The sequence below is a fragment of the Chryseobacterium sp. NFX27 genome (assembly GCF_049887855.1).
Classification (GTDB): Bacteria; Bacteroidota; Bacteroidia; order Flavobacteriales; family Weeksellaceae; genus Chryseobacterium.
This window is the reverse complement of sequence record NZ_JAGEKK010000015.1, coordinates 57,672-113,041: the sequence shown is the minus strand read 5'-3', so window position 1 is coordinate 113,041 and position 55,370 is coordinate 57,672. Positions and strand designations below refer to the sequence as shown.

Annotated in this window: 55 protein-coding genes, 2 pseudogenes and 1 riboswitch (1 of these 58 only partly in view); of the genes and pseudogenes, 14 read left to right on the top strand and 43 right to left on the bottom strand. The window is 37.5% G+C overall.

Features of this window, described 5'->3' with window-relative positions; genetic code table 11:
- Nucleotides 1-189: 189 nt before the first annotated feature.
- The 8 genes from J4Q03_RS16155 to J4Q03_RS16120 all read right to left on the bottom strand — a co-directional run bounded on the left by J4Q03_RS16155 (nucleotide 190) and on the right by J4Q03_RS16120 (nucleotide 8,642).
- A complete protein-coding gene (locus J4Q03_RS16155; protein ID WP_426049163.1) occupies nucleotides 190-2,700 on the bottom strand; it encodes a M1 family metallopeptidase in 2,511 nt (836 codons plus the stop codon).
- Between the two features lie 9 nt (nucleotides 2,701-2,709).
- Nucleotides 2,710-2,940, bottom strand: coding sequence for a hypothetical protein (locus tag J4Q03_RS16150; RefSeq protein WP_426049162.1), 231 nt, complete (start codon nucleotides 2,938-2,940; stop codon nucleotides 2,710-2,712).
- An 87-nt stretch (nucleotides 2,941-3,027) separates the two neighbouring features.
- Nucleotides 3,028-3,822: a thymidylate synthase gene (locus tag J4Q03_RS16145; RefSeq protein WP_426049161.1), complete on the bottom strand. Its 795-nt coding sequence runs from the start codon at nucleotides 3,820-3,822 to the stop codon at nucleotides 3,028-3,030.
- Between the two features lie 165 nt (nucleotides 3,823-3,987).
- Complete coding sequence (locus J4Q03_RS16140; protein ID WP_426049160.1) at nucleotides 3,988-4,428, bottom strand: hypothetical protein; 441 nt, start codon at nucleotides 4,426-4,428, stop codon at nucleotides 3,988-3,990.
- A 105-nt stretch (nucleotides 4,429-4,533) separates the two neighbouring features.
- A complete protein-coding gene (locus J4Q03_RS16135) occupies nucleotides 4,534-5,880 on the bottom strand; it encodes an alpha-amylase family glycosyl hydrolase (RefSeq protein WP_426049159.1) in 1,347 nt (448 codons plus the stop codon).
- Between the two features lie 275 nt (nucleotides 5,881-6,155).
- Nucleotides 6,156-6,752, bottom strand: coding sequence for an IS1096 element passenger TnpR family protein (locus J4Q03_RS16130; RefSeq protein WP_426049158.1), 597 nt, complete (start codon nucleotides 6,750-6,752; stop codon nucleotides 6,156-6,158).
- 134 nt (nucleotides 6,753-6,886) lie between these two features.
- Nucleotides 6,887-7,918, bottom strand: a complete 1,032-nt coding sequence (locus J4Q03_RS16125; RefSeq protein WP_426049157.1) for a sensor histidine kinase — start codon at nucleotides 7,916-7,918, stop codon at nucleotides 6,887-6,889.
- A 46-nt stretch (nucleotides 7,919-7,964) separates the two neighbouring features.
- A complete protein-coding gene (locus J4Q03_RS16120; RefSeq protein ID WP_027379708.1) occupies nucleotides 7,965-8,642 on the bottom strand; it encodes a response regulator transcription factor in 678 nt (225 codons plus the stop codon).
- 198 nt (nucleotides 8,643-8,840) lie between these two features.
- On the opposite strand from J4Q03_RS16120, the gene J4Q03_RS16115 reads away from it, so the two are divergent.
- A complete protein-coding gene (locus J4Q03_RS16115; protein ID WP_426049156.1) occupies nucleotides 8,841-11,471 on the top strand; it encodes a TonB-dependent receptor plug domain-containing protein in 2,631 nt (876 codons plus the stop codon).
- A 43-nt stretch (nucleotides 11,472-11,514) separates the two neighbouring features.
- Complete coding sequence (locus J4Q03_RS16110; protein WP_426049155.1) at nucleotides 11,515-12,738, top strand: hypothetical protein; 1,224 nt, start codon at nucleotides 11,515-11,517, stop codon at nucleotides 12,736-12,738.
- 151 nt (nucleotides 12,739-12,889) lie between these two features.
- Here J4Q03_RS16110 and J4Q03_RS16105 read toward each other — a convergent pair.
- From J4Q03_RS16105 to J4Q03_RS16075, 7 genes and pseudogenes are all read right to left on the bottom strand, one after another.
- Nucleotides 12,890-13,261: pseudogene (locus J4Q03_RS16105) on the bottom strand (deaminase); the annotation flags it as partial.
- 81 nt (nucleotides 13,262-13,342) lie between these two features.
- A complete protein-coding gene (locus J4Q03_RS16100; RefSeq protein WP_426049154.1) occupies nucleotides 13,343-14,188 on the bottom strand; it encodes a helix-turn-helix domain-containing protein in 846 nt (281 codons plus the stop codon).
- 297 nt (nucleotides 14,189-14,485) lie between these two features.
- Nucleotides 14,486-15,820: an amidohydrolase gene (locus tag J4Q03_RS16095; protein WP_426049153.1), complete on the bottom strand. Its 1,335-nt coding sequence runs from the start codon at nucleotides 15,818-15,820 to the stop codon at nucleotides 14,486-14,488.
- A gap of 566 nt (nucleotides 15,821-16,386) precedes the next feature.
- Complete coding sequence (gene hemL, locus J4Q03_RS16090; protein ID WP_426049152.1) at nucleotides 16,387-17,673, bottom strand: glutamate-1-semialdehyde 2,1-aminomutase; 1,287 nt, start codon at nucleotides 17,671-17,673, stop codon at nucleotides 16,387-16,389.
- Between the two features lie 72 nt (nucleotides 17,674-17,745).
- Nucleotides 17,746-18,807, bottom strand: a complete 1,062-nt coding sequence (locus J4Q03_RS16085) for a glucosaminidase domain-containing protein (protein WP_426049151.1) — start codon at nucleotides 18,805-18,807, stop codon at nucleotides 17,746-17,748.
- Between the two features lie 16 nt (nucleotides 18,808-18,823).
- The gene (locus J4Q03_RS16080) at nucleotides 18,824-19,732 is read right to left on the bottom strand and encodes a 1-aminocyclopropane-1-carboxylate deaminase/D-cysteine desulfhydrase (RefSeq protein ID WP_426049150.1); all 909 of its coding nucleotides are present in this window, start codon (nucleotides 19,730-19,732) and stop codon (nucleotides 18,824-18,826) included.
- 247 nt (nucleotides 19,733-19,979) lie between these two features.
- Complete coding sequence (locus J4Q03_RS16075) at nucleotides 19,980-20,306, bottom strand: hypothetical protein (protein ID WP_426049149.1); 327 nt, start codon at nucleotides 20,304-20,306, stop codon at nucleotides 19,980-19,982.
- Between the two features lie 40 nt (nucleotides 20,307-20,346).
- Between J4Q03_RS16075 and J4Q03_RS16070 the strand changes: the two genes are divergently transcribed.
- From J4Q03_RS16070 to J4Q03_RS16060, 3 genes are all read left to right on the top strand, one after another.
- Nucleotides 20,347-20,529: a DUF5522 domain-containing protein gene (locus J4Q03_RS16070; protein ID WP_076510366.1), complete on the top strand. Its 183-nt coding sequence runs from the start codon at nucleotides 20,347-20,349 to the stop codon at nucleotides 20,527-20,529.
- Nucleotide 20,530: 1 nt separating this feature from the next.
- Entirely contained in the window at nucleotides 20,531-21,058 is a 528-nt protein-coding gene (locus tag J4Q03_RS16065) for a DUF4136 domain-containing protein (protein WP_426049148.1), read from the top strand.
- A gap of 195 nt (nucleotides 21,059-21,253) precedes the next feature.
- Nucleotides 21,254-22,780, top strand: coding sequence for an endonuclease (locus J4Q03_RS16060; RefSeq protein ID WP_426049147.1), 1,527 nt, complete (start codon nucleotides 21,254-21,256; stop codon nucleotides 22,778-22,780).
- Between the two features lie 87 nt (nucleotides 22,781-22,867).
- Here J4Q03_RS16060 and J4Q03_RS16055 read toward each other — a convergent pair whose 3' ends face one another.
- From J4Q03_RS16055 to namA, 17 genes are all read right to left on the bottom strand, one after another.
- The gene (locus J4Q03_RS16055; RefSeq protein ID WP_426049146.1) at nucleotides 22,868-23,269 is read right to left on the bottom strand and encodes a hypothetical protein; all 402 of its coding nucleotides are present in this window, start codon (nucleotides 23,267-23,269) and stop codon (nucleotides 22,868-22,870) included.
- Complete coding sequence (locus J4Q03_RS16050; RefSeq protein ID WP_426049145.1) at nucleotides 23,235-23,795, bottom strand: LemA family protein; 561 nt, start codon at nucleotides 23,793-23,795, stop codon at nucleotides 23,235-23,237. Before J4Q03_RS16050 ends, J4Q03_RS16055 begins: the two co-directional genes overlap by 35 nt.
- On the bottom strand, nucleotides 23,795-24,577 hold the full coding sequence (locus tag J4Q03_RS16045) for a hypothetical protein (RefSeq protein WP_426049144.1): 783 nt from the start codon (nucleotides 24,575-24,577) through the stop codon (nucleotides 23,795-23,797). Before J4Q03_RS16045 ends, J4Q03_RS16050 begins: the two co-directional genes overlap by 1 nt.
- 62 nt (nucleotides 24,578-24,639) lie before the next feature.
- A complete protein-coding gene (locus J4Q03_RS16040) occupies nucleotides 24,640-25,431 on the bottom strand; it encodes a hypothetical protein (RefSeq protein WP_426049143.1) in 792 nt (263 codons plus the stop codon).
- Between the two features lie 8 nt (nucleotides 25,432-25,439).
- Nucleotides 25,440-26,150 carry a hypothetical protein gene (locus J4Q03_RS16035; protein ID WP_426049142.1) on the bottom strand — a complete coding sequence of 237 codons (711 nt, stop codon included), beginning with the start codon at nucleotides 26,148-26,150 and terminating at the stop codon, nucleotides 25,440-25,442.
- Between the two features lie 11 nt (nucleotides 26,151-26,161).
- Nucleotides 26,162-26,785 carry a hypothetical protein gene (locus tag J4Q03_RS16030; RefSeq protein WP_426049141.1) on the bottom strand — a complete coding sequence of 208 codons (624 nt, stop codon included), beginning with the start codon at nucleotides 26,783-26,785 and terminating at the stop codon, nucleotides 26,162-26,164.
- Between the two features lie 4 nt (nucleotides 26,786-26,789).
- Nucleotides 26,790-29,612, bottom strand: coding sequence for an OmpA family protein (locus J4Q03_RS16025; RefSeq protein WP_426049140.1), 2,823 nt, complete (start codon nucleotides 29,610-29,612; stop codon nucleotides 26,790-26,792).
- An 11-nt stretch (nucleotides 29,613-29,623) separates the two neighbouring features.
- The gene (locus J4Q03_RS16020; protein WP_426049139.1) at nucleotides 29,624-30,112 is read right to left on the bottom strand and encodes a DUF4280 domain-containing protein; all 489 of its coding nucleotides are present in this window, start codon (nucleotides 30,110-30,112) and stop codon (nucleotides 29,624-29,626) included.
- Nucleotides 30,113-30,114: 2 nt separating this feature from the next.
- Nucleotides 30,115-31,155, bottom strand: a complete 1,041-nt coding sequence (locus J4Q03_RS16015) for a hypothetical protein (protein WP_426049138.1) — start codon at nucleotides 31,153-31,155, stop codon at nucleotides 30,115-30,117.
- A gap of 16 nt (nucleotides 31,156-31,171) precedes the next feature.
- Nucleotides 31,172-32,257, bottom strand: a complete 1,086-nt coding sequence (locus J4Q03_RS16010) for a LysM peptidoglycan-binding domain-containing protein (RefSeq protein ID WP_426049137.1) — start codon at nucleotides 32,255-32,257, stop codon at nucleotides 31,172-31,174.
- A gap of 9 nt (nucleotides 32,258-32,266) precedes the next feature.
- Entirely contained in the window at nucleotides 32,267-33,685 is a 1,419-nt protein-coding gene (locus tag J4Q03_RS16005; protein WP_426049136.1) for a phospholipase effector Tle1 domain-containing protein, read from the bottom strand.
- 50 nt (nucleotides 33,686-33,735) lie between these two features.
- Nucleotides 33,736-34,710 (bottom strand): DUF2931 family protein, encoded by a 975-nt coding sequence (locus J4Q03_RS16000; RefSeq protein ID WP_426049135.1) that lies wholly within the window; start codon nucleotides 34,708-34,710, stop codon nucleotides 33,736-33,738.
- A gap of 64 nt (nucleotides 34,711-34,774) precedes the next feature.
- Complete coding sequence (locus J4Q03_RS15995; protein ID WP_426049134.1) at nucleotides 34,775-34,945, bottom strand: hypothetical protein; 171 nt, start codon at nucleotides 34,943-34,945, stop codon at nucleotides 34,775-34,777.
- Between the two features lies 1 nt (nucleotide 34,946).
- Nucleotides 34,947-36,878, bottom strand: coding sequence for a type VI secretion system Vgr family protein (locus tag J4Q03_RS15990; protein ID WP_426049133.1), 1,932 nt, complete (start codon nucleotides 36,876-36,878; stop codon nucleotides 34,947-34,949).
- A gap of 158 nt (nucleotides 36,879-37,036) precedes the next feature.
- Nucleotides 37,037-37,441 carry a type VI secretion system tube protein TssD gene (tssD, locus tag J4Q03_RS15985; RefSeq protein WP_426049132.1) on the bottom strand — a complete coding sequence of 135 codons (405 nt, stop codon included), beginning with the start codon at nucleotides 37,439-37,441 and terminating at the stop codon, nucleotides 37,037-37,039.
- Nucleotides 37,442-37,624: 183 nt separating this feature from the next.
- Nucleotides 37,625-37,918 (bottom strand): DUF2752 domain-containing protein, encoded by a 294-nt coding sequence (locus J4Q03_RS15980; RefSeq protein ID WP_426049131.1) that lies wholly within the window; start codon nucleotides 37,916-37,918, stop codon nucleotides 37,625-37,627.
- 8 nt (nucleotides 37,919-37,926) lie between these two features.
- Nucleotides 37,927-38,979 carry an NADPH dehydrogenase NamA gene (gene namA, locus J4Q03_RS15975; protein WP_426049130.1) on the bottom strand — a complete coding sequence of 351 codons (1,053 nt, stop codon included), beginning with the start codon at nucleotides 38,977-38,979 and terminating at the stop codon, nucleotides 37,927-37,929.
- Nucleotides 38,980-39,078: 99 nt separating this feature from the next.
- Here namA and J4Q03_RS15970 point away from each other — a divergent pair, with 99 nt between their 5' ends.
- The 3 genes from J4Q03_RS15970 (at nucleotide 39,079) to J4Q03_RS15960 (ending at nucleotide 42,853) form a co-directional block, all read left to right on the top strand.
- Entirely contained in the window at nucleotides 39,079-39,561 is a 483-nt protein-coding gene (locus J4Q03_RS15970; RefSeq protein ID WP_111956797.1) for a cytidine deaminase, read from the top strand.
- A gap of 186 nt (nucleotides 39,562-39,747) precedes the next feature.
- A riboswitch (cobalamin riboswitch) is annotated at nucleotides 39,748-39,922 on the top strand.
- Between the two features lie 32 nt (nucleotides 39,923-39,954).
- Nucleotides 39,955-41,796, top strand: coding sequence for a TonB-dependent receptor plug domain-containing protein (locus tag J4Q03_RS15965; RefSeq protein WP_426049129.1), 1,842 nt, complete (start codon nucleotides 39,955-39,957; stop codon nucleotides 41,794-41,796).
- A gap of 13 nt (nucleotides 41,797-41,809) precedes the next feature.
- Nucleotides 41,810-42,853, top strand: coding sequence for a YncE family protein (locus tag J4Q03_RS15960; RefSeq protein WP_426049128.1), 1,044 nt, complete (start codon nucleotides 41,810-41,812; stop codon nucleotides 42,851-42,853).
- Between the two features lie 157 nt (nucleotides 42,854-43,010).
- Here the strand turns inward: J4Q03_RS15960 and J4Q03_RS15955 are convergent, their stop codons facing one another.
- From J4Q03_RS15955 to J4Q03_RS15910, 10 genes and pseudogenes are all read right to left on the bottom strand, one after another.
- Nucleotides 43,011-44,432 (bottom strand): CCA tRNA nucleotidyltransferase, encoded by a 1,422-nt coding sequence (locus J4Q03_RS15955; protein WP_426049165.1) that lies wholly within the window; start codon nucleotides 44,430-44,432, stop codon nucleotides 43,011-43,013.
- Nucleotides 44,433-44,599: 167 nt separating this feature from the next.
- Nucleotides 44,600-45,148, bottom strand: a complete 549-nt coding sequence (locus J4Q03_RS15950) for an L-threonylcarbamoyladenylate synthase (RefSeq protein WP_426049127.1) — start codon at nucleotides 45,146-45,148, stop codon at nucleotides 44,600-44,602.
- A 277-nt stretch (nucleotides 45,149-45,425) separates the two neighbouring features.
- A pseudogene (tnpA, locus tag J4Q03_RS15945) lies at nucleotides 45,426-45,849 on the bottom strand (IS200/IS605 family transposase).
- A gap of 137 nt (nucleotides 45,850-45,986) precedes the next feature.
- Complete coding sequence (locus J4Q03_RS15940) at nucleotides 45,987-46,493, bottom strand: DinB family protein (protein ID WP_426049126.1); 507 nt, start codon at nucleotides 46,491-46,493, stop codon at nucleotides 45,987-45,989.
- 101 nt (nucleotides 46,494-46,594) lie between these two features.
- Nucleotides 46,595-47,047, bottom strand: coding sequence for a GNAT family N-acetyltransferase (locus J4Q03_RS15935; protein WP_426049125.1), 453 nt, complete (start codon nucleotides 47,045-47,047; stop codon nucleotides 46,595-46,597).
- A gap of 5 nt (nucleotides 47,048-47,052) precedes the next feature.
- Complete coding sequence (locus J4Q03_RS15930; RefSeq protein ID WP_426049124.1) at nucleotides 47,053-47,535, bottom strand: nuclear transport factor 2 family protein; 483 nt, start codon at nucleotides 47,533-47,535, stop codon at nucleotides 47,053-47,055.
- 18 nt (nucleotides 47,536-47,553) lie between these two features.
- Nucleotides 47,554-48,693, bottom strand: a complete 1,140-nt coding sequence (locus tag J4Q03_RS15925) for a cystathionine gamma-synthase (protein ID WP_426049123.1) — start codon at nucleotides 48,691-48,693, stop codon at nucleotides 47,554-47,556.
- Nucleotides 48,694-48,704: 11 nt separating this feature from the next.
- Nucleotides 48,705-49,259, bottom strand: coding sequence for a hypothetical protein (locus J4Q03_RS15920; protein WP_426049122.1), 555 nt, complete (start codon nucleotides 49,257-49,259; stop codon nucleotides 48,705-48,707).
- 31 nt (nucleotides 49,260-49,290) lie between these two features.
- Complete coding sequence (gldC, locus tag J4Q03_RS15915; RefSeq protein ID WP_426049121.1) at nucleotides 49,291-49,617, bottom strand: gliding motility protein GldC; 327 nt, start codon at nucleotides 49,615-49,617, stop codon at nucleotides 49,291-49,293.
- A 173-nt stretch (nucleotides 49,618-49,790) separates the two neighbouring features.
- Complete coding sequence (locus J4Q03_RS15910; RefSeq protein WP_426049120.1) at nucleotides 49,791-50,774, bottom strand: gliding motility protein GldB; 984 nt, start codon at nucleotides 50,772-50,774, stop codon at nucleotides 49,791-49,793.
- 55 nt (nucleotides 50,775-50,829) lie between these two features.
- On the opposite strand from J4Q03_RS15910, the gene J4Q03_RS15905 reads away from it, so the two are divergent.
- From J4Q03_RS15905 to J4Q03_RS15880, 6 genes are all read left to right on the top strand, one after another.
- On the top strand, nucleotides 50,830-51,468 hold the full coding sequence (locus J4Q03_RS15905) for a leucine-rich repeat domain-containing protein (RefSeq protein ID WP_426049119.1): 639 nt from the start codon (nucleotides 50,830-50,832) through the stop codon (nucleotides 51,466-51,468).
- Nucleotides 51,469-51,476: 8 nt separating this feature from the next.
- Nucleotides 51,477-52,004 carry a GNAT family N-acetyltransferase gene (locus J4Q03_RS15900; protein ID WP_426049118.1) on the top strand — a complete coding sequence of 176 codons (528 nt, stop codon included), beginning with the start codon at nucleotides 51,477-51,479 and terminating at the stop codon, nucleotides 52,002-52,004.
- Nucleotides 52,005-52,163: 159 nt separating this feature from the next.
- Nucleotides 52,164-52,958, top strand: coding sequence for an NAD(+) synthase (gene nadE / locus J4Q03_RS15895; RefSeq protein WP_426049117.1), 795 nt, complete (start codon nucleotides 52,164-52,166; stop codon nucleotides 52,956-52,958).
- A gap of 21 nt (nucleotides 52,959-52,979) precedes the next feature.
- On the top strand, nucleotides 52,980-53,495 hold the full coding sequence (locus J4Q03_RS15890) for a ribonuclease domain-containing protein (protein ID WP_426049116.1): 516 nt from the start codon (nucleotides 52,980-52,982) through the stop codon (nucleotides 53,493-53,495).
- 89 nt (nucleotides 53,496-53,584) lie between these two features.
- Nucleotides 53,585-53,893 (top strand): GIY-YIG nuclease family protein, encoded by a 309-nt coding sequence (locus J4Q03_RS15885; RefSeq protein WP_426049115.1) that lies wholly within the window; start codon nucleotides 53,585-53,587, stop codon nucleotides 53,891-53,893.
- A gap of 60 nt (nucleotides 53,894-53,953) precedes the next feature.
- Nucleotides 53,954-54,268: a barstar family protein gene (locus J4Q03_RS15880; RefSeq protein ID WP_426049114.1), complete on the top strand. Its 315-nt coding sequence runs from the start codon at nucleotides 53,954-53,956 to the stop codon at nucleotides 54,266-54,268.
- Between the two features lie 116 nt (nucleotides 54,269-54,384).
- Here the strand turns inward: J4Q03_RS15880 and pafA are convergent, their stop codons facing one another.
- Nucleotides 54,385-55,370 carry the 3' portion of an alkaline phosphatase PafA gene (gene pafA, locus J4Q03_RS15875; RefSeq protein WP_426049113.1) on the bottom strand. 661 nt of this gene lie beyond the right edge of the window, so only the last 986 of its 1,647 coding nucleotides appear in the window; the start codon falls outside the window, past its right edge; it ends in the stop codon at nucleotides 54,385-54,387.

Here is a 55,370-nt window from a genome sequence, read left to right as displayed (position 1 = left end):
ATATTCGGAGACAACTTGTCTTTTGAACGCCTCACTGTATTCTTGTACAGGGAGGAATCTTTTTTTTAAATTCATAAGGATGACTGTTTTTATGGTTTTATAGTCAACCTTTTTCAGGACGAGACAAACCATAAAAAAACCGCTGTTCGATACAGCGGTCTTATATTCTTGATCATTTTAATAATCTGTTTATTTAAAATCTTCAATAGCTTTATTGAGGGCATCAATCTGTTTATTGATGCTTGCAGCATTCTGAGGATTTTGTCTCAGCAGTTCCATTTTTTTATTTAAACCATCTTTCAGCATCTGGGAAATCATCATTTTTACCTGAGGGTTATCTCCCATTTCACCTTTTGCATGGCTGATTATTTTGGTAATGTTCTCGGTAGCTTTCAGATTATCTGAGCTCATGATCCAGTTATATCCTTCTTCTGCAGATTTACCCAATTCCGGATTCTGAAACTTAATAAACGGATAAAAAGCTACAAGCGGAGTGATATTGGACATCTGTGAAGTCACTTTATTCTTTACAATCACCGGAAGCAACTGACTTAGCAATTCTTCTGAGGCTCCTTCAAGATCAATTTTATCAGCCAGTGTATTAGCTTTTGAAGGATCTATGGTTACAACAGCGCTTAATGAAGTTCCTTTTACAGCATTGGAAACAGCATTTACTCCTTTTTCAAAAAGCGGAAGATATTTCTTATCCTTAGTTTTAGCCAAAGCTCCAATTGCAGCAGCCTGAACCAATGTTTTCGGGTCGTTTGACGCTAATTTCTCAACATCAGCACCCAGAGCTTTCATCTGTTCAGGATTTGAAAGATCCATCAACTGAAGGGCCTTTATTCGTGTTCTGAAATAAGGATCCTTTAATGCAGCCGCCAATAATTTGGTGGCAGCCGGATTTTTTCCTACCTGATCTTTTATGGCCGATAAAGCTTTATATCTGCTCTTAAATTCTTTAGAGTTGGTGAACTGCATCAGGTTTTGCTCCGGAGTTTTGGTTTCTGTGATATCGGCCAGTAAAATTCCGTCTGCGTTGATGTTAACCAGATCAGGAGTTTTGGAAACATCAAAATTGAATGTATTCTTCGCTTCGGCATTTACCCATACATTATATCTTTTTGGCTTTCCGTTGTCATACACATCAATGGCAAGGGGAAATTCGAATGGCTGCTCCTGTGACTGGTTAATCGTTACCGCCACCTGTTTTTTTACCGGCTCGAAAGTAAATGAATAATTGATCTTTGGGTTTCCGCTTCCAAAATACCATTGGTTGAAGAACCAGTTCAGATCTTTACCTGAAACCTTTTCAAAAGAAAGTCTTAACTGGTGTGCCTCTGCGTTCTGATATTCATTGGTTTTCAGATAGTCGTTCATTCCGGCAAAGAAAGCATCATCGCCCAGATAATTTCTCAGCATATGAAGGATTCCTCCTCCTTTCTGATACGTTACGAGATCAAAAACATCTTCACGGGAATCATAATTGAATCTTACTAGGTTTTTCTTGAAATCTCCCGGATTATGGATGTACATATTCACATCGGTCATCTGATGGTAATCTGCCTGGTCTTTTCCGTATTTATATTCATTCCAAAGGTATTCGGAATAGTTGGCAAATGATTCATTTACCGTTAAGTTACTCCAGCTTTCCGCTGTCACCAGGTCTCCGAACCAGTGGTGGAATAGTTCATGGGCAATAGTATCTTCCCATTTGTTTTCATCGATCAGCTGTCCCGGCTTCTGAAGGATATCACTTCCATGAAGGGTGGCCGTTGTATTTTCCATGGCACCGCTTACATAGTCTCTTCCTGAGATCTGTGCATATTTTACCCAAGGATAATCATAGCCCATCTTTTTAGAGAAAAACTCTATCATTTCGGGAGTGTTTCCATAGATCTGTTTTGCATAGGGCTCGTATTCTTTTTCGATATAATAATCTACCGGAATATTTTTCCATTTGTCTTTAACGATGGCATATTCTCCTACGCCCATAAAGAACAGGTAAGTGGCATGTCTTTTATCCATCACCCAATGGTCGGTTCTTAAATTGTTTCCTTCTTTCTGTGAATCCTTTAAAATTCCGTTGGAAAGGGTTACATATTTATCAGGAACGGTCATATAGATTTCCTGGGTAGTTTTTTGATTGGGTTTATCGATGGTTGGAAACCACGCAGAAGAAGACTCCGTTTCTCCCTGTGTCCAGATCTGTGTCGGCATATCAGGATCCTGCCCCTGTGCATTAATGAAATACAGTCCTTTGGCATCATTGATTGCCATACTTCCCTTCTGTTTCACTTCATTAGGTCGTGCGGTATATTTAATATACACCGTATATTCCTGATTTTTCTGATAGGTTTTGTCCAGACTGATTTTCAGGATGTCCTCTTTATATTCATATTTCAGAGGTGATCTTTTCCCGTTGCTGTCAAGAGCTACTTCATGAATCAGCATGCCTTTTGCATCAAGGGTCAACTCATTGGAAGGATAGAAATATGGAGAGGCTGTCAGCCATTCTTCTCCACCCATCTGCTCTTTCTGATAATCGAAATTGACTTTAAGCTTGGTATGTTTAAGTTCTGTTACTTTGGTATGGGTAGCTCTGTATGTTTTTTCTCTTCCTGATGTTTCGGTCTGTGCAGATACGTTTGCGGAAAAGAAAATCCCGAGTATAGCAATAGACAAAATCGCCTTTTTCATGTTTTACTGTTATTTTTTAGAATTATTTTTTGTTATTATTTCAAAAATATCATTAACCAGAGTTTCGTAGTCTCCTTTTTTAAGCTGTTCTTTCGTTTTGGCAAAAGCTTTCTTCAGTTCGCTTTCGGGGTTTTCATCATCAATGATCTCTGCTGAAGCAACGCCTTTAATCTGAAGTAAGATTTCTTTCAGCTTTTCAACATCGGTATCCTTTTCAGGAATAATTTTAAGTGATTTCATAGTAGAAATAAGATAGGTACGGAATTTTCATTAAAAGTTACAAAAAAAGTGAAGACCGGGCTCCACTTTTATATTTCATATGATTAACTAAATTGCTACAGGAGCTTTGATTCCGGGATGCGGATCATAATTTTCCAGGGTAAAGTCTTCAAAATTAAAACTGAAAATATCTTTTACGTCAGGATTCAGCTTCATAACAGGAAGCGGTCTGGGTTCTCTCGACAGTTGTTTATTTACTTGTTCAAAATGATTATTGTAAATATGAACATCTCCAAAACTATGGATATAATCTCCTACTTCCAGGTCGCAAACCTGTGCCACCATCATCAGCAGTAAGGCATAGCTTGCAATATTGAACGGTACTCCCAGAAATACATCAGCGCTTCTCTGATATAGCTGCAGCGACAGCTTTCCATCTGCTACATAGAATTGGAACAGAGCATGACATGGCGCAAGAGCCATATTCGGAATTTCGGCAGCATTCCAAGCTGAAACAATCAGCCTTCTTGAGTCAGGATTTTTTTTGATCTGGTCTATGACTTCAGTAATCTGATCTACTACTTTCCCGTCGGCCCCCTGCCAGCTTCTCCACTGTGCCCCGTAAACAGGTCCCAGGTCACCGTTTTCATCGGCCCATTCGTCCCAAATGCTTACTCCGTTATCGTTGAGATATTTAACATTGGTATCGCCATTCAAAAACCAAAGCAATTCATAGATAATGGATTTCAGGTGTACCTTTTTTGTAGTCACCATTGGAAAACCTTTTGACAGATCGTATCTCAGCTGGTACCCGAAAACACTTCTGGTTCCGGTTCCGGTTCTGTCCGTTTTATCTGTTCCATTGTCTAAAATATGCTGTAAAAGTTCCAGGTAGTTCTGCATTTTGAAAGGGCTTTTTATGGTTCAAATTTAGAAAAATTTAAACGATTTACGATTATCATAGATCATAAAAAAGCATCCATTTCAATGAATGCTCTGTCTATTAGGTTCTTTGATCTTCAATAAAAAGGATGAAAATTTTTAACTTTAAATTCCGATAAAATGTTTCTACCAGATCGTCTGAATGGTCTGAGTCATGTTATTAACAGCAAAAGTCTCCCCTTCTTTTTTTCCTGACATGGCCTTTACAAGAGGTGATTCTGCTGAAACCGTCATCACTTTTTGATTTTCAGATGTAATTTCGCCCAGGGATACTGTAACATAAAAGAGACCTTTATCCGTTTTTACCAACGATCCGTTCTGAACTTTGTCTGAAGGTTCAACTGATATTTTTTGAATCACAGACTGCTGGCTTAAAGTTTCATTAAGCTGCCGCTGAAGGTTATTGATCTCCTGCTGGAGCATTTCGCGGCCAGTTTCATATTTGTCACCCATGGAACTTTTGGTATCATTATTAGAAGCACGGGTTTCTGCAATCAGGTTTTCAAAAGATTGTATTTTTTCTGTGAGCTTTGTTTTTATGATGTTTAATAATTCCTGTTTGTTCATATCATGAAATTGTGTGTAATTTCGGCTAAAGCCTGTTGCCAATATGCATAAAGTAAGCGGGCTAAAGCCCGCCTCTATTGAATATTTTAATTGTTCATCTCTGATTTATTTTTCAAAAACTGCATAATCTGAAACTTTGAATGTAAAGTCTTTTCCGCTGTCAAAATCTCTTTTGGTCTTGTCGAAAACATTCCGGAAGTTTCCTGAAAGGTTTTGGTCTTCAATGGTGAAATTTACAGGCTCTTTTGACATATTCAGGACTACCAGCACTTCGTCTTTTCCGTTCTTTCTAACGTAGGCCAGAATTTTATCATTGGCTGTGGTATTCAAAAGATAGGTGGATACATTCGCGTCTCCGCCTCTTAATGCAGGATTGGAGGCTTTCAGTTCCAGCAAAGTTTTATAAAATTCTGACATCTGATAGGTACTGGTCCATTTGATGACATCCTTTTCAAAAAATTCGAGCCTTTTCATATTGGGAAGCTCCTGGCCGGAATATAGCAGGGGAATACCATTCCATGTTGCGGAAAATACGGCCATAGGTTTTGTGATTACTCCATATTTTTCGTATTCTGTTCCGTTCCAGGAATTTTCGTCATGGTTGGTTGTAAACCAGGCTCTCATGGAAGCATCTCCGATATTGGAATATTTTTGTAATAAATCTTTAAGTTCCTGAAGGGGCTCATTTTTCTTATAATAATCTGCAGACTTATGCATCCATTTCCATGAGTAGCTTGCATCGAATACTTTTCCGTATTCAGGGCTTTCGAGCTCATCAAATTCTCCCAGCCAGAAAAGAGGTTTTATTTTTTCGACTTCCGGACGTGCCTGCTGCCAGAAATCCACTTCCACCCAAGAGGCAAGATCGCATCTGAAACCGTCAATACCAGTTTCTTTTACCCAGAATTTCATAGCATCTATCATGGCCAGCCTCATTTCCTGGTTTTTGTAATCCAATTCAATGATATCATCCATTCCTGAAGCCCTATGGAATTTTCCGTCAGGATCTTTCAGGTAGAATTCCGGATGTGTTTTTGTCCAGATATGATCCCAGCCGGTATGATTTGCTACCCAGTCTATGATTACTTTAAAACCCAATCGGTGGGCTTCGTTCACCATATGCTTAAAGTCATTCATTGTTCCAAATTCCGGACTGATGGATGTGTAGTCTGAGGCTGCATACTGGCTTCCAAGACTTCCTTTTTTATTTTCCTGGGCAATGGGTGTTATGGGCATGAACCAAAGTGTTTTGATTCCCATTTTTTTCAGGCGGGGCATTTCTTTTTCAAATGCTTTAAATGTTCCTTCCTGGGTATATTGTCTTAAGTTGACTTCGTAAATATTGGTGGTATGCTTCCATTCCTTCGGCAGTTCCATAGTATTTTGAGTATTTTGAGTGGTACAGGAAACAATTCCCAGACCAATTATTGCTAATAGAATTAATTTCTTCATTCATCTATTTTTAACAAAAGTAAGGAATGTTTTCTTGTTAAAAGCAAAGAAGGTGAATGGTAAATTGTAAATTTTGCTTCGCAAGATAATTTTTTAAGTTTGAGAAAGTGAATGGGAAATAAGAGGATGTTTAGATTTTAAAATCTCGCAGATTTAGCAGATTGCGCAGATTTTTAAAAAGTTTCAAAATTTACAAGATCGTTTTTAAAAATTCATCGTTCATCTACAATAAAAAAGCCCCGGAAAGAAATCCAGGGCCTTATATTGTTTAGATGTTATCTTTCATCATCGTTATCATCATCTTCTTCGAAAACATCATCGTTGTAGTTTTCTTCTTCATCATCATCGAAACTTTCATCATCTTCATCTTCAAAATTTGTACTTCCTCCAAAGTCATCCTCGAAACTGAAATCATCATCCATCAATGGCATTGCCGATCTTTTTTTAGATCCTCCGTTTCCGCTTTTGCTTGGCGCCTTCAACGGAACGTTTCCGAATCTGTACACCGTAATAGGATAATTAACTCCTTTTGTTTCTTCGATGATTTCTACAAGCTCACAGTACAGCTCCCAAAGATCAAGAAGCCCATATTGGAACTGGGCTTTGTCCCCAACATTTCCAAAAGCTTCATCGATGTACACATCCGACATAATTTCGCCATCACCATCGTCACTCATATCTTCCAGGGGAACACTTTTAACTATTGTTCCGTCGTCTTCCAACATATTAAAAGTGGAAAGTTCATCTCCCTGCAGACTGAACGCACTTTTAATTCCCAAATGTAAGTTCCATAGTGACTGTTTTCCTTTTACTTCAATATCTCGGAAAATATCCTCTTTCGCATCTAATATTACGCGGATCTTGTAAACCATATCAGTTTCTTAAATTACTTTTTTGCCTTAATTATTATGATAAATCTCTGTTGCAAATATATAATAAATGACAGGTGACAAAAAAATATTTCAGGATTTTTTAAAATATTTTTTTTTCATACATTTTACCAGAATTATTTACTTTTTTCGAGCATAAAACTGAATTTAGTCCCTTCAAGATAGACACTTTCCACGGTAATATTTTCGTTATGGGCTTCCAGGATATGCTTTACAATAGCCAGTCCAAGGCCGGAACCTCCTTCTCTCCTGCTTCTGCTGGTCTCGACACGGTAAAATCTTTCAAAGATTCTCGGAAGAGCTTCAGCTTTAATTCCCATTCCGTTATCGATCACTTCAATCAGTACTTTATTTTTAAGAACACTGGTTTTGACGGCTACTTTCGCTTCCTGCCTGTTGGCATAATGGATGGCATTGGAAATCAGATTAATGAAAACCTGTGAAATCTTCTGTTTGTCAGCATCTACAAAGATCTGTGGATGGAGGGTCTGGATCTGTAAGGTTGCATTATGTTTTTCCGCTTCAAATTCAAGAAGGTCGAAAATTTCTTTGATCAGAAGATTAACATCAAATCTTGAAACCGTAATACTGATCTCTCCTGCCTCAAGGCGGTTAATCATATCAAGATCTGTAACGATTGCGATTAATCTTTCTACGGATTTATCTATTCTTTCCAGATACTTGTCACGAATAGTGAGATTATCAACGCCTCCGTCTCTGAGGGTCTCCACATATCCCTGAATGGAAAAAAGAGGTGTTTTAAGCTCATGGGAAACATTTCCGATGTATTCTTTACGGTAGCTTTCCATCTCCTTCATCATATCAATTTCCGTTATCTTCTGCTGGTTAAGATCTGAAAACCTTTCACCCAGTTCTTTAATGGTGATATTCTCGTTATTGTCATGAACAATTTCCTGCGGAAGCATTTGTGAAAGCCCGCGAACCTGCTTCTTTCCGTAATAGTTGAAAAGCAACTCAAGGACCACATAATTGATCAGAAAGATGAGGACGAGGCAGGTAAAGAGGCCGATCTTAAAAAAAGGCGTCTGGTAATAGATATCCTTCAGTGAATCAAAGATGATCACTAAAAGAAACATCACCAGTGTCAGAAGACACGAGGCGACGAGTGTAAGTCTGTAAAATTTCAATTTTACAAGTTTTTATAGGTTGATGTAAAGATAGGAATTTAAGGTATTAAACGATAAGTTTATAACCGATTCCTTTTAATGTTTGGATGGTGTTAATTCCCAGTTTTTCTCTCAGTCTTCTGATATGGACATCAATGGTTCTTTCTCCAACGATCACATCATTGCCCCATACTTTTTCCAGAATTTCTTCTCTCTTGAATACCTTTTCAGTGTTGGAAGCGAGAAGATAAAGCAAGTCGAACTCTTTTTTAGGAAGAAGGAACTGCTGTCCACTTTTGGAAACTCTGAAATTGTCTTTGTCGATCACCAGATCACCGATTTCAATCAGCTTAGCATTATCTGAAACCTGAGAAGTCAGCTGTAATAAGGCATTAACTTTAGAAATCAGAATTTTCGGTTTGATCAGCTTTACAATGTAATCATTAGCTCCGGCCTGAAATCCTGCCAGCTGGGAGAATTCTTCGCTTCGTGCAGAAAGGAAAACAATCAGTGTTTTCTGCAGTTCTTTTACTTTACGGAGTTCCTGACATGTTTCGATCCCGTCTTTTTCCGGCATCATGACATCTAACAAAATAAGATCGGGGATAATCTCTTTGGCTTTATCTATTCCTTCGTTACCGTTTGTGGCTGTATAGATATCATAGCCTTCTTTTTCCAGGTTGTAAGACAGAATCTCTAAAATATCCAGTTCGTCGTCTATTAAGAGTATTTTCTTTTGGTTCATTTTCAATTTTTACAGAGTCAAAGTTAATAAATTTTAAAGCACAGATGAACAAATCTCTTATCGTTCACATAAAGTTAACAATAATGCCCTTTTATTAATGTTTAGTTAAAAAAAAATTAAAATTCGCTAAACCACTTACCCCATTAATCTTTTATTCCTTTGCACCGAAAGAAACTAGTAAATAAAGTAAGTAAGATAATGAAAATTAATAAACTTAGCATTGCGGTCGTATTTTTATCCGGATCAATGTTTTACGCTCAAGAAACGAAGCAGGACACGATCATTAAGGAGAAAAAAATTGATGGCGTAGTAATCCAAGGAAGCAGTAACAAGAAAACTGAAACTGCAGTATTAGGAGAACAAAAAAAAGCGGTTATTCAAAAACAGGCTGTAAGTGCTGAAGAGATTTCCAGAAAAGGGATTTCTAACGTGGAACAGGGACTTACGAAGGTGACGGGAATCACTACGGTAGAAGGAAGAGGGCTTTTTGTAAGAGGACTTGAAGAGCGATACAACTATTTATTAATCAACGGTCTCGGATCACCTTCCAATAACCCGTTCCAGAAGATTATTGCCCTGAAGCAGTTCCCAACGGATGTAGTGGGGAAATTAAATATTTATAAGACCTTCAACTCTAACCTTTACGGAGATTTTGCAGGAGCTACTTTTGATATTGAAACACTTACGATTGATAAAGCATTTTCAAAAATTGAGTTCGGTATTGGAATAAACACTGTAAGCAATTTTAAAGATGGCTTTAAAGTTTCAGAAGGTGCTGACGGATTTACAGGTTATTTAGGTTTAAATTCAAGAGATAAAAAATTGCCTTCAGCCATAAAAGATGCAAGACCAAGCAACTATAGATTTTCAGGAAGTGAGTCTTTATCACAGTTTAAGGATAGTTGGAACGTAGATAATATAAAATCTTTACCTAATACAAGTATTGGTTTCACTACAGTACAAAAAATGAAAGCTGGTGAAAACGGAAGTCTTGGTATTTTATTCTCATTAAATCAAAGTTCTGAATATTCATATAAAGAGGGAGCAAAAAATCAGTTTAAAGACTTTGGAGGAGTAATTAATCTTAATAATGAACTATTAAGAAAACAATATAATTTTGAAATAGAGTCATCAGCACTAATAGGATTAGGGTATAAAAATAAAGGAACAGCCATTAATTTGAACGCAATGTATCTTCAAAATGTAAACAACATTATTGAAGATTACTATGGATATAAAAATAACCAGGTTCAAAATAAAGATATAGGCTTCTTCCGCACAAACCAGCAGGATTTGTCAAGATTCCTTAATCTTCAGTTAACCGCTTCTCAAAAAATTGGAGACAGACATCAGATAAAGGCAGGAGGAAGTTATGTAATTAATAATTATCAACAGCCGGACAGAAAGATATTGGAAGGCAGCCGTTTGGATACTAACGGAAATCTACTCCCTGATAATCAGTTACTTTTAGCATATGGAGGAAGTAATATTATCCGTCAATATTTGGACGTTAATTCAAGATTTTACGGATCCGCTTATGGCGAATATTCTGTATTTTTAGGAGAAAAGGGTGATAAAAAGAATTATCCTATGCAGTTATCAATTGGATATAATGGTTTTGCTGATCTGAGAAAGACATCTTATCGTTTCATTTTTGGAAAACCTAATGGAACTGCTGGGCAAAGTTTCATCATTGATAAAAATTCTCCACAGGATAAATTTAATCAGGATTTAGCTAATAATAGATTTTTCTTCCAGGAAGAAACTGATGCTTCGAACTTCTTTACAAGTATGTATCAGTTTGTTAATGCGGGATATATTAACTTTAACTACAAACCTACCGAAAGTTGGGATATCCTTATTGGTGGAAGGTATGAGAATGACATGACATTAATTCGTTTTTCTGAACAAGGTGCAGAGAAAAAAATTAATCTGAATAAAGAGAGAGATTTATTCCTTCCTTCACTTTCCATTAAAAAGGCTCTTAATACAAAAAATAACTTAAGATTCTCTTTCAGTAAAACTGTGACTCGTCCGGTTTTGATTGAAACTATGGAAATTTCGTATATCAATCCTGATAACGAGACTATCAAAGGAAATCCAGATATCAAACTAAGTGATAACTATAACTTTGATTTGAAATGGGAATATTTCCCTACCAATAAGGAAATGTTTGCTGTAAACTTATTTGCAAAAAGAATTAATAATGCGATTGAAAGATCTTTTGTTTCTTCTGGAGATGCTAATGGTGTAACCGTAACTTTCTATAATGCTAAAAAAGCTGATCTCGCTGGAATAGAACTTGAAGGAATAATGAGCTTAGGAAGAATTTCTGAATCATTAGACAAATTCACTTTAGGAGCTAATGCTACTTTCATGTATACTGATGTTGAAAGAAGCGAAGATCAATTAAAGCTAGAACGACCAAATCCAAGTTTCTACTCTGGAGAATTACGTAAAAGAGGTTTACAAGGAGCCTCCCCATATACTATCAATGCTGATTTAAAATATGAAACAAAAACTAAAAATAACCTCAGCAGAACTTTATCTCTTGTATACAATGTTTCAGGCTCTAAGATTTATGCTGTCGGAACTTCAGGCTCGGATAATTTTTATGAGAAGCCTTTCCACCAGCTAGATTTTGTATATCAGGAACAGATTTCAAAAAATTGGAACGTAAAAGCAGGTATTCAAAATATTTTCAATAACAGATATAAAATTCTACTGGGAGACAAAAGCTACTATAATGTTGAAACCAACGGTGTTAAAACTTATACAGACTATTTCAGAGGAATCAATTTCAATATGACAATTGGCTACACTTTTTAATAACAAATTTTACAAAATAAAAAAATAAATAAAGTATATAAAAATGAAAAGAAGAGTTTTATCATTATTATCGTTAACAGCCGTGTTAACATTAGCCTTAAATTCATGTACTATCGAGGTAAATGATGGCTTAGGAGACGGTACTACAGTTACTACTCCGGGAACGACTGAAAGTGTATTGAGCGGAAGCGGAACATTATCAGGAACTATTTCAAAAGATATCCTTATTAAAAAAGGAAACTATACATTAGACGGAATCGTAAAAATTACGAATAACGCTACCATTACTATTGAAGCAGGAGCAACCTTCAACGTAACAACCTCTAAAACTAGCGGTTTAGTAATTCTTCAGGACGGAAAGATCAATGCTACCGGTACAGCTGCTGAACCTATTATTTTCACTACTGCTACCAAAACTCCCGGAGATTGGGGTGGTATTACGATCTATGGAAGAGCTCCTATCAAAGCGATCAATGGAAATACTCAGGCTCTTTCTGAGGATGGAAACAATGTTTACTACGGAGGAACCGACGCAAATTCAAATTCAGGAACTATGAAGTTTGTAAGAGTGGAATATGCAGGTAAAAAGATCGGTGACGGAACTTCTGAGACCAACTCTATGACGTTTTATGCTGTAGGAGCAGGAACTGTTTTAGAAAATCTTGTAACTTATAAAGGAACTGATGACGGTTATGAATTCTTTGGAGGTACTGTAAGTGCTAAGAATATTGTTTCTTACGGTAACTTCGATGATTCTTTTGACTGGCAGGATGCATGGAGCGGACAGAATAACACCAACTGGTATGCATTCCAAACAGGAGTTGGAAATTTCGGCATGGAAATCGAAGCTTCCAGCAATGTTGATAATGTTGCCCCAAAAATTTCAAATATTACACTTATTAGAGATGCCAATACTAATCCTGAAGTTGCTAACTCTCCTGAAATTTCAGCTATTCAGTTTAAAAAGCAGGGTACAGGGATCTTCTCTAATGTTTATATCAGTGGTTATAAAAACATTGGTACCCAGAAAGGTTATTCAGTACTTATCCAGGACGCAGCTACAGAAACAAGCCAGGTAAATAACGGAAAAATAGTTGTTGCTCCTCTTACTTACTTAAACTCTGACAATGCAGGGGTTTGGGGATATGCATTCACTCCAAACGGCGGAAAAACTTTCACGAACGCTGCTACTGTTACTAAAGTATCTCTTACTCCTGGAGCATGGGCTACAGTAGACGGAGTAAACCTTTTAGCAGGATTACAATAACTAACTAGTTTCTTCATATCAAATTTTAAAAGTCATCAGGAATTTTTTCTGGTGGCTTTTGTTTTTAGTCCCATACGCTGAAAAAGCCATCAGAAGATCCAATGGCTTTATTCACAAAAAACAAGTATTTAAAAAATATATAATTCAATTAAGACATCAGCTGCTCTGCCCTTTCTACAGATGTTTTTAAAAGCCCGGGAATGATTTTCTGTTCATAAGCAATCATATCCTTCACTGCTCTTCGCTTTGATGAAAGTGCCTGCCATGGAAGTCCATACAATGTTTTATCCAGATGAATGTGCATATCTCTGAAAGCAGGAAGCATTAGAAGCCCTTAGCATCCAACGCATCAGAACAGGATCATTTGGATTTATGGTTTTGATCTTTCCACCTTCTATTCAATACTGAAAAGATCAGTTTTTGTCCTGATCACTTCTCCTTCACCATATTCAAATCCCGTTTCGAGACGGACATTTTTGAGTGAATATGTTCCTTTTGCAACGAATTGATATGGAAACTGCATAACTTTATCTTTTAACAGGACAAAGTTACACCACCTTATTTCAGGGCTGATGTATCAATTATGTTTATTTTGTATAAATTATTATTCTTTGAACTGAGAGGGAGTCATTCCCGTCTGCGCTTTGAAAAATTTGGAAAAACTGGCGTGATCATAAAAACCGAGGTCATAAACAATATCTTTTACAGACATTTCTGATACTTTTAAAAGACGTTTCGCCTCCAGCAAAATCCTGTTCTGTATAAGAGAAGAAGCCGAAGTATTAAGGCTTTTTTTACAGATAATATTTAAATAATTAGCAGAAATATTAAGTTTTTCAGCATAAAAAGAAACCGATCTTTCCGTTCTGAAATATTCATCAATAAGATGTAAAAACTTGGAAATAACAGGATTGGAATGATACATTTCAAAATCTTTGAAAGCTCCTTCTACCGATTGACTGATCAGCAATCCTATCAGCTCACTCCGTTTCTGAATAACTTCCCAAAATACATTCTCCTCACTAATTTCTTTCTGGATCGCTCTAAACTCATACAGAAAAGTCTGAAAAGTTTCTTTGGAAAGCTGAATAACAGGATGATTCTGATAATAGGAAGCTGAAAACCTCAGTGAAGGCAGAAAACTCTCAAACCAATCTCTGCTGATCATCAATTGATAACCTACTGTTTCCTTTTCGATCACCCACTGATGTACCTGATCTGGGAAAACAAGATGGATCTGGCTATTTCCGACTTCATATTCCGTGAAATCGATCGTATGGCTGCCTTTCCCATGTTCGAATAAATTAATGATAAAAAAATCATGTTTGTGGGGTTCATCAATGGAACGTTCCCCATGCAGTTCATTAAACAGCAGGTGGCAGCCCTGAAGCTGATTCTCGCTGAACTCCTGAATTCCCAGGATTGGAAAATGACCGGTATGATGACCCACGTGCTCTGATTTTCTCCTAAAATTAGTAAAATTTATGCGAGAAATGTGAATTGGTTGAGATATTTTCATCTTGAGTGACTGTGTTGTTTTTCTCAGCCACAATAGGCCAAAAAGTTTTTAAACACTTAAGCTATTTTAAGTTGAATAGTTTTAGGAAAAAGATCACTTAAGCTTTTTGGAAAATCGATGATTTTATCACAGACAAATTTTTGTCGGATCAAAATTCCCCTCATATGGAGGGGTGGCAAAAATTCTTTGAATTTTTGACGGGGTGGTTAATAAAAACCTGCCTTACATTTAATACACTAAATTTCCCTGATGAACCAATGATTCCACATTGGAAATTCTGGAGACTGCTTCTGCGGAGCAGCTTGCATTCATCAGGACAAAATCCGCCTGATCTCCTGCTTTTGGCCATTGTTGGGACCCTTTATCATCAAGCGGAAGAACATTAGCCGTTGCCAGCTTCAGGCTTCTTGATAACAAAAATTCTGTGGAATAGCCATACAGCTGCGCCATCAGGTTCGCCTTCTGTAATACACTTCCTGTTCCGAAAGTATTCCAGTGATCTACAATACTGTCATTACCCGTTAATACGTTTACATTATGTTTATACAAAGTAGGAATAGGCATCATAAGGCTTCCAAAAGGAATGGTAGAAACAATACCTATCTGTGCTTCTGCCAATTTTTCTGCTGTTTCTTCCTGCTTTATTTTATCTAATTTTGCCAAAATAAAACAGTGGCTCAGGTATGTTTTTCCTTTCAGAGAAGGGTTCTCATTAACTTTTTTAATAAGATATTCCACGGTATTCAACCCGGATTCACCAGTTTCATGAAGGTGAATATCAATTCCTTTTTTATGGTCTAAAGCCAGCTGAACGGTAAAATCAACCGTTTTTTCAATCGCACCGTCAATCGTAAACGGGTCTACTCCTCCGATAAAGTCAATATCCATCTGAGCCGCTTCCTTCAGATAAGGCACCGAATCGGTATAAAATACACCGTGCTGAGGAAAAGCCACCAATTCGGCTCCGAAACCTTTCTTTTGATTTTCTAAAGCCTTCTGAAGATTTTTTAATGAATCTAATTTTGAAGTCGGCTCAATATTGACATGACTTCTCGCAAAAGAAGTTCCTTTTGACTGCAAGAGTTCAATCATTTTCTCTGCTTTAAACGTTGAATTTTTCAGCATTTCGGGAAGCATTTTCTGCTCCAGTGCGATCATTCCTTTTACGCCGCCTGTTCTTTTTCTAACGGCCTGCCACTTGTCACCATAAAACGTTTTATCCAGATGGATATGCATGTCTTTGAATGCAGGAAGCATAAGCATTTCTTTGGCATCAACAGCTTTGGCATTCGGCTGATTTGGAGCAATACTTTTAATTTTCCCATTTTCAATTTCTATATAAAACAGACCGGTCTTAGTGGCAACAACCTCTCCTTCTTCATACTCAAAACCGGTTTCCAAGCGGACATTTTTAAGGCTTAATTTTCCTTTTTCCGAAATATTCTGATTATCAAAAAATGGTGATGCTGCCATAATATTAGGTATTAAAGTAAGCCCGGCGGCGGCCAATGCTGAACTTTTTATAAAGTCTTTGCGGGATATCGAATTGTCGGAGGTCTTCATTACAATCTATTTATAACAAAAATAGAAAGAATGGGAATGATACACGTGTATGGTTTATTACAATATCTGTATGATTTATTGGATGGCTTAATTTCTTTTGTCTTGAAATATTAAACCATTAAGATTCGTTAAGTTTTTAAGAATATTAAGAAGAGCTCAACTTTAAGAGTACAACTAAAAATCAATTGATTTTTCTTGACTGTTCTTATCCCCTTCATTCTTCTTAATATTTCAAAAAAAATATCTAACTAAATTCGGGATAAGAAAAATTAAACGCAATGATAAACAAAGCTTTAAAAAGCATTCATTTTATTTTTAAGATAAACAAGGACGTTTCACTTATTGGTAAGTAATACAGGGAAATACATGGTCTTATTTGCTGAATAAAATGCCCTTGGTTCTCTTATTACATGCCAGAAAAACTACTCTGTTTGCTTTTATATTTTCAGGTATTTTTTACCCTTAATCAGGTTAATTATTAAATCTACGCAATTGTTGCAATCTGCGAGAGATAAAAAAAAGACTGGATTCTAAAACCCAGTCTTGTTATAATTTATTTTTAACTTTTAAGAATAATATTCAAATTTTCTTACCGCTTCAAGCGTCATGTCAATTTCCGTGTCTTTGATGGCATCACTGATGAAATACGTTTCATAACCACTTGGTGGAAGATATATTCCATTCTTCAGCATCTGGTGAAAGAAGTTATTGAATAAAGAATGGTTGGAATCCGCTGCTTCATCAAAATTGGAAACCCTGTTCGTATGGAAAAATACAGACATCATGGATCCTTTTCTGTTGATCTTGTGGGCAATTCCTTTTTCATTTAAAATTTTCCCGATCCCGAAATCTAATGTTTCTGCAGTTGTATTGATTCTGTTAAAGAATTCCGGATCATTTTTGATAAGCTGTAAAGTTTTCAGTCCGGCTCTCATCGCCAATGGGTTTCCGCTTAAGGTTCCTGCCTGATAAACAGCTCCTTTTGGGGCCAGGTGATCCATAATTTCGTTTCTTCCGGCAAAAGCTCCTACCGGAAGCCCTCCACCGATCACTTTTCCGTAAGTAACCAGGTCAGCTTTCACATTATACAGTTCCTGTGCTCCTCCGAAAGCCAGTCTGAAACCGGTCATCACCTCATCAAAAATCAATAAAGCTCCGTTTTCATCACAGATCTTTCTTAAGTTCTGAAGAAAATTATTTTCAGGAAGTACACAGCCCATATTTCCGGCAACCGGCTCAATGATAACTGCAGCAATTTGTCCCTGATTATGGCGGAACAGATCTTCTACCTGTTCAAAATCGTTGTAACGGGCCAGCAAAGTATCTTTAGCCGTTCCTTCTGTTACTCCCGGTGAATTAGGATTTCCAAAAGTAGCCGCCCCACTTCCTGCTTTGATCAGAAATGAATCTGAATGGCCATGATAACACCCTTCAAATTTAACGATTTTATCTCTTTTTGTAAAACCTCTTGCCAGTCTTACGGCGCTCATACAGGCTTCTGTACCCGAAGATACCATTCTGATCTGGTCTATATTGGGAACGTTTTCTACGATGAATTTGGCAATTTCTGTTTCCAGTTCTGTAGGTGCTCCGAAAGAAAAGCCTTTCTCAGCCTGTTTTTTCAGTTCTTCAAGCACCTCAGGATGGGTATGTCCTAAAATGGCAGGGCCCCATGAATTGATGTAGTCAATATATGTATTGTCGTCAGCATCGGTAAGGTAGGCCCCTTTTGCTGATTTCATAAATACAGGAACACCTCCTACTGATTTGAATGCACGTACCGGAGAATTTACTCCTCCCGGAATGTATTGGTAGGCCTCATCAAATAAAGCCGAACTTCTTTGGTATTTCATATTTTAGTTGAATGTTGAAGGTTTATAATCGACAGTCAGATATTAACTGACAACAGAACCGGCAACAAAAAATTAGTTTCTGGGTTTTTTATCAATCAAATAAATCAGCTGGCCTGCAGACGGTTTCTGACCTTCATCCATCCTGTTTTTGGCATATAATTTATTTAATTTGATTCCGAATTTCTGGGCAATATCATGCATATCTTCTCCGGATTCGGCTTTATAAACAGCCGTATTTCCTGCAGAATTTTTAGATTCAAGGAAAACAATGTCATTTTTCTTCAAAACATTGCTGTTAAGTTCATTCCATTTAGCCAGCCTGCTTTCGCTTACTTTGAATTTATCTGCAATGAATTTAACGGTAGTATCTTCAGGAATGACAATATACCTTAAGCCTTCGTTCGGATGGCTTTTGATAAGAATTGAATTTAAAATTTCAGCTTTTGTTTTGATCTTTTCCACTCTTTTCTGCTGCTGGGCATAAGAGGTCTGCTTGTAAGGAACTTCTACTGTAACAGGGTCCTTAGCTTTCTTTGCCATCATTTTTGAAGGTTCAAGCTGTGCCATGAAAGTCCTGTCATCTTTCAGACCCGGATACATTTTAAGAACGGCGTACAGTACTTCCTTCGAGTTGGTATCGTCGTACTCATACAATCTGTATTTTTCAATTTTCCCGATCAGGATCGAAGCGTAGCGGGGATTGGTTGCATATCCTGCTTTTTTAAGTCCATGTGCCCACGCTTTGTAATCTTTCATACTCAGGTTGAAAAGGTTTGCATAATATTTTCTTGTGGATAAAAATATAGAATGGTCTTCGTAGGACTGTCTCGGATCGTCATAGACACGGAAACATTCATTGGGAGCATCGTCCGTATGTTTCATGGTTTTTCCGGTCCAGTCTTCCTTACATTTTATTCCGAAATGATTTTTACCTTCCTGAGCCAGTCTGCTCTGCCCTCCCCCGGTCTCTAAAAGTCCTTGGGCCAATGTAATAGAAGCTGGAATTCTGTATTTTTCCATTTCCTCTACCGCATATTTAGCGAATTTTTGAATGTACTGGTCTTCAGTCGCCCAAGTCTGGGCTGAGAATGTTGATAAAACTAAAAGGCTTATGATTGAGAAAAGTCTTTTCATGTTTTTCAATTTTTGCTTATATAATTAAATTTCTATTTTGTTTTTCCAAAAGCAGGTTGGCCCCCTCAATACCCTGCAGTCCGCCGGTATGAAAGCACAAGATTCTGCTGTTCTCAGGGAAATATCCTTCATCAATCAGTTCGAAAACTTTCTGCATCATTTTTCCTGTATACACCGGCTCCAAAGGAATACCGTACCTCTCTTTAAAATCATTGATAAAACGGATGTTTTCATCTTTTATTTTACCATAACCTCCAAAACACGAATCTATTAGATTAAAATTCTGTCTTGAGGTTAATTCTAAAATTTTATTCCCCAGTGAAGCATCGTCAACGACCATAAATCCTATAACTTTCTGATCTTCTTCACAAAACTTTGCCATTCCGGCAACTGTACCTCCGGTTCCTACTGCGGTGCAAAGATAATCAAAATCTTTTGTTTGGTCATTGAGCATCATTTTAACGCCTTCTACGGCCTCTTTGTTGGTGCCGCCTTCCGGAACAATCAGGGCGTCGGGAAATTCTTTATGCAGAAATTCCGTTAATTTTTCTTTATGCCTGTATTCTTCCCGGGTTACAAATTTCAGGTTCATCCCGTTTCTTTTTGCTAAAAGAAGTGTAGGGTTGTCGCGCCATTTGTCTTGCAGTTCCTCCCCTCTTATAATTCCCAGTGTAGGAATCCCAGATAGATTTCCTACAGCCGAAACGGCAGCAATATGATTGGAAAATGCTCCTCCGAACGTGATGATATAAGGATTTTCCGGCTTCTTTTCAAGGTAGCTGTTGATATTGTAAAAAAGCTTCCAGTATTTGTTTCCTGAGATCTGGGGATGAATAAGGTCTTCTCTTTTGATAAAGAGCTTTATATTCTTATGAATAGATATTTCCTGAATGGGAATGAGTTCTGCCGGAGCTTTTAATAGCATTTTTGTTGTTTAACTATTATCTGCAAAATTAGTAAAAGATTTGGATTGGGTCATTGTAAATTGTATCAATAATTTTGTGACAATTGGATTTCAATGTTAGGTTTTGGCTAAAGCCGGATGAAATGTAGATTATTTTTTCACAGGCGGGCTAAAGCCCACCCCTATTGAATTTAAGATAACCATTTACATTATACATTATACATTATACATTATACATTATACATTATACATTATACATTATACATTATTACAAATATTCTCTGAAACCCCAGAATTTCCTTTTCTTCAGATAGCTCAGGTCCTTTTCATTTGTATACGCTTCCCTTTCAAATGAAATTCTTTTATAGGCGAGAAAGCCATCTTTAAGCTTAAAAAACCAGTAATAATATTCGATGACATAGAAAATATAAAAGAAAACGACAAACATTTCCAGCTGTTGTCTTAAATGGATTTTCTCGTGGTTGATAAGTACTTTATTTTCCTTATCTTCGGGTTTCCTAATGAAGATAAAGGGAAAGAGAGCAATGCCGTTAATTTTTAATTTTTTTAATGGCTTTTGGCATATAATTATCATACTAACAAATATAAAGTTTTTTGACTTAGAGATTTAACTTATGGCCCAATATGACATCAAAGAAGGTGAAGACTTTTACTATAATGAACAGGGATACAAAGTTTTTACAGAAAAATTTCATCTGAAAAGAGGACATTGCTGTAAAAGCGGATGCAGACACTGTCCTTACGGGTACGATAAAAAGACTGATACATTTATTAAAAACGATAAAAAAAATAAATAAAATGAAAAAATATATTTTTATTTTGTTAGCATCGGCTGCATTAGGCCTTACATCGTGCAGTCCATTCCAGGTACGTTCAGATTATGCTGAAACGGCTAATTTTACGGCTTATAAAACATATAAAATCAGAATAGACGATCTGAAACTGAATGACATTGATAAAGACAGGGTTTTAAATGAATTATCGAGACAGCTTCAGAGCAAAGGAATGCAGTCCGGAGAAAATCCTGATCTGATCGTTAATGTAAAAGCGAATCATAAAAAAATCACGGACATCAACAACAGTTCACCCTATGGAATGTGGGGCTGGGGCGGTCCTTTCGGTTGGGGTGTTGGCATGAGCAGAACATGGACAAGCAACTATAATGAAGGTGCTCTGATTGTTGACCTCATCGATTCTAAAACAAACAAACTGGTTTGGCAGGGTATCGGAAGCGGTATTTCCGTAGATTCTCCAAAATCTAAACAGAGACAGATTCCTGAGATCATGGCTGAGATCATGAAAAATTACCCTCCTCAGAGAAAATAAGATTATTTAAATCAATTATCATATCATATACCAATCCGGCACATAAAACTGTGCCGGATTTTTTTATTCAAAAGAATGTAGATTGGAAAACAATCCTGTTTTCTACAAAAAACTGCATGCTCTACATGATAAAATTAACAGTAATGTAATTTTTTATTCGTAAAAATATAGTATTCTTACAGAAATTTTATTAGTATGAAAAAAATTATCTTATTTACTGTAATAGCAGGGCTTGCCAATGCCCAGGCTCCTGCAGGATACTACAGCTCAGCGAACGGACTGAGCGGTGCAGCATTGAAAACGGCATTAAGTTCTATCATTACAAACGGACATCAGGACAAAGGATACAGCGGACTCTGGACTGCCTACAAAACGACAGACATTGACAAAAATTATGAGAACGACGGCTCGATCATGGATATCTATTCGGAAAAACCATCAGGAGTCGATCCTTACAAATATACTCCGGGTACAAATCAGTGCGGTACGTATTCTGTAGAAGGAAACTGCTACAACAGAGAGCATATTGTTCCTCAGAGTTTGTTCAACCAGTCCGCTCCAATGGTTTCTGATGTTCATTTCATCAGGGCTACCGATGGAAAGGTGAATGGTATGAGAAGTAATTATCCGTTCGGAAAGGTAGGTACGGCAACATTTACTTCTCAAAACGGCTCAAAATTGGGCAGTTCTTCCTCTTCAGGATATGCAGGAACTGTTTTTGAACCGATTGACGAGTTTAAAGGTGATGTGGCAAGGATGATCTTTTACTTTGTGACACGTTATCAGAGCAAGCTTTCTTCTTTTTCTTCGGGTAATATGCTGGGCAGTTCTACATTTCCAGGATTACAGACCTGGGAACTGAATGTTCTTCTGGCATGGCACAGCCAGGACCCTGTTTCACAAGCGGAGATCAATAGAAATAATGCTTCTTACACTTTTCAGGGGAATAGAAATCCATTTATAGACAATCCTAATTATGTAGGCCAGATCTGGGGCTCCAGTCCTGGGACCACAGATCCCGGAACTCCTACTCCTGGAACAGGATGTATCAATGAAACATTCGCAACAGTTCCTACTGCGAGCAGTTCTTCTTATCTGACAAGAACCTGGACGGGCAGCGGTATTTCTTGGACTGCTACAGACGCAAGAACTGACCAGACCATCAACAGCCAGGCTATTACGGTAAGAAACGGTTCTTTAACTTCGGGAAGTTCAGCGAACGGTATCGGATCACTTACGGTAACGACGCAGCTTAAGTTTTCGGGAACCAGCGGAACTTTTGATGTAAAAGTAAACGGTACATCGGTAGGAACGGTACCTTACAGTGCTACTGCTGCAACTACAACAATCAATAATATCAATATCACCGGAAATGTTACGGTAAGCCTTGTTAACAGCTCAACGAGCAACAGAGTGGCTATTGACGACCTTAAGTGGACATGTTATTCAGGAACTGCCAGACAGGCTCTAAGCATATCGGCAGAGGAAAATACGGTTCAGGAGCTTCAGGTTTACCCTAACCCGATTTCTGGACAGGAGATCTTTGTAAAAGGTAATACCAAAAACATTAAAAAGGCAGAGATTTATAATCTTCAGGGAAAAACACTTGAGACGATTGACGGTCCTTTTAAAAACGGAAACTCTATTAAGATCAAAAATCTTGAGCAGGGAGTTTATATTTTAAAGCTTGACCAGTCTGCTTTGAAGTTTATTGTGAAGTAAACAGCTTCAATGAAAATATATAGCCGGCTCAATGTTCTTGAGCCGGCTTTTTTATGTATGGTATTGGTTTAAGAAAGATAAAATGACTTATCTGCGGGCGTTGTCTTTTTCTTTAATTATTTTAGACCAATCGGTAAACATCTTGGTGATGGTATTGGCATTAATCAGGCTGAAAAAGAACATTCCTGCGAGTACCGTAAGCCAGCAATAGGCTAGTCTAACTCCATTTTTATCGGTAATAAAAAAAAGGATAAGCATGGCAAGAGACCCCAGTACAAATGTAAACATAAGCGTATACAACAATACATGGATGATGTACATATTGAATTTAAGCTTTCTGAAGATCCATCCTATCAATGCAATTGGAACAAACAGAAGCAGTGGCAGAAACATAGCCCCGAAAATGGTTACCTCCGGGTAATCAGCTATTTTGTCTTCTAATCCGAAAAAGGTATTAAAACTGAACCCCATCATAATGTTTCTCAGCATTTGTTACCTCCAGTAAAGTTTTGTCTTTATATCCTAACATTTTCGCCAATATAACATTGGGAAATTCATGAATCCCTATATTATAAAGATTCACACTGTCATTAAAAAATTCTCTTCTGTCTGCTATTTTATTCTCCAGTTCGGAAACCCTTTTCTGCAGTTCAAGGAAATTGGTATTGGATTTCAGTTCAGGATAATTTTCTGAAACAGCAAAGAATGAAGAAAGTGCTTTTGAAGTCTCATTAGCAAGCTCGGTTCTTTTATCTGCATCAGTACTGTTATTATAAAATGTCCTGAGTTCTGTAAGGCGGGCAAGAATTTTTTCTTCATATTCCATAAAATGTTTGGCAACAGTGACCAGATTGGGAATTTCATCTGCGCGCTGCTTCAGTACTACATCAATATTGCCATAGGCTTTATCAACATTAAATCTGAGCATAACCAGCTTATTATAAAGATTGATCAAAAAGCTGATGAGAACTACTCCCAGCAAAATAAGTACTATGATAGCGACCGTCTGATTCATTATTGTGTAAGAATATAAATAATTATTAAAAGGATGATGGAGCAGGTAAATATAAACGACCTCAGCAATGGCTGATATTTGTTCCAAACATTGATTCCTGATGCTGACGTAATTCCGAGGACTTTATAATGTTCATCTTTTCTAATGAAAGGTACTCCGTTTTTAGAATCGACATAGCCTACCAACAGTATTTTCTGCCCATTTTTTAAAAGGGTTTCTGTATATCTTTTGCTGTTGGTGCTGCTCACATTGGTTTCTCCTAACAAAACAAATTCAATTTTATCCGGCTCTACTTCTATCGTTCCGGTATCATCTGTAACCTGGAAGGCATTGCATTGCGTTTCTCTGTGAACGGTTGTGTATGAAAGCCTGCCATCGGAATCTTTGCTGATATTTTCTATGGTATAGTAATATCCGATACATACTTCATGACCCACCGGAGAGGTCAGCGGCTCTTTCATGATCAGAGTTCCTTCAATCTCTGCCAGACCTTTTGCCACGGAATGGATCTTAGAGGTGGGCAGTGATGATTGCAGCCGTAAAAAACGTTTGGCAGCCGTGGGTTTCATGAAGGTAAAAAAAATGAGCACAAAAATCAGTAAAGGAATAAGAATGACAGCCTTTGCTGCGTAGGCATCATAATTATTGGCAATTTCAAAAGCATATTCATGCAGTGGCATTTTATCTTTGAAGATGAGCCACAAAATAAAATAAATAAAGCATGTGGCTATTATTCCTAAAATGATATATACAATGTATGGTCTTCCTTTTTTAACTCCCATATATTTTGCTCTAAACACCCAGTAAAATCTCTGAATATTATTCCGGCATTTCTTTCTTTTTTCTAAATGATTTCAAATTCTTCTTTTCCCTGTGGGATATGAAACATCAGTTCCAGCATCAGCTCTTCACCGGTTTGTTGATTATAAAGGAAAAATGCAGGTTCCCCATTTAATTTTTTATAGGTGGCCAGTTTTCCGTTACCATAGATTTTTAAAACTCTATCTTCCTGCAGCGGCATCATTTTAAAGCCATTATTAAAATCTTCTAATAAGCTGTTCAGTCTTGCTTTTGCATCTGCATCGCTTAAATACATGGATAAAGCCATATTTTTTTCACGATTCTTTATCATTTCAAAGTAAGGCTCATATTGTTTTGAGCTGATAAGACTGCTTATTTTTTTGTATGCCGAATCCAGTTTGGCAGCAAGGTAAGAATTATCTTTTGAAATTGACAGCAGATCACGGCTTTGCTCCCATTTCATCATTTCATAAGGAATTTCAGCCTGAAAGGATGATTTGTGATGTAATGAAGGCAGCTTCTTTGCAGTTTCTTTTTCTGAAAACTGAAAATTACCGCAATCTTTTTCATGGACAAACTTATCATTAAAAACGTCAAATAACTTAACGGTGTATTGAAAGGCTGTCCTTGAATCTATATACAGTTCTCCTGCGATTGGCAGAAGCTTAATTTCAATTTTTTGCTCACCGGAACTGCTTATTCCAAAATTAACAGGAACATTGGGAGACATCTGTCCTTCAGTTTCCAGGGCAATAACGGGAATGTCATTCACCAGAATTTCAAATTTGCAGTAAACAGCAGTAAAATCAATGGTATAATAAGGTTCTTTAGCCATTATTGTTATTATTTATTATAAAACATATCGAGACTTCGGTAAGAAATCCATTCTTTATATTTCGGGCTGGTTTTATCTAAAGCAAAGATCTTCAATGTATTTTCATTAGGTTTCTTAGAAAGATTAACGGTGTGGATGGTGAAGAAAGTTGTTTTGGCTTCTTTATCCTCCCAAACCTGTATTGTTTCTTCTATGTGATCTGTTTTGAATTCTCCGTTTTCATCCAGGAAGATCGGTCTTTCTTTGGTGTTTACCTTCTTCTCTGAAAAGTCTGCCTTATGGCCTGTTTTTTTTTCAATAGCACTCAGAATGGCATCTGTATTCGGATTGTTCTGTAATACCATTTCGTAGCACCATACTTTTTTATCATTCTTTGAATAAAAAACAGAAACATCATCCGTAGCAGACTGCAGTGTATTATTAAATAACGACAGGTTCAGGTTTTTATCTTTTGGAAATTGAAATTCAACATAATTCACTGAGGTATTAAAATCACCTGAAGCATTGTCATTGGCCGTTAAGCCAATTCCTTTGAGGAAATCTTCCCCGTTGGTTCCGAATTTCAGATCTTTAAAATCCATTTTTCCCTGTGTGCTATTTTCTGTTTTATGGGTAACGCTGGTATTGGCTGTCTGGGGAACCAAGTTGCCTGTTCCTTTTTCCTGACAGTTCATGAGAACAAAGCTCAAAACAATTTGGCATATAACGATCTTTTTCATTCAACTTTTATTTAGTTTTCTTCTTTATTGTATATACTATACGGGTAATTTTCTACCTTTTTATTATTTTTTATCCTGAATTTTAAATACTCCGAATATTTTGTAGTCTGAGTAGCAGTAATGATCAGTGTGGTAAAGTTAGTATTTAAACATAATAGATCAGATTCTTTTGTTCTTTCTCCTTGTATTTCGGCATTTCCGTTATTTAGAATATATAACTTTCCGGAAGTTTCCCAGATGATGTTTCTTTCTGTTTCGTTTCCGTTATCAAAAGCGGGTTTCCCCAGTTTTTCAAAAAGGAGTTTTTCCAGCTCTTCACTTTCTTTCGGGGTATACAGATGAATTTTATATCCGTTTATATTTTTTGAATCTCCTAAAAGTTCAAGGTAATTTTTTCCTGCATAGGTTGCAGAATTACTTTTAATTTCGTTTGTGAAAGACTGTCCATACAATATAAAAGCATTCATATCTTTCACCTGATAGGCGGTAAGGCTTTTATCTAATATAGATTTTTTCTCCGTATAGTCGATACCGTTTAAAATATTTTCTTTTTTTACGGGGAAAAGAACATTGGATAGGTCTTCTTTTGCATTACTGCATGATATAAAGAAAGACATGATTAAAAGTATAAACATATTTTTAATTTTTCTTTTTTTCCCAAAGTAATATTTTGTTATCATAACCTACTAATTCTGCCAAATATTTCATAATATTAAATCCATCAAAAAATGTGCGGGTTCTGTTGTAGTTTACCGGAGTCCAGTCTGAGCTTACCTTTTTATAGGTGAATCCAGCTTTTACCATGATTACTACAGTTCCTACACACGGGTCTATGCTTAAGCTCGGAATGTAATAAATCCCGGCCGTAGAATCGTATTTTAATTTATGCCCCGAAGTAATTCCCATAGTTGCTCCTGCACTTAACTTTCCTTCCACATGTCCTTCCAGCTCAGGTTTTTTTGTAGTTCCGATAACAACAAACATTCCTTTTAATTCGAGTCCTGACTTTAATTCAACAGTAATGTTTGAGCTCAGATCAAAATTAACTTCTTTATCACCTTTAACGGTGCTGAACGAGCCATCGATAACACCATCTATTTTTCCTTTCACTTCAAGATCAATGTACATTTTAAAGTTGATGACCACATGTTCTGTTTCGTAACCTTTGCTTGCCCATTCTCTGATCATATTGAAGATTTCGAGAGCAAGCGCATTTCCTGTTCCGGCTGTCGCTACAGCAACTCCTGCCTGAACAATTAAAGCTAAAAGGTCAAAAACTATGGCAAGTTCAATCAAAGGCTTTGCTTCGATAAATAGCATCAGCTTCGTTCCTATGTCAGAATGTGCTTCATTAACATCTGCTTCCCATTCTGCTCCAAAATATAGTGCGGGCGCATTTAGTTTTATTTCAAATGGCAATTTCCTTCCTACTCCTTTGGACACAACACCTTTTGTCTGCGATGTGATTCCCTGCGACATTTTTTTAACGGAAGAAATAATAGAGAAGAGTTTACTGATCTTGTCTTTATATTTCAGAGTAAGTTCCGGTTTACAGTAATAGCTTCCATCTTCTTGTTTATCATAAGAAGCTTTAAGTTCAACTCCGAATTCTACATCTGTATATTTTCCTTTTTCTTCATTGGCAAGGCTCAATGCTTTGCCTCGAAGTTCTTTGTGCTTTTCAGGAGTCATTTTTTGCCATTTTATACTTAAGCTGTTGCTCAGGTTGATAAAAAAGGCGAATCTCCACTTTATATCCGGGTATGCTTTTATTAATACTGTAGTTCTTTTCTCATTGCTGTAATATCTGCAGGTATGTACGTGCATATGAAACTGATTCGGGCTGGAAGATGCAGGCCAGATATATTGCATAACGGTCATGGATTGGGCATCAAATCCAACTCCTCCTCCAAAATTATACCTGCTCAGCGGAGCATAGACTTCATAAGGGAATGTTGGTGTCTGAAAGCTTTTTTTTGTATCTCCTTTATCTATTGTCTGCCCTACATCGACGATATAAATTTCTTTTTTATGTTTGTTTTTGGCATCTCTGAAACAGCTGTTGGTATCAAAACCTGTCACATCAATGATAAGCTTTTTTTTCGTGGCTGAAGTAGGAGCTACTACTGCATAATGGATAGTCTGGGCATCGTGGGCATTGAATACAAAAGAGATGTCTACTCTACGGTTGTTTTCGTAATCTTTCTCATTTTTGTATTTGATATTATCTCTTCCCATTTTATCGTCTGTAGGATCTACTTCTCCTTTTCCTACCGAGATAATTCTTCTGGGATCCAATCCTCCGTCTGCAAAGAATTTTTTCACTACATCAGCTCTTCTTTGGGAAAGTCCTTTATTATAATTTTCTTTTCCTATAACGCAAGCATAGCCACTGAGATTCATGGTGGAATCTTTGTGCTCGAGAAGGAATTTGAGAACATTATTCAGGATGGCAACTCCATCCTTATCAATGACTGTGGAATCAAATTTATAATAGATTGTTCTCTGAATATGTTCCTGAAGAGCAGCAGATTTTATGAGTTTGATACCATCTCCGTTTTTAAAGACTGTAGCTGTTGTATTGTTGGCCTTGCCATCTTTTATTTCAGTTTCCGTTATTTTGATGACTTCAAATTTACATGGCTCGAGTCTTGCGGAATTTACATCCGGCTTATATACTTTTGTCGGGGTCTGGTTTTTGCTGACATTGGCATTAGTGGTAACCACTTTGTTTTTGACATTCAGGTAGATAGCATGAAGATCATCACCCAGATTATCTTTGATGTACTTTTTGGAAGCGGAATCTTTTACTTTGACATAAAACTCTTCTACATTCTGGATATTGTCCACATGGGCCATCCATGAGTAGGTATTTTCTATTTTTAAATTGACCTCACCATCTATCACCTGTACATTATTGTATACATGAACCAGCTTGTCATCTTTTGCAGACTGCTGGTTCCAAAGCTCAATGGTCAGCGTATTTCCGTTGAGACCTTCTGTGGTCAGATTAAGATACACAATATGCCCGTAGGAAATATAATTGACTTTATTCTGGTTTTTGATGCTGGTCTTACTTCCTCTCTGGGTAGTCCATTTACTGGTAACAATTTTTGGCTCGCACCAGCCTTTCACATACAGTCCCACATTATTTTTGGTATCTCTTTTACCGGAAAAACTGGCTTCAATGTAGAACTGATAACTACCGCAGTACTGTTTATCAATACTGAATTTATACCCTGTGGAAGATGGAACCTGATAGATAATAATTTTGCGGTCGTTGGTCTGTCTCATCCAAATCACAGGTTTCTTTTTATCTTCAGCCGTGGTATCCGGCAGCCATTCTTCTACCTGGAAAGTGACATCCTGATTCGGGACAATCGTAATTCTCTGACCCGGCACAGACATTTTTGGATAATAATTGCCTTTTGTAACCTTTATTTTTTTTACTCCTTTTGCCATTTCTTTGTCGTTTAGATTACACCATCCTGCCCACCGTATTCAGGCTGTTCTTTATACATTTCTTCGGGATTGACCAACGGATTGATCTGCTGCTGTACATCCGGATCAGCATTTTTAAAGTTCTGCGGGCTGCCTTCTGTCCGTTGCCCATGATCTATGATCTCAATACATGGTGTTCCGGCAATGGCACAAACGGCCTTGCTGTCTTCTAAAATGATATACCCGTTGTTATTGAGCTGTACTTTATCATAAAAATTCTGCCACTCTGTTACCATAATTTTGCATGGCGGCGGCGGAACTCCCATTTTTGTACAGTTTCCGAAGGTGTTTTTTTCAAATGTAGCTGCTCCTATTTCTTTCGTGGTTACGATAAGCTTTTTGGAGGCATTTTTATCATTAGCGTATTCTTTCTGGTGTGAGAGCACTTTGAGTTTGTCCGGGACCTGTCCGAACTGGCATTTGCACATAGCACCCTGTACTACAATATGTTTTTCTGCCATGGCTAAAATTCTTTATTTGAAATTACTAATCTGCTTAAATATTCATTTCCGAATTCCAGTCGTACAAAGGAGGAATTCATCTTAAAAGTAACAACCGTTAGTGCTTTGGATGAGTTTTCATCGGTATCCACTGTGGTCTGGTAAAGCTGTGCGTTGTACCGTGCAAACTTCTGTTTACATTCGGATGGTGAGCTGTCGTTGAATACCAGGCCATGCGGCAATCCTGAAACCATATCCTGCCCGTAATATTGAATGGCATAATATTCCAGACCGGTGCTCATATTTGCGTAGATCATATTAAAATCATCGAAATCCCAGTTGGAATATGTTCCGCCTTTACAGTCTTTGCATTCCAATTCACTTGGGCTTACCTGCAAGAGCTTTGTAAAAGTATCTGATGCAGCCGGTAATGCAACAAACTGCTTCTTGCCGAACAGGCTCTGAAGTTTTTTTGAAGTTTTTTTCTGCTTCGGATTTTCTGCAACCCTATCATATGTTGTTGTCATCACAGCAGTTGTATAGGTTGCAACAGCCGTACTATCGGCTTCTGACACATCATTATCAGGCTCTGCAGGTTTATAATTTAAAAGAAATTCTTTGATCTCTTGCTCAAGTTTACCGGTGGATTTGGTCAGTTTTGTATCGACTTCTTTTTCAGACCAGCTGTCCGGCACTACTTTTTCAAGAAAAACAGTGACTTTCGTACTCTTTGAAGAGACCTTTTTCATATTGACGTTCCAGACGGCCTGCTGAATAAACTGTTTGGGTTTAGAACCTCTTTTCAATGCCAGATTCAAATAAGGATTTTTGATATCTGCATCGTATTTCAGGTTATAAAGATCGACAGTTGTTGAAAAATCGCTGTCGGAAGCTGCGGCAGCTTTAACTTCATCTTTGGTGAAATCATTCTGGAAATAAAAAACGGAGTTTTGTAAAGTCTCGATGTCCTTCGGGATATTAAACTCTACTTTTTGTCCGAAATATAGGCTGAAGCCCAGTATAAAGACAAGTATGGATATTTTATGATTTAATTTGGTTTTCATTTTGTTTTGTTTTCAATTAGTCTGTCATTTCAGCAATGACTACTGATATTTTCTTTTTTTTCTCAAGTTCTATGCTGCACTCTAAATACATTGACTTTAAAAGTAAGGTTTCCCCGTTCAGATAGGATACTATTCTGAAATTCCCTTCATGGTTTATAACTGGATGATCTTCAATGATCATTGAAAAAGGGGCTTTATTCATGAAATCATATACGGATCTTTCATCGTTTAGCTGGCCTTCTCCTTCTATATTAGCCAGGCCGGTTTTGCCCTTCAGGGGATCTATCTCTAATTTTATTTTGTATTTCGGTTCTACAGGATTACCGACAACAGGGAAACTACTCTCTATCTCGACCTGATAATCCCGTCCGAAACTCTGATAAATCCCGAAGAACAGGGTTCTGATGAAATAATCATCTTTTAAATAAAGATTTATCGCATCCTGTTCGTTGATTACTTTTTCTATCTTTTCGCAATAATTATCTACTGTTTCTCCTTCAAATTCTTTGTAAAGTTCTTCCTTTACGGCCGGCCATCTCTCTTTGAATACTGAAAGATTTTCTACGGCATTGAATTTTCCCTGCTCATCTGCGCTGATCTGTAACGGGTATAAAACCTTAGATGTTTTATAGGCCAGCAGATCGGCTATTTCATTGACTTCTTCTTCGTTCAGATACAGATTGGAGGTTCTGTCTATTTCAAAAAAATGAAGCTTGTTTTCCTTTTTCAGCCAGCGTACTGATGTTTCATATTTCAGTTCATTTTTATGATCATTATTTTCAATGGTCACCGTAGCTCCGTATCTGGTGAATGAGTTCTCAGGCTGAAAGATCAGGCTGTTTGCATGCCCGAACTTTACCAGTCTGTTTTTATCCGTCACGGCTGTTCTGGGAAGAAAAATTTCTTTCTGCCCCGTGAGCTCAATCAGGATCATCTCCTTTACATTGCAGTGGTTATTGTGAAATAACTTTAAAGCATCGGCATCTATGTTGTACAACAGGCTTATGCTTTTTAAGCTCTCCCCTTTCTGAACGGTATGTATATTAAATTTCTGCATAAATGATCCGGCTTCCGTATCTTTTTTTTTATTTTGCCTATTCATGGTAAGCCATTAATGAAGCACTCTTACCCTGTCCGATGTGGGGTCCATTCCTATACCTTCTCTTCTTGCTGATCTGTGCAGATACTTGTTTCTTAGTGTTCTCAAATCATCCTGTTCTTTCATTTCCTTCTGATAGTCTGCATATTTATGTTCCGGTATCGGTATTCCGCCATATGCTCTTTCAAGATCTTTATACCGCTTAAAGATGTACTGCCTTCCATCTCCCATCGCATAAGGTCTTAAGCGGCTTTTTATTCTCACCAACAGGGCATCTGATGAAACGGAGTACTTTTCATCGGTAATCTTCTTTAAGGTCAGGGGAACTGTTTTCTGAACACCATATTCGGCCATAAAATGTAAAGGAATATAGCTGTATGATTTTTTTATAAGTTTACGTTCTCCCCTCAATGACAGATAAAAACCGGGAGTAATCTTCAGTTCTTCTTCTGTATACCAGGATTCCGCGACAAGCTCTCTTTTGAATTCCTCTAATTTTGCACTCGTTGTCCAGGACGTTTCAAGTTCTTCCCAGATTTCCGGTCCGTCTTCATAAGCTCCCCCTACATCACAGTGTACCCCCGGAAATATTTTTTCTATGCCTACATGCACATTCGTGAGGTCAAAATTTTCCCTGTGTTCATTTTCTGCCACAAAATGAATCACGCTCTGTGCTCTGCCAATATCATTCAGGCTAAGCTCTTCCACATCATTATGAAAGTTCGGTGTGGCAGAAAAGTTTTTTGAATAGGAGGAAACAGTATCATAAATACCCAGAAACCTCACTTTCAGCACATCCACTGTAATTCCTGCCTCTTGCAGCTTAAGTCCCAGATGTCCCCATTTCGGAAGCTCTTCACTTTGTATTCCTCCAGTACCGTCGCTGTCGTAACGGGCAGTTACTGTAACACCCTGATGTGAAACAGTACTTGTGGTAGCTTTATATTTGGATTTGCCTATTTCATGGACGAAATTACGGGCGGCAGCTGCCCCTCTGCTGAAACCGAAAACATCAAAAGTAAGGACTGCAATTTTATCTGCTTTTTTTGCATTCTTGATATTTTTTACTTTTTTCACGATCTCTTCGCAACCTTTTCTCACCTTCCCACGGATTCCGGTAGCCCCTGTTCCGAAGGCATAGCCAAGCATAGAATCCTCTTCTTTATCTTCGGTACCGATACCTTCTATGTAGATGCCAAAACTTTTATCGTAATTGTCCCATAAACGCGCCACGTTGCTCCAGTCGTTATTATAACTGTTGTTATCCGTGGGCGAGCCTCCATTTTTTTTGTAGTCGGCTGTTTTGTTTACTCTTTCTGTGGTATTGGTTTTATTATTCAAAGTTCCGTCAAAAAACACCCCAAGAGTAATGTCTAATACTTCCTCTTTGGTTATTTCCGGTGTATAATCTCCAAATTTATTATTGTGCATCGTTCTTATTTTATTTTTGTTGACAGACTGATGTTAATTGTATGAAGGTGTTATTCTATTGCACGTGAAAGTCTGATTTTTGCTTTGGTAACCGGCAGCTCTTCTTTCTCGCTCTTTAATGATAGATTAGCTCCTGTATTATCTGCATTGACTTTAATGATAAGGTCTATATTTTTTTCTTTTCCCAACTTCCTGAATAAGTCAAACATTTCTTTTTCATCAAAAGAATCCACCCATACGCCGTATCTTTTTTTATTCTTATCTCTCCAGTAAAAACCACAGAATTTTGGGACAGCCCGTTTTTTATAGGTATCAGCTGTCAGGCTTTCCCCGAAGAGGTTTTCCTGTTCCCCATTATAATTGGTAAATCCGAAATCGAGCCTCTCACTGCCTTCCGGCAAAATCACTGAGGATTTCCAGTTATATTTTTCTCTGTAGACTTCATAAATATCCGGATCAGGATAGCCTTCTTTTTCTATTTTAGCTCTGATCTCAGGCTTGAATGTTTCATAAGACGGATCTTTCAGCATTCTGTCTGCAAAACCTTCTTTCAGCATGTACTGTGCGTTTTCGTATGCTTTCTCTTTGGTAATGATGGTATCATGAGCCTGGAAAGCACCTACTTCTTTTTGGTTTCCCGGACCGTTGATCCATAAAACCACTTTCCCTTTTGGAGCAAGGCCGACAATGAAATTACTGTAGGTGGTCTTTTTACCATTATCCTGATCTATAAACCCTTTTTCAAAAAGACCTTTTATTTTTTCTTGATCCAAATCCCATTGTCCGGTATAAAATTTATTTTCTACCAGAGAATACCAGGTAAATTCCAGCTTGTGGGGAATATCCATCTGGCTGGTTTCTACACTCATTGTTCCCCCTTCATTTCCCCAGCCTGTATTCTGTGTGCCCCAGATGGCATCGAAGCCGTAGGTAAAATCATCAGCGATAAGGGCTCCTTTGTAAATTTCCATCGGATATTCCTGCGGTGCCGAAAGGGTTCCCAACCAGCTGTATTTTTGTTCCATTTTTTTATTTTGACAATTGATTAATGAGAAACTACTTACAATAAAAAGAATCAGAATTCTTAATTTATTTGTTTCCATGGGACATTATTTTCTTATTGCATGCCAAAACAAGGTTGTTTTTCTGTGCCTCTACATTAATTTTCTGAGCAATTTTTTCAACCTTTTTGCCGACATTCAGATGATAAGAGTCTGTGACTTTTATCTGTATATTCTTAGCAGTTTTAATGATTGCCATATCAGAAAAGTTTTGATTTTTCGGCACTGTTGAATTCTACAATCTTACCGCTCTGCATCGTCATATTTTCAAGCTCGCTGAACATAGATATTTCTCCGGCTATTTCATTGGATGTTTCGGACTGTCTTTTGAATTCTTTTTCCACCATTTCGGTTCTTGTGTCCGACGTTTCACGGATATCACCGGAGGCCGTCTGTACGATATCTTTTCCGGCTGTAGAAATAATACTGTTGTTGGCAGAACTGTTGATTCCTTCTCCCGCACTGATCGAAATTTCTTTTCCGGCAGTAATGTTGATATTATCTCCGGCATTCAGGGTGAAATTTTTAGGAGCTTTCATGCTGATGTTTCCGGCACCATCCATATAGTAGATATTTCCGCTAGGGTCCATGATCTTTACGCTTCCTTCTTCATCATTCATCAGAATTCTGATCCCGCTTCTGGTCTGGATGGATTTCAGATGATTATTAACGCCTCCACCCAAGGCTATTCCTCCATGAAACATACCTCCCATGACGAAAGGTCTGTCCGGATGGCTGTGGACAAAATTCACCATCACCTGGTCTCCCACTTCCGGAATGGCCACATATCCTCTGTTCTGCGTGATCTGATCTGTTCCTCCTGCATCAGGACTCATCATCCTGATAAAATGGGTTGTATCGCTCGTCTGCCAGTCAAACTGTACCTGTATCCTGCCCTGTCCTTCCGGATCTGTATTGGATATAACGACTGCGGTTTGTGGTTCGGCTTTAGGAATCTTATATTCAGGTCTTGGAAGAAATCCTGTATCTGCTGCTATCCCTGTAAAACTTCCTTTATAATGTCCTATCGTGTCGATTTCATGTTCAGCTTCCGTGATCATAATTCTTGTGAAATAGGAGGTTTCATTGGAGTCCTGTTTCCGCATCTGAACATCGGCTATGCATCCCGGATGAAGGAATGGAACCGTTGTATTTCCCGAAATGGAAAAAACGTTCACCGCAGCACTTCCTGAAGCGCTTTTCTGGGAATATTCTACGTCCAGATGGGTTGTTGCCTTGATAGGGGCTATCTGAAGCGCAGGGGTTTTATAAATACTGTTGTTGTGATCATAAGCTGTCTTTGCAATATCACTTACATGCTGAATAGGCGTGGAACCCGAAGTAAGTTTTTCATTTTTATTGCTGTTGTACCCATAAAACTGGGGCTTGGTATGGATTGCTTTCAGTTCAACCTTAATATCATTGGCGCTGCTTCCGTAGGTCAGGATGATAGGTTTGTTCTGAGGCGGCAGCTTCCCGAAATGCAGGACTTCACCATCATAAAAAAACTGCTCACCATAGGCTTCTGCCATTCTTGCCAGATAGTTGTAATGGGTTTCGTCGTACTGGCTGCTGTAGATGATCTGGGAAAAATTATTGGCATCTACCCTGACATCAAAGCGACCTTTATCAATCCCCTGTTTAATAACCTCTTCAGCAATAATTCCTATATTGACCGGCTGACTTCCTCCAAAACTCTGAACATGGGAAGCTCCATCCAAAAGGATAGTCGGGCTGGATCCTGTAAGCACAATATTCCCCAGGCTCATTTTCTCCTGGCTGAATGCCACCCCGGTAATGATTCCCACAAAGGTTCTCTCGGGACTGTTGTCTATACCTTTATATGAAATAACTGCAGTGAGGCGCTTTCCAAGGAACTTATTGGCTTCTTCCAACGAATGGGTCTGGCGGTCTCCCAACGTATCATGGGCCAGCGTAAGCGTAAATTCATGATGACGCTGAGCGCTTTGTTTAAGTTTGAAATGCTTATAAAATTTGATGATTTTTCCTTCTATGACTAAGGAAAGCTTAACCAGACGGTTGATTCCGGTATGATGATTTTCAGATACCCCGTCTGCATTCTGTGCCGGGCGAAAACTCGTTCCCTTTGATTTTTCAGGTGTAGTAGACATATTTTATAAAGTGATTTGCGTTAAAATGTGTATATTATTCATCCAATCGGGAATTTTTAAAAATAAACAAAAATCCCTTGCCAGAAAATAGTGTTCACAACAGGTAAAAAAAGACCGTCTTGAGGGACAGTCTCTTTGTATTTTATACTACTCAGGACCTAGCTTAATGGCCAGAATCCGTCATATAGTGAATTTCCATACGTAATGCTTTCTGCACTTACCACAAAGCTTACCAGCATACTGTTGCTGTCGACAGCATCAAAATCCATCTCATGCTGAATTACATATCCGTTTTCCCACTTCAGGGTAATCAATGTTCCTTCTTCATGCGATTTATTAAATGTAACTTCGCCGCTTGTGGGCTTATATTTACCGTTCAGTAAGCTTTCCAGAATATCAGACTTTTCAGTTGCTTCAATTGTTACTTTGATCAAAGCGTTCGATGGATCAGACGCTACACGTCCTGAAACATCTGTAGATCTTGATACGCTGTAGTTAAGCTTTAACAACTTTTGTCCTTCACCTCCATTGAATTTTAAGATTCCTCTTGAATTTCCTGCCATATTCTTACATTTTAATCATTAATGATTATACTATTCATAAAGTTTGTCTAACAAAGATAGACTTCAAGCTTTAATTTAAAAAGTTTTTAGTCAACATATTTACATTTTGTAGTAATTCTACGACTTTTTTTCTACCAAGATCAATTAAATGTTAAAAAAATACATTTCTTCAGCTTATTTTTATCAATGAGAATGCATGTAAAAATGTTTATAATAATAAGATACGATCATGATAACCAGATTTACAGCAATCATTATCATCAGGATGTTACCGTATTTTCTTTTTCTGTCTATAAAACTCAATCCCAGGGTAAAAAAGAACAGGAGCAGTGTATAAACGGCCGGATACAGATGAAAGGCTTCTGAGAACCGGCCTTCAAATACCAATACAATGGCTCTCTGAGCACCGCACCCCAAACATTCTATTCCCAGAAATTTCTTGCTGGGACAGGTGAGCATAAAGTCTTCAATTTTCATTCCGGATCTTATGATGAAATTTTCGCTCTTGTATATTGGTGCGGGAAAAAGCATTCTTCTTTCATCTCAAATGAACCCTGAACGGCAATATATGGGTTTCTTAAGATTTCTCTTGCCACGAATATGAGGTCTGCATCTCCTTTTTCCAGAATTTCTTCAGCCTGTTCCACCCTTGTAATCAATCCTACCGCTCCGGTTTTTACTCCGGCCTCTTTTCTGATCTGGGATGAAAAAGGAACCTGATAGCCGTCAAATACAGATATTTTTGCACCATGGATATTTCCACCGCTTGAGACATCTACAAGGTCTACAGAATGCTGTTTTAAAATTTCTGCAAGCTTTACACTGTCATTGATATCCCATCCGTTTTCGGCATATTCAGTACCGGAAATTCTTACAAAAAGTGCTGTATCTTCATCCAGCTCTTCGTTGACAGCATCAACAATTTCCAAAAGAAAACGGACTCTGTTTTCAAAGCTTCCACCATATTCATCTGTTCTGATGTTGGAAAGCGGTGATAAAAACTGATGAATCAGATATCCGTGAGCGCCGTGAATTTCAATCACGTCAAAACCGGCCTTTACAGCTCTTTTTGCTGCTTCTTTAAAATTCTGTACCTGTTCTTTGATCTCATCAGCAGTCAGAACATGCGGAACCCTTTCAGTAGGATGATAAGGAATAGGACTTGGTGCAACGGTTTCCCAGCCTTCTTCAACAGGGATCTGCAGGTTATTCCATGTGGAACCTTTTCTTCCGGCGTGGGCAAGCTGGATCCCAATTTTACTTTCTGAACGGGAATGGACAAAATCGACAATTTTTCTAAGTTCTTCTGCCTGCTCATCATTCCAGATTCCCATACAGTGGTTGGTAATTCTTCCGCGTGGCTCTACTCCCGTAGCTTCAACCATGATAAGGCCTGTACCGCCCTGAGATCTGCTTCCGTAATGGACAAAGTGGAAATCATTAGCCAATCCATTCTCGCATGAATACATACACATGGGAGACATTACCCATCTGTTTTTCAATTCTATATTTCTAAATTTTATTGGTGTATATAACATTTTACTTTTTTGATTTTCAATTTAATGATGAATAAAAAAAACATTGTCGAAGTGATGAAAAAGAAGTAAATTTGGCCCCCTTTTTAGTCTTACTAATATATGAAAAAAGACATACAGATCAGTTACGAGCATTTTAAAAACAGCAGTGAACTGAACGATATAGAAAAAACCTTATTTGAAAGAGCAATACAAGCCCGTGAAAATGCTTATGCGCCCTATTCGAATTTCCTTGTAGGATGTGCCGTCTTACTGGAAAACGGTGAAATTTACTCCGGTAACAACCAGGAGAATGCAGCCTATCCATCGGGACTCTGTGCAGAAAGAACGACTCTTTTCTGGGTAGCAGCCAATTTTCCGGATGTTAAGGTGAAGAAAATCTTTGTCGTGGGAGGTCCTAAGGAATTTCATGAGAAAAATCCTCCGATTCCACCTTGTGGAGCCTGCCGGCAAAGCTTAATAGAATATGAAACGAAACAGAACGAAAACATTATCCTTTATTTTTCAAGCATGAATGATGAAGTGGTAAAGGTGCATTCTATTAAAGATCTGTTGCCGTTCTATTTTGATTCATCGTTTTTGTAAAGGTGTAATTTTGTGAATAGTGAATTTTGCTTCGCAAGTGAATGGTGAATTAAAGTTTTAAGAACCAAGAATCAAGATTTCAAATACCAGACTTTTGTCAATGGTCAATTTTATTTACAAGTGAATTGTTAATATTGACCATTCACAATTGACTTTTTGTCTTTTTGTGCAATAAATTTAAAAAGTTATCTTTGCAAAAATTTTGGTTTCCAGCATTTTGGAAATAATAGGGAATTGGGTGTAACTCCCAAACTGTCCCCGCAACTGTAAATCGCAATAAGATTTCTGTAAAAAACCACTGTTCATACGGGAAGGTACAGAAAGCGAAAGTCAGGAGACCTGCCAGAATTATAACTAAAAACGTTATTACTTTCGGAGGAAAAGTAAAATAGTATGGATATAAAAAGATCTTTATTACTGCTTTGTTCGTCTTATGGCAGCTTTCTCTTCGGACAGGAGAAAGCGGTTGACACCATTTATATTTTCGACAGCCAGATGAGCAAGGTGAAACTTTTTCATCCGGTACGCACGCTCACTCCAAAAGATCTCGAAAAAAATTCAGCCAATCTTTCTGAAATTTTACGCTTTCAGTCTTCTATTTATGTGAAAGAAAATGGACGTGGGGCTGTTTCTTCGCCTTCATTCAGGGGAACAACAGCTCAGCAGACTGCTTTTGTATGGAACGGGATCAACATAAATTCCAGCTTTTTAGGCCAGGGAGATGTGAATAATATTCCACTTTTCGGATATGATCAGATTGATATAAAAGCTGGCGGAGGAAGTGTTGTTTATGGCAGTGGAGCTGTTGGAGGAAGTATTCATTTAAATAATATCCTGGATTTCAACAGGGGTTTCAAGGCTTCTGTTTATTCGGAGGCGGGCTCTTTTGATACGTATAATAATTTTCTGCAGGCTTCTTTCAGCAATGATAAATTAAGTGTTAAGGTTTCGGGAAGCTATTTCACAAGCCAAAATGATTATAAGGTCCCTGAATTTATCGTAGGAAGTACTGGATTTCACAATATTAACGGAAAATACTATAACACTTCGGTCAACATCGGAGCTTCTTATAAAATTGCTGATCACCAGACCATTTCATGGCAGAATCAAATGTTTGATGCATCACAGCATTATCCTGTTTTTGAACAAAATGGCACTAAAACAAAATATAATGCACAGACTTTAAGAAGCTTAATTGCATGGGATATCAATAAAAGTACTCTTTCGAACAGCTTAAAAGCAGCTTATACGGAAGATAATTTCCAGTATTTTTCAGGTCTTAACCAACCTAAAGCAAGTGGCGCAGAGGGAAAGAACTACATTTTCAAAAATGATTTCAACTATTTCATCACTCCAAAGATCAACATTAATGCGATTGGGGAATTCCAGGTGAATAAGGGTGAAGGTTATCAATCCGGAATTGGCAGCATCAGCAGAAATGTAGGTTCTTTATCCGGCTTAATCAGGTATTTTGCCACTAAGGAGCTTCGTTTTGAAGCCGGGATCAAGAAGGATTTTGTGGAGGATATTTCTTCTCCCCTTCTGTATTCGTTTTCGGGAAAATGGGATGCTTTACAATGGTATCGTATGGGAGTCAATTTTTCAAGAAATTTCAGATATCCTTCTTTTAATGATCTTTACTGGCAGCCGGGAGGAAATCTGGACCTGCTTCCTGAAACATCCACGAATATTGATATGAACCACGAGTTCAGCCTGGGAGATTTTAAAATAACATTAAGTCCTTATTACATGGACATCAAAAATCTCATCAACTGGCTTCCTACTCCCTATGGATACTGGGCTCCTGTGAATACATACAGGGTTGAATCTTACGGATTGGAATCACAGGTTCAGTGGAATAAGAAATTCGGAAATCATGCTCTGAAGCTGGATGCAGGGTACACTTATTCAAAATCTGTCAACAAGAATACTCAAATGCAGATGATGTATGTTCCGATACATAAAGCTGTCGGAAATATAGAGTATGGCTATTCATTCCTTAAGCTATACGCACAGGGGCTTTTCAATGGTCTTACCTATACGACTACGAACGAGCAAAGGTCTACAGCTATTGATCCTTATTTTATTTTAAATACCGGAATTTCTGCCGCACTTTTCAAGCGATACACTTTAGGATTTAAAGTGAACAATGTCACCAATACGGTTTATCAGACGGTGTCTCTGTATCCGATGCCTAAGAGAAATTACAGTATGTATGCAACTATTAATTTTTAAACTTAAAAATATTATGAAACTGAACAAAATTCTACCTCTTCTTTTTGCTTTTACACTTCTTTTGGGCATCGTGTCCTGTAGCAGTGATAATGATGATGAGCAGGAAACATTCTATGGCAACGGTTTTTTAATCGCTAATGAAGGTACTTTCGGAAAACCTGAAGGTGACGTAACGTTTGTAAGTGCAGACCTGAACCTTAAACAGGATAATGTTTTTTCCCTTAATAACGGAGGAGCAAAATTAGGTGACGTTTTACAGATGGTTGCTTTCAATGGTGAAAATGCTTATCTGCTATTGAATAACTCTAATAAGATCCAGATTGCAAACCGCTATAATTTTAAAGCGAATGGCGAAATTACCGCTGAACTTAATGCTCCGCGATATATGGCTTTTGCCAACAACAATATTTATGTAACGAATGATAAATATTTAGGTGCCAAGTATGTAAGCATCTACAAAGCTTCAGACCGTTCTTTCATCAAAAAAATTACTTTCACCGATGCTGCTGAAAGAATTGTAGAAGCGGGAAACAATATCTTTGTACAGAATGCTTCATTTGGTTTTGGAAATAAGATTACTTACATCAATACTTCTACCAACGATGTTCAGTCTACGATCACGTTGCCGGCAGGAAACATCAATAAGATTATTTCCAGCAACCAAAATGTATATGCTATTGCTGCAGGAACTGCTGATTCTTATATTTACCAGATCTCAAGCACGGGAAGCATTACAAAGACCACTACTTTAACAGGTATTGCCAATGCTACGAACCTTGAAATTGCCAATGGTAAGTTTTATTTCACTTCCGGAAAGGATGTGTACAAGATGGATATGAGTGCTGCAACAGCACCTACATCACCGCTGTTTACTGTAGCCAACAGTGTTGATGCGTATTCTGCTTTATATGGATTCAGTGTAATCAATGACAAAATTTTCACTTCTGATTCCAATGGGTTTACCCAAGCCAGCAAAATTGTAGTTTACAATACTTCAGGCGCTATTATCAGGTCATTTACTACAGGTATAGGCTCAAATTCAGTTTATGCAAACTAAGACATTAATACTTCGGTATTATCTATAAATTTTATTTTTTTTCATCATTTGTGTTTTTTTTCAGGCCGCTTCTCCGAAGCGGCCTGATTTTGTTTTCAATGATTAAAAAGGCTACGGCGGGACAAAGTCCCGCCGAAGCTTTTTATATATTCTAAGTTTAATTATACTTCAATCCCAATTTCTCAGCTTCAGCAATAACAAACTTTTCAGCTTCTTCCTTGTCATTGGGGATCTCGCCTTCAAGGATGGCTTCTTTTACTTTTTCTTTAAGGATTCCGATCTCTTTTCCCGGTTTCAGATCAAACATCTGCATGATTTCTTCTCCTGTGATTGGTGGCTGGAAATTACGCACCTGATCTTTTTCTTCCACTTCTTTGATCTTCACCGCTACATATTCGAAGTTTTTCTTGAATCTGTCCTGCTTTTTAGAATTTTTGGTTGTAATATCCGCTTTACACAGGGTAAACAGATCTTCCAGATCTTCCCCGGCATCAAATAAAAGTCTCCTTAATGCAGAGTCTGAAGCATCATCGGTAATAAGGGCAATAGGACGTGACGAAAGCTTCACCATTTTCTGAACATATTTCATATCACTTCCCAACGGCTGTTTCAATCTATGGAAAAGGGTCTTTACCATTTTTGAGCCTAAAAACTCATGCCCATGGAAAGTCCATCCTGTTCCTTCTACGAATTTTTTGGTTGGCGCTTTACCGACATCATGCAACAATGCGGACCAGCGTAACCAAAGGTTATCCGTATGCTCTGAAATATTGTCTACAACCTCCAGCGTGTGGTAGAAATTATCTTTATGAGTCTGCCCTTCCACTTCTTCCACTCCTTTCAGCTCGATCAGCTCAGGAATGATCAGTTTCAAAAGTCCTGTCTCTTCCATTAATCCCAATCCTACAGATGGTTTTTTGGACATCATGATCTTGTTGAACTCAACCATGATCCTTTCCATAGAAACGATCTTGATCCTTTCTGCCTCTTGTTTTATAGCATTCAGTGATTTTTCTTCAATAATAAAATTTAATGTTGAAGCAAAACGAACGGCTCTCATCATCCTCAACGGATCATCAGAATAGGTTTGAGCAGGTTCCAAAGGGGTTCTTAGAATTCCTTTTTCCAGATCTTCAACGCCATTGAAAGGGTCTATCAGTTCTCCGAAATTAGCTTTATTTAAAGAAATTGCCATAGCGTTGATGGTGAAATCTCTTCTTTTTTGGTCGTCTTCCAGTGTTCCGCCCTCTACTTCCGGCTTCCGGCTGTTCTCAGTATAGCTTTCTTTTCTGGCCCCTACAAATTCCAGCTCAAGATCTTTATATTTAATCATGGCTGTTCCGTACGTTTTGAAGACAGAAACTTTTAATTTGGGATCAATATCATTCGCAACAGTCTGTGCCAGCTCAATACCGCTTTGCTCTGTCACAAAATCGATATCAGTAGATGCTGTCCTTTTCATCAGAAGATCGCGGACATAACCGCCGACAATGTATACCGACTGATTGTTCTTTTCCGCAGCATCAGCAATGATCTTGAACAGTTTTAAATTTTTATTTTGGGTAAGATTAATTTTCATCATTAAATAAGTCGTCTTTTCTAGCTATATATTCTCCATTAATCATGCAGATCAGGAAACTTCTCCGGCATTTTTAATATTGAAGACTGCAAAGATAGAAATTAAAAAAAAGAAATCCTGCCGATATATATTGACAAGATTTAAATTGAAAGAATTATTACATGATTTTATTCACGAAGAACCTTAATCCTGTTATCATTCCATATTTTTATCACTGAAGAACCTGAATATTTCGAAACCTTTTCCCTGTCTTCCTCCACTGCATAATCTACCAGTTTAATGATTTCCGGTGAAATATCCGAAAACTTTAAGGGACTTTTATCACCACTAAAATTGGCAGAAGTGGAAACAAGAGGTTTATTCAGTTTAGTGATCAGCTTTCGGCAGAAATCAGTTTTTATCAGCCTGATTCCTATGCTTCCGTCCTCAGCAAGAAGTTCCTTGGGAAGTCCGCGGGGATTTTCATAAACAATAGTTACCGGCTTTTCACTAAGATCAATAATTTCCCAAGCCATTTCAGGAACATCCACAAGATCCTGAAGTCTCTTTTCAGACTCCACCAAAATGATCATGGATTTGTTTTTTTCCCTTTTTTTGATATCAAAGATTTTATTGACAGCATCTATATTGGTGGCATCACAACCGATTCCCCAGATGGTATCTGTAGGATAAAGAATCGTTCCGCCGGACTTTAATATTTCTATAATGTTTTCCATAATTTAATAAGGCATAAAACCTGTATAAAGGTAAAAAAATGGGAAGGTTCAGCCAAAAAATATGCGATAAATGTTTTGCCGGATGGATTATTGCCGTGAACGGGCTAAAACCCATTCCTATTGAATATGTTGGTCTTCGTTATAAAAAGACATAACAAATACTATTGTAATATCAAGTAATATACAAAGCTTTTGATAAAAAATGTATAAAATTCAATAGGAACGGGCTTTAGCCCGTTTAAAATAAGGTTCCATAATATTTGGCTTTAGCCAAAATCTATAAGAAATTGTTCTTTTCAAGGAATTCCCGATATTCATCTTCAAAACCTTTTTTCCGGTGATGCTTCTCCTGATTCTTAATATATTCTCTTACAGCATCTACATTCGATTCAGAAACCTAAACGGCGAAATATTCATCCTGCCATGAGAATTTTTCCTGAGTAAGTTGATTTTTATTAATCCAAAAAGAAGATTCTCCCTTTAACAATTGTACTATTTTTTCCATATTCTGACCCGATCCCAGCGAAATCAGACAATGGCAGTGATCTGAATAACCGTTAACCATATCTAAATAAATTCCTCTGAGAAGCATTTTCCTTAATATGTTTCCATACTTTAATCCTCAAATCAAATGTATTCAAATGTGGAACTCTGCTTTTTGTAGAAAAAACAAGATGAATATAAATTTTGATAAATGACATTTGTGTTGTTTTAACCAAAAATAATATTTTTATTTATGTTTTGGCTAAAGCCATATTTGGCTGATTATCATTATTAAAAAAACGGGCTAAAGCCCGTTCCTATTGAATTTATATCTTCTTAATTCCTCAATCTTAACCTATTTCAATCCAGGAAGATACCTTTCCTCAATGATATTCAAATGGTGGTAATTGTGTCCTACGATCAGTTTCCCTATGGTTTCTACAGCCAGTTGATTTCCGTTAGCTGTTCCTATATTAGCTAAAACAGACGGCTCAAGAGTTTCCACTAGGATCTGAGAAGATTTTCTGATAAGCGTATATTCTTCCAGTAAAGAGTCCAAAGATCTTTTATCTGCAAAAGAATGGGCAGTATATTCTTCTTCATCAAAGCCTGGTAATTCGGCTTTTTCGCCTCTGGCAAAAGCAAGAATTCTGTATTGGAATATTCTTTCGGTATCTGACAAATGAAGCAGAAGTTCCTTTAATGTCCATTTCCCTTCCGCATAAGCAAAAAGAGACTGTTCTTCTGTAAGATTCGAATATAGTTCTATGGTTTTCTCTCCAGATCTTTTTAATTCTTCAATCCAGTTTTCGGAAGGGATCTGGTCTAAATATCTTTGTACGTATTTTTGGAAATCAGACATATTTTTTAGTTATAAGTGATAAATAATTGTTGAACATTGAGCGATGAGTAAATAATGATATCTCCAGTAATTCACTATTGACCATTCACTATTCACCTTTTTCATATCTCTTTATTCGTCCATTCATAAAAATTCACAGAATCATACAGTTCAAAGCCGCAAGCTGGATACAACTGATTTCCGACATCATTACTTTTTCCAGTTTCCAGTAAAACTCCGCAGGCATTTGATGATCTGCAAAGTTCTTTAGCTTCATCGATCAGTTCTTTGGAATACCCTTTTCCTCTGTGATTATTGTTAACATAGAGATCATTCAACAGCCAGTAGCGCTGCATTCTTGTGGATGAGAATATAGGATACAACTGAACAAATCCTGTCAGTTTGCCATCCTGTTCCGCCACAAAAATCTCGGAATCTTTGTTCTCTATTCTTTCTCTGAGAAAACTTTCAGCAGCAGGAATATCAGATTCTTTGTGATAAAAGATTCTGTATTGATCAAATAATTCTGCTAATTGATTTAAATCTTCAAAAGTAGCTTTTCTGGTATTTTTCATATTGATTATAAATGATGATCGTAGCTCAATACCCTTTTCATCTTCCATTGCTTATCCTCCATGATCCACAAAATAGTAAATTTCGCCCGGCTCCCCTGATTCCATTTCCCGTTGGAGAATTCGAAAAAATCATGTTCTCCTTCTTCTATGAAAGCGTACAGAACATTATTGTTGTACAAAGGATATACTTTCATACTGTTAGGCACCAGGTCCCGCTTTATTTTATTGGGACCACCACAGATATTGTTTTTAATGGAGGCGGTAAAAGCCTTTTCTCCGAAAGTAATTCCTCCTTTATCATGATAAAATTCCAGATCACTGCTGACTATAGTTTTATAATGAGAAAGATCGCATTTATTAAATCCTATATCAAATATCAGACTATCCAGCTTTTTAGCTGTCTTATACAGTTCATCGGTAGTTTTTACCTGTGAATATACCATCTGACTGAAAAAAATTAAGATCAGAAAAAACTGGGTCTTTCTCATTATATTTATTTTAACCGGTTAAGAAAAAGCTTTCTCAAGATCTGCAATAAGATCTTCTGCATCTTCGATACCAACACTCAAACGAACTAAATCGTCTGTAATACCCAATTCCTCACGTTTATCGGCAGGAATTGAAGCGTGTGTCATCAAGGCAGGGTGATTTGCCAAAGATTCTACTCCTCCTAAAGATTCAGCCAAAGTGAAAACTCTTACTTTCTCAAGGAATTTCACAGCATCTTCTTTTTTACCTGATTTGAAAGTAAAGGAAACCATTCCTCCAGATTCCTTCATCTGGGATTTGGCAAGTTCATATTGAGGGTGCGACTCCAATCCAGGGTAAATTACTTTATCCACTGCAGGATGAGTTTCAAGATATTTCGCTACAGCAAGGCCATTGTCTGAATGACGCTGCATTCTTAATGCTAAAGTTTTGATTCCTCTTAAAACAAGGTAAGAATCGTGAGGCCCTAAAATACCGCCACTCGCAAACTGAATAAAGTGAAGTTTTTCTCCCAGTTCAGCATCTTTTGTGATCAATGCTCCGGCAATTACATCTGAATGTCCGCCTAAATATTTTGTAGCCGAGTGCATGACAATATCTGCTCCAAGATCAATGGGTCTCTGGATATATGGTGTAGCAAAAGTATTGTCTACAGCAACCAGAATATCTTTTCCTTTTGCTATTTCAACTACCGCTTTAATGTCTACCAGCTTCATCAGGGGATTCGTAGGTGTTTCTACCCAGATCAGTTTTGTTTTGTCTGTGATAACATCGGCAATTTTGGAAACATCATCAAAATTCACGAACGTAAATTTCAGCTGATATTTTTCAAAAAGCCTTGTGAACATCCTGTAGGTACCTCCGTAAAGATCATCTACTGCTACTACCTCATCACCTGGATTCAGTAATTTCAAAACACAGTCGATGGCTGCCAGTCCTGAACCGAAAGCAAGACCTCTTGCCCCGTTTTCAATGCTCGCCAGAGAGTCTTCCAAAGCCTGTCTTGTAGGGTTGGCAGCTCTTGAATATTCATATCCGGAATGTACTCCCGGGCTTTTCTGTGCAAATGTAGAAGTTAAAAATACAGGAACATTTACAGAACCTGTTGCAGACTCGTGATGCTGCCCTCCGTGAATTACTTTTGTATTAAAATTCATAATATTTTATTTTATAAGCCTCCCATGAAAAAATCAAGGCTTTTTGAAACGTTATCAGATTTTCTTTTCACTTCCAGCTTTCCGTTAAAAGCATACGCCAGAACGTCTATTTCTTCAGGAACTTTATCGGGAACTGTGGTCGTGAAAGAAGCCAGATATTCACTGTTTTCGTATGTATCTTTACCTGTTTCTTTCAGTTCCTCAAATTTTCCGTTGATTTTGAGAATCATTTTTTTCAGGGAATCATCTATATAAGCAATATCCGAGCCGTTTCCTTTAATGAAATCGTCCATGCTGGGAACAAGCTCCATGACAGATTCACCTTCCATATCGTGTGGATGGAGGCTTCCCTTTAACATGTCAGCCGGAATATCTTTTTCCTTGAATAAGGCGATATCCATATTTTCAGAAACATTTTCCGTCCCCGGAACATCTTTATTTTCAGATACAGGAAGTTTTTCAACCGTTACAGCAGAATCCTCTGTTTTGGTTTCTTTGAGTTCGGTTTTTTTATCGCACGCGGCCAACAATACCGCTGTACTGATGAGTAAAAGTGCTTTTTTCATATAATTTTGTGATTGGTGCAGAGTTTTAGTATTACATTCTGATAGCTGATTTTACAGCAAATTCATCTGCAATCTGCTCAAGCCACTGTGCAACATCTTCTTCTCCGGTCGCTCTCTGGTACGTATTTCCTAAAGATACCAAAATCTGGTGAATAAACATCTTCATCTGGTCTACCGGCATTTCTTTTGTCCAAAGATCAATTCTTAAAGCTTCCATCGTTTTATCATCCCAAACAGAGATCATCGTTGCTTTCGTTTCCTCTTTTTCTACACCGCCATCTTCAGCATTCCACATTATACTTTCAGGAATGTGGTTCTCATCCAACTCTACATCTATTGTAATCTGAGTTTTTCTCATATCAATTTAAAATTTTTCGCAAAGTTAATACTTCTTCGGCTTATCTAAAATTTCTATGAAGGTATCTTCATCAGGAAATGACTGTTAAAGTGAAAAAAAATCCCTCACTGACATCATCTTTAAATTAAAAAAATAACCTCCAAATTACTTTGAAGGCTATTATATTTTGACTGTTACGGTGTCTTAGGCTTATAAACTGCTTCATTAAAGATATTGGTAGCGTCAAGCTTTAAAAAATCCACAAGTTTAGTTTCCGGTTTTTGCCTGAAATAGGCTTTACAGATCTGCCATCCGGTAAAAATTCCGATCTGGGGTGAGGATTCATTATCGATTTCCGTATAAAATTTTGAGAATGGGCCCTGAGAAATGAAACGTTCTACCAGCCTTGGATCATCGCCGAAGATCAGGTTACTTTCTACAAAATAATTCCAGATATTGGCCTCATTGGCAACAGCCCAGTCGTATTGTTTTTTGGTATAATTCATTTTCAGATAATCCGGTGTATCCGGAAGGAAAGCATCCTGCAAAATCATGATCTTTCCGTTCAGAATGACTTTGTCTATGAATTTCTGATGATCCGGAGATTCTGTCACAATACTTTCCGCAAAGATTTGTGAAACTTTGGGAACAATATTCTGCGGGTTCATCGACTTCTGAAAATACAATTCAAGTCCTTTGTAATTGGCATTGCCATCACCCATAAATCCAGTAATATCTATGAACAGAAGATTTCCTTTTGAATCATAAAAAATAGGATCCTGAACCATCTGAAGGGCTGATGAAAAAAGGTAAACCTTAGGGCTTTTAAACTGTGGAAAATAGTATTTGATATGGGAAAACAGATCCTGAAGCTCCTTTTGAAGTTTCGTCTGGTCTATTTTAGCAGCGGCCTCTTTATAAATCTTGATTTCTTCTGCATCTGATCTTCTTTTTCCAAAATCCGCATCGGAAACCGTTCCCTGGAACCAGGGGAATTTGGCCTTGAATTGGTCCAAAGGAATATCCTGATTATAGAATTCTTTGGAAATATCCGTCATCTCAACTTTTTCAGCGGGTTCTTTTACTTCTACTTTCCACTGGTTTTTGGGTTCTTTTTTACAGGAATCCAAAGCGAGAACCAAAATAGAAGAAAGGGCAATAATTCTAAAAATCTTCATTATTTTTACATGAAATTTAAGTGTACAAAAATAAGGATTAAAAACACAATCGATAATGAAAATTAAAATATTTGCAACCTTCAGCCTTATTATTTCAGGATTATCTCTTTTCTGTGCGCAAAAACTTAATTTTAAAGATCCGAATTTTGAAAAAGCTGTACTTGAAAATTTTGACCTCAACAGAAACGGTTCACTGGAAAAGCTGGAAGCAGATGTAATCACGAATTTATTTCTGGTTCAGAGGAACATTACATCAGCTGATGATGCAAAGCTTTTTACCAATGCTAAAATGATCGTGCTTGATGACAATATGATTCCGGATATTTCGATTACAGGCCTGCCCTATCTCGAGCTGTTTTCCTGTACGGGATGTAAAGCGTCTTCTTTCAGGGCAGAAGGTCTTAAAAGCCTGGCTTCACTGTACCTGGATAATAATCTTCTGGAGAATATTTCACTCAAAGAAACTCCAAGAATTGACCAATTAACATTATCTTTAAATCAGTTAAAAACAATTGATATCACCACACTCAAAAATTTAAGAAAATTAAACATCGAACACAATAAGATCCTGAAACTTGATATTTCCGGAAATCCAGACCTTCAAACCCTGAATGTGGGTGGAAATCCAATGAAAGAATCAGATATTAAAAAAGGAGTGAAAACTGATGTAACTATTTTCGGAACTGAGCAATAACTACTATCATGAAACTAGAAACGGAAAGACTGATTTTAAGAAAAATTGAGGAAACAGATGTTGAACGGATGTTTCTGCTGGATTCCAACCCGGAAGTAATGAAATACATTGGGGTACCGGTACTCACGGAACAAAGCGAATCATTAGCTGTAATCAGAATGATTCAGAAACAATATAAAGAAAATGGGACAGGAAGGCTTGCTGTCATTGAAAAAGAAACCGGACTGCTGATTGGCTGGAGCGGACTGAAACTCTTGACTGAAGAAACCAACGGTTATAAAAACGTTCTTGATCTCGGTTATCGTTATCTACCTGAATTCTGGGGAAAAGGCTATGCAATGGAAGCCGCCATAGCATCTCTTGAACTTGGTTTTAATGAGATGAACGCAAAAGTGATCTATGCCTATGCTCATGCTGAAAATGACGGTTCCAATTATATTTTAAAGAAATTAGGCTTTGAAAAAACCAGTGAATTCACGGAACCTGATGGAGTCTGTAACTGGTATGAGCTAAGACATGAAAAATATTTACCATAGTATGATTACGAAAAAACCAGTAATTTTGGGATTTCTTTTCCATTTGAAATTCCTGAAGTGAATGGAATGGCTGTGGAACTGATAAAAGACGGATTAAAAAATATAAATGGTGTAGTAAAATACCCTAAAGAATTTGGAATAGACTAAAAAAAATAAATAATGCAGACTCAAAAAGTAATAGATCATATTGTAGCATGGTTAAAGGATTATGCTGTAAAAGCGAATGTAAAAGGATATGTTATAGGTGTTTCCGGAGGAGTGGATTCCGGAGTGGTTTCTACTCTTGCAGCGATGACAGGCTTAAAAACTCTTCTGATTGAAATGCCGATACGTCAGAAGCCAGACCAGGTGAACCGTGCCTGGGAACACATGAATGATCTGAAATCAAAATTTCCCAACGTAGAAGCTATGTCTGTGAACCTGACGCCTGCTTTTGAGGAACTTTATAAAACATTTGATGTAAAGGATGATCTGTACCCTAATGAAAAACTGGCTTTCGCCAATACAAGAGCACGGCTGAGAATGCTTACTCTATATTATTATGGCCAGATCAATGGTCTTCTGGTATGCGGGACGGGAAATAAAGTGGAAGATTTCGGAATCGGTTTTTACACAAAATATGGAGATGGCGGTGTAGATGTTTCTCCTATTGCAGATCTTTATAAAACAGAAGTATATACATTGGCCAGAGCTTTAAATCTGGTTAAAAATATTCAGGAAGCGATCCCTACAGATGGCCTTTGGGATGTAGACAGAACGGATGAGCAGCAGATTGGGGCAACGTATCCCGAGCTGGAAAAGATCCAGAAAGAATACGGAACCAAAACTGCTGATGATTATGAAGGCCGTGATAAAGAGGTCTTTTTAATTTTTGACAGAATGCATAAGGCAGCCAAGCATAAAATAAATCCTATTCCGGTTTGTGATATTCCCGAAGAATGGAAAAATGATTAGTTTGAATAATAAGATTTTTATATGAACGGTAAAATAAGATCAGTCTTTTTTATTTGTCTGGGGCTTCTTTTCGGAATGTCCGTGATGTATATCTACAATAATTTTATTGCAGACAAAAAAGGAAATACAGAGACTGTTAAGACGGAAACTACCAACTACGGAAGTACTTCTGCAGAGTCTCAAAGTACCCGTGGAAATGCTTCCTCACAGTCCATCGATCAGCTCACAGAGGAGAAAACGGTCATTACTTTTGTAAAGCAGAATCACAGACTTCCTGATTATTATATTACCAAAAATGAGGCAAGAAAACAGGGTTGGAACGCTTCAAAAGGAAATCTCTGCGATGTATTGCCAGGCAAGGCTATAGGAGGAGATAAATTCGGGAACAGGGAAAAGAAGCTTCCTCAGGGTGAAAAATATTATGAAGCTGATGTGAATTACAGCTGTGGAAACAGAAATGCAGACCGCATCATCTTTACTGAAAACGGTGATGTCTATCTGACTAAAAACCATTATAAAAGTTTTGAGAAGCAGTAGTTAAAGCGTGTCATTGCGACAGACTGTAGGTCTGCGAACGTAGTTCAGAAGTGACGAAGCAATCTTTAAATCATAAATAAAATTATCCTGTGAAACCAGGCTTTGTTTACATTATGACCAACAAGAACCATACAACTCTTTACACAGGAGTTACTTCAAACCTGCCCAAACGTATCCAACAGCATAAAGACATGTATTACGAACAAAGTTTCACATCAAGATATAAATTATATGTACTCGTCTATTGGGAATCTTTTCAGGAAATAGGAGATGCTATTTTCCGGGAAAAGCAAATCAAAGCAGGCTCAAGACAGAAAAAAATAGATTTAATAAATTCAATAAATCCTGAGTGGAGAGATTTAACAGATGACATCGAAAATATCATGGATGTTTTTTAGATTGCTTCGTCGCTACGCTCCTCGCAATGACCAAAATAAATTATTAAGAAAAAGAAGAATATGAAGACAATATATATCGATTTTACAAACATAGGCGACTATGAAGATTTTTACACCCAATTAAAGGAAAAAGTTAGTCTTCCTGAAGGTTTTGGAGATAATCTTGATGCACTTTCTGATATCATTACCGGAGGATTGGAGCTGCCGCTTCACATTGAATTTGTGAATATGACAGTAGACCAGCTTGAGATCTTTGAAGATCTCCTGACAACTCTTGAAGATGCAGAAGATGAGACAGAAGATTTCAGTTTCACTTATTACCTGGAACAGTATGAGGACGAAGAAGAGAAAGATAATCCTGAAGAGGAAGAATAATTTCAATTCAACAGAAACAAAATTCGCAGAAATTCTGCGAGTTTTTTATGTCAACTTATTTAGTACGGAAAAATGGATAATAAAAAAGCATTCTTTTCAGAATGCTTTTTGTGATTTTATCTTCCAATAACTTCCGTAATCGGATTTCCTATATTTCCGCTCGGGAACTGAATTTTCAGTAATGATGAAACAGTAGGGGCAATATCGGTCATGTTGTAGGCCTTATTACTTTCTCCTTTCTGGATTCCCCATCCCATAAAAATCAATGGTATGTGTGCATCATAAGAATTCCATACACTGTGGGTCGTTCCTGTTTTAGAATATGGAGGAAGCATGGAATCGTGAGAGATCAGCTGGATATCTCCGCTTCTCTGTCTGTTGATCCCGTTGATGATTCTCTGCTTGATCGGCTCGGGAATAGTAGCTTCCTGAACTTCATCCACAGATACCGCGTACAAAACGGTAGGATCTTTCTCTAGCTCTTTGATTGTGAAATTTCTCAGGTCATCCAGCTCAATTTTATGATCCTGCATCAGCTTTCTGTCAAAATAGATCTGATAATTGTCTACTGCATTGATCAGCTTATCGACTCCGAATTTATCCTTCAGCTTCTGATTGATATCTTTTTCCATTTCTTCTCCAAAGAATCCCGTAGTAATTTTATGTTCTTTCAGAAATCCTACAGAATGAGCACCACCGTGGTCAGCAGAAAGAAAAACCGTATACTCGCCTTTTCCTACTTTTGAATCCAGATAGCTGAAAAACTGAGCAAGATCCTGATCCAGCCTTAAATAAACATCTTCCACTTCAATAGAATTCGGACCGAATTTATGCCCTGCATAATCTGTAGAAGCCAGGTTGACCGCTAAAAAGTCGGTAATCTGATCACTTCCTAATTTCTCACCTTCTACAGAAGCTTCCGCCAGTTTCAACGTCAGCGTGTTTCCGAAAGGTGTGTAGCGGATATTATCTTTTTTAGCCTGATAATCCTGTGCTAAATTACTGTAAGGGAAAACAGGAGTCTTTGCACTTCCCAGCAGTCCTTCCCACGAGGAATTGTCAGGAGAGCTTTCTGTATACTGATTGATCGGAAGTAAAGTAT

Bases quoted from the DNA above. Each gene is read 5' to 3' on its own strand.
- J4Q03_RS16155 (WP_426049163.1), bottom strand. From the start codon at position 2,700: ATGAAAAAGGCGATTTTGTCTATTGCTATACTCGGGATTTTCTTTTCC.
- J4Q03_RS16150 (WP_426049162.1), bottom strand. From the start codon at position 2,940: ATGAAATCACTTAAAATTATTCCTGAAAAGGATACCGATGTTGAAAAG.
- J4Q03_RS16145 (WP_426049161.1), bottom strand. From the start codon at position 3,822: ATGCAGAACTACCTGGAACTTTTACAGCATATTTTAGACAATGGAACA.
- J4Q03_RS16140 (WP_426049160.1), bottom strand. From the start codon at position 4,428: ATGAACAAACAGGAATTATTAAACATCATAAAAACAAAGCTCACAGAA.
- J4Q03_RS16135 (WP_426049159.1), bottom strand. From the start codon at position 5,880: ATGAAGAAATTAATTCTATTAGCAATAATTGGTCTGGGAATTGTTTCC.
- J4Q03_RS16130 (WP_426049158.1), bottom strand. From the start codon at position 6,752: ATGGTTTACAAGATCCGCGTAATATTAGATGCGAAAGAGGATATTTTC.
- J4Q03_RS16120 (WP_027379708.1), bottom strand. From the start codon at position 8,642: ATGAACCAAAAGAAAATACTCTTAATAGACGACGAACTGGATATTTTA.
- J4Q03_RS16115 (WP_426049156.1), top strand. From the start codon at position 8,841: ATGAAAATTAATAAACTTAGCATTGCGGTCGTATTTTTATCCGGATCA.
- J4Q03_RS16110 (WP_426049155.1), top strand. From the start codon at position 11,515: ATGAAAAGAAGAGTTTTATCATTATTATCGTTAACAGCCGTGTTAACA.
- J4Q03_RS16095 (WP_426049153.1), bottom strand. From the start codon at position 15,820: ATGAAGACCTCCGACAATTCGATATCCCGCAAAGACTTTATAAAAAGT.
- hemL (WP_426049152.1), bottom strand. From the start codon at position 17,673: ATGAAATACCAAAGAAGTTCGGCTTTATTTGATGAGGCCTACCAATAC.
- J4Q03_RS16085 (WP_426049151.1), bottom strand. From the start codon at position 18,807: ATGAAAAGACTTTTCTCAATCATAAGCCTTTTAGTTTTATCAACATTC.
- J4Q03_RS16080 (WP_426049150.1), bottom strand. From the start codon at position 19,732: ATGCTATTAAAAGCTCCGGCAGAACTCATTCCCATTCAGGAAATATCT.
- J4Q03_RS16075 (WP_426049149.1), bottom strand. From the start codon at position 20,306: ATGATAATTATATGCCAAAAGCCATTAAAAAAATTAAAAATTAACGGC.
- J4Q03_RS16070 (WP_076510366.1), top strand. From the start codon at position 20,347: ATGGCCCAATATGACATCAAAGAAGGTGAAGACTTTTACTATAATGAA.
- J4Q03_RS16065 (WP_426049148.1), top strand. From the start codon at position 20,531: ATGAAAAAATATATTTTTATTTTGTTAGCATCGGCTGCATTAGGCCTT.
- J4Q03_RS16060 (WP_426049147.1), top strand. From the start codon at position 21,254: ATGAAAAAAATTATCTTATTTACTGTAATAGCAGGGCTTGCCAATGCC.
- J4Q03_RS16055 (WP_426049146.1), bottom strand. From the start codon at position 23,269: ATGCTGAGAAACATTATGATGGGGTTCAGTTTTAATACCTTTTTCGGA.
- J4Q03_RS16050 (WP_426049145.1), bottom strand. From the start codon at position 23,795: ATGAATCAGACGGTCGCTATCATAGTACTTATTTTGCTGGGAGTAGTT.
- J4Q03_RS16045 (WP_426049144.1), bottom strand. From the start codon at position 24,577: ATGGGAGTTAAAAAAGGAAGACCATACATTGTATATATCATTTTAGGA.
- J4Q03_RS16040 (WP_426049143.1), bottom strand. From the start codon at position 25,431: ATGGCTAAAGAACCTTATTATACCATTGATTTTACTGCTGTTTACTGC.
- J4Q03_RS16035 (WP_426049142.1), bottom strand. From the start codon at position 26,150: ATGAAAAAGATCGTTATATGCCAAATTGTTTTGAGCTTTGTTCTCATG.
- J4Q03_RS16030 (WP_426049141.1), bottom strand. From the start codon at position 26,785: ATGTTTATACTTTTAATCATGTCTTTCTTTATATCATGCAGTAATGCA.
- J4Q03_RS16025 (WP_426049140.1), bottom strand. From the start codon at position 29,612: ATGGCAAAAGGAGTAAAAAAAATAAAGGTTACAAAAGGCAATTATTAT.
- J4Q03_RS16020 (WP_426049139.1), bottom strand. From the start codon at position 30,112: ATGGCAGAAAAACATATTGTAGTACAGGGTGCTATGTGCAAATGCCAG.
- J4Q03_RS16015 (WP_426049138.1), bottom strand. From the start codon at position 31,155: ATGAAAACCAAATTAAATCATAAAATATCCATACTTGTCTTTATACTG.
- J4Q03_RS16010 (WP_426049137.1), bottom strand. From the start codon at position 32,257: ATGAATAGGCAAAATAAAAAAAAAGATACGGAAGCCGGATCATTTATG.
- J4Q03_RS16005 (WP_426049136.1), bottom strand. From the start codon at position 33,685: ATGCACAATAATAAATTTGGAGATTATACACCGGAAATAACCAAAGAG.
- J4Q03_RS16000 (WP_426049135.1), bottom strand. From the start codon at position 34,710: ATGGAACAAAAATACAGCTGGTTGGGAACCCTTTCGGCACCGCAGGAA.
- J4Q03_RS15995 (WP_426049134.1), bottom strand. From the start codon at position 34,945: ATGGCAATCATTAAAACTGCTAAGAATATACAGATAAAAGTCACAGAC.
- J4Q03_RS15990 (WP_426049133.1), bottom strand. From the start codon at position 36,878: ATGTCTACTACACCTGAAAAATCAAAGGGAACGAGTTTTCGCCCGGCA.
- tssD (WP_426049132.1), bottom strand. From the start codon at position 37,441: ATGGCAGGAAATTCAAGAGGAATCTTAAAATTCAATGGAGGTGAAGGA.
- J4Q03_RS15980 (WP_426049131.1), bottom strand. From the start codon at position 37,918: ATGAAAATTGAAGACTTTATGCTCACCTGTCCCAGCAAGAAATTTCTG.
- namA (WP_426049130.1), bottom strand. From the start codon at position 38,979: ATGTTATATACACCAATAAAATTTAGAAATATAGAATTGAAAAACAGA.
- J4Q03_RS15970 (WP_111956797.1), top strand. From the start codon at position 39,079: ATGAAAAAAGACATACAGATCAGTTACGAGCATTTTAAAAACAGCAGT.
- J4Q03_RS15965 (WP_426049129.1), top strand. From the start codon at position 39,955: ATGGATATAAAAAGATCTTTATTACTGCTTTGTTCGTCTTATGGCAGC.
- J4Q03_RS15960 (WP_426049128.1), top strand. From the start codon at position 41,810: ATGAAACTGAACAAAATTCTACCTCTTCTTTTTGCTTTTACACTTCTT.
- J4Q03_RS15955 (WP_426049165.1), bottom strand. From the start codon at position 44,432: ATGAAAATTAATCTTACCCAAAATAAAAATTTAAAACTGTTCAAGATC.
- J4Q03_RS15950 (WP_426049127.1), bottom strand. From the start codon at position 45,148: ATGGAAAACATTATAGAAATATTAAAGTCCGGCGGAACGATTCTTTAT.
- J4Q03_RS15940 (WP_426049126.1), bottom strand. From the start codon at position 46,493: ATGTCTGATTTCCAAAAATACGTACAAAGATATTTAGACCAGATCCCT.
- J4Q03_RS15935 (WP_426049125.1), bottom strand. From the start codon at position 47,047: ATGAAAAATACCAGAAAAGCTACTTTTGAAGATTTAAATCAATTAGCA.
- J4Q03_RS15930 (WP_426049124.1), bottom strand. From the start codon at position 47,535: ATGAGAAAGACCCAGTTTTTTCTGATCTTAATTTTTTTCAGTCAGATG.
- J4Q03_RS15925 (WP_426049123.1), bottom strand. From the start codon at position 48,693: ATGAATTTTAATACAAAAGTAATTCACGGAGGGCAGCATCACGAGTCT.
- J4Q03_RS15920 (WP_426049122.1), bottom strand. From the start codon at position 49,259: ATGAAAAAAGCACTTTTACTCATCAGTACAGCGGTATTGTTGGCCGCG.
- gldC (WP_426049121.1), bottom strand. From the start codon at position 49,617: ATGAGAAAAACTCAGATTACAATAGATGTAGAGTTGGATGAGAACCAC.
- J4Q03_RS15910 (WP_426049120.1), bottom strand. From the start codon at position 50,774: ATGAAGATTTTTAGAATTATTGCCCTTTCTTCTATTTTGGTTCTCGCT.
- J4Q03_RS15905 (WP_426049119.1), top strand. From the start codon at position 50,830: ATGAAAATTAAAATATTTGCAACCTTCAGCCTTATTATTTCAGGATTA.
- J4Q03_RS15900 (WP_426049118.1), top strand. From the start codon at position 51,477: ATGAAACTAGAAACGGAAAGACTGATTTTAAGAAAAATTGAGGAAACA.
- nadE (WP_426049117.1), top strand. From the start codon at position 52,164: ATGCAGACTCAAAAAGTAATAGATCATATTGTAGCATGGTTAAAGGAT.
- J4Q03_RS15890 (WP_426049116.1), top strand. From the start codon at position 52,980: ATGAACGGTAAAATAAGATCAGTCTTTTTTATTTGTCTGGGGCTTCTT.
- J4Q03_RS15880 (WP_426049114.1), top strand. From the start codon at position 53,954: ATGAAGACAATATATATCGATTTTACAAACATAGGCGACTATGAAGAT.